Origin of the sequence: Catellatospora sp. NPDC049111, assembly GCF_040648615.1 — a bacterium.
In the GTDB taxonomy this organism is placed as follows: domain Bacteria; phylum Actinomycetota; class Actinomycetes; order Mycobacteriales; family Micromonosporaceae; genus Catellatospora; species Catellatospora aurea.
In genome coordinates this window covers 1-56645 of record NZ_JBEZEB010000053.1, presented here as the reverse complement: position 1 = coordinate 56645, position 56645 = coordinate 1, and the positions used below count along the sequence as shown (strand labels likewise).

The 56645-nt window shown below is 69.5% G+C and carries 52 protein-coding genes and 1 pseudogene (1 of these 53 running past the window's edge); 20 read left to right on the top strand and 33 right to left on the bottom strand.

What is annotated here, in order from left to right:
* The 3 genes from AB0B66_RS39255 to AB0B66_RS39245 form a co-directional block, all read right to left on the bottom strand.
* Positions 1–818 carry the 5' portion of an MFS transporter gene (locus AB0B66_RS39255; protein WP_360539928.1) on the bottom strand. Its footprint begins 409 nt before the window's first position, so only the first 818 of its 1227 coding nucleotides appear in the window; it begins with the start codon at positions 816–818; the stop codon falls past the left edge of the window.
* Entirely contained in the window at positions 815–2080 is a 1266-nt protein-coding gene (locus AB0B66_RS39250; RefSeq protein ID WP_360539926.1) for an ATP-grasp domain-containing protein, read from the bottom strand. Before AB0B66_RS39250 ends, AB0B66_RS39255 begins: the two co-directional genes overlap by 4 nt.
* A gap of 216 nt (positions 2081–2296) precedes the next feature.
* Positions 2297–2872, bottom strand: a complete 576-nt coding sequence (locus AB0B66_RS39245; RefSeq protein WP_360539924.1) for a peptidoglycan-binding domain-containing protein — start codon at positions 2870–2872, stop codon at positions 2297–2299.
* Positions 2873–3519: 647 nt separating this feature from the next.
* Here AB0B66_RS39245 and AB0B66_RS39240 point away from each other — a divergent pair.
* Together AB0B66_RS39240 and asnB are read left to right on the top strand one after the other, a co-directional pair.
* Positions 3520–4545, top strand: a complete 1026-nt coding sequence (locus AB0B66_RS39240; RefSeq protein ID WP_360539922.1) for a hypothetical protein — start codon at positions 3520–3522, stop codon at positions 4543–4545.
* Positions 4546–4619: 74 nt separating this feature from the next.
* Positions 4620–6440 carry an asparagine synthase (glutamine-hydrolyzing) gene (gene asnB, locus AB0B66_RS39235; RefSeq protein ID WP_360539920.1) on the top strand — a complete coding sequence of 607 codons (1821 nt, stop codon included), beginning with the start codon at positions 4620–4622 and terminating at the stop codon, positions 6438–6440.
* A gap of 1029 nt (positions 6441–7469) precedes the next feature.
* Here asnB and fxlM read toward each other — a convergent pair.
* The 13 genes from fxlM to AB0B66_RS39170 all read right to left on the bottom strand — a co-directional run bounded on the left by fxlM (position 7470) and on the right by AB0B66_RS39170 (position 20472).
* Positions 7470–8714, bottom strand: coding sequence for a methyltransferase, FxLD system (gene fxlM / locus AB0B66_RS39230; RefSeq protein WP_360539918.1), 1245 nt, complete (start codon positions 8712–8714; stop codon positions 7470–7472).
* Positions 8715–8949: 235 nt separating this feature from the next.
* Entirely contained in the window at positions 8950–9873 is a 924-nt protein-coding gene (locus AB0B66_RS39225; RefSeq protein ID WP_360539917.1) for a hypothetical protein, read from the bottom strand.
* Between the two features lie 501 nt (positions 9874–10374).
* A complete protein-coding gene (locus AB0B66_RS39220) occupies positions 10375–11082 on the bottom strand; it encodes a class I SAM-dependent methyltransferase (RefSeq protein WP_360539915.1) in 708 nt (235 codons plus the stop codon).
* A gap of 90 nt (positions 11083–11172) precedes the next feature.
* Entirely contained in the window at positions 11173–11568 is a 396-nt protein-coding gene (locus AB0B66_RS39215; protein ID WP_360539913.1) for a hypothetical protein, read from the bottom strand.
* Between the two features lie 390 nt (positions 11569–11958).
* A complete protein-coding gene (locus AB0B66_RS39210; protein WP_360539911.1) occupies positions 11959–12624 on the bottom strand; it encodes an ATP-binding cassette domain-containing protein in 666 nt (221 codons plus the stop codon).
* Positions 12621–13325 (bottom strand): ATP-binding cassette domain-containing protein, encoded by a 705-nt coding sequence (locus AB0B66_RS39205; protein WP_360539909.1) that lies wholly within the window; start codon positions 13323–13325, stop codon positions 12621–12623. Before AB0B66_RS39205 ends, AB0B66_RS39210 begins: the two co-directional genes overlap by 4 nt.
* The gene (locus AB0B66_RS39200; RefSeq protein WP_360539907.1) at positions 13322–14257 is read right to left on the bottom strand and encodes a branched-chain amino acid ABC transporter permease; all 936 of its coding nucleotides are present in this window, start codon (positions 14255–14257) and stop codon (positions 13322–13324) included. The genes AB0B66_RS39205 and AB0B66_RS39200 overlap by 4 nt, the downstream gene beginning before the upstream one ends.
* Entirely contained in the window at positions 14254–15111 is an 858-nt protein-coding gene (locus AB0B66_RS39195; RefSeq protein ID WP_360539905.1) for a branched-chain amino acid ABC transporter permease, read from the bottom strand. Before AB0B66_RS39195 ends, AB0B66_RS39200 begins: the two co-directional genes overlap by 4 nt.
* Positions 15108–15893 (bottom strand): class I SAM-dependent methyltransferase, encoded by a 786-nt coding sequence (locus AB0B66_RS39190; protein WP_360539903.1) that lies wholly within the window; start codon positions 15891–15893, stop codon positions 15108–15110. Before AB0B66_RS39190 ends, AB0B66_RS39195 begins: the two co-directional genes overlap by 4 nt.
* Positions 15894–16009: 116 nt before the next feature.
* Positions 16010–17185 (bottom strand): ABC transporter substrate-binding protein, encoded by a 1176-nt coding sequence (locus tag AB0B66_RS39185; RefSeq protein WP_360539901.1) that lies wholly within the window; start codon positions 17183–17185, stop codon positions 16010–16012.
* A 41-nt stretch (positions 17186–17226) separates the two neighbouring features.
* Positions 17227–17814 (bottom strand): ATP/GTP-binding protein, encoded by a 588-nt coding sequence (locus AB0B66_RS39180; protein ID WP_360539899.1) that lies wholly within the window; start codon positions 17812–17814, stop codon positions 17227–17229.
* A gap of 13 nt (positions 17815–17827) precedes the next feature.
* Positions 17828–18232, bottom strand: a complete 405-nt coding sequence (locus tag AB0B66_RS39175; RefSeq protein ID WP_360539897.1) for a roadblock/LC7 domain-containing protein — start codon at positions 18230–18232, stop codon at positions 17828–17830.
* Positions 18229–20472: a nitrate- and nitrite sensing domain-containing protein gene (locus AB0B66_RS39170; protein ID WP_360539895.1), complete on the bottom strand. Its 2244-nt coding sequence runs from the start codon at positions 20470–20472 to the stop codon at positions 18229–18231. The genes AB0B66_RS39175 and AB0B66_RS39170 overlap by 4 nt, the downstream gene beginning before the upstream one ends.
* A 435-nt stretch (positions 20473–20907) precedes the next feature.
* Here AB0B66_RS39170 and AB0B66_RS39165 point away from each other — a divergent pair, with 435 nt between their 5' ends.
* Together AB0B66_RS39165 and tmk are read left to right on the top strand one after the other, a co-directional pair.
* Complete coding sequence (locus AB0B66_RS39165) at positions 20908–22008, top strand: radical SAM protein (RefSeq protein WP_360539893.1); 1101 nt, start codon at positions 20908–20910, stop codon at positions 22006–22008.
* Complete coding sequence (gene tmk, locus AB0B66_RS39160) at positions 22005–22616, top strand: dTMP kinase (RefSeq protein WP_360539891.1); 612 nt, start codon at positions 22005–22007, stop codon at positions 22614–22616. Before AB0B66_RS39165 ends, tmk begins: the two co-directional genes overlap by 4 nt.
* Before the next feature lie 159 nt (positions 22617–22775).
* Here the strand turns inward: tmk and AB0B66_RS39155 are convergent, their stop codons facing one another.
* Complete coding sequence (locus AB0B66_RS39155) at positions 22776–23336, bottom strand: CYTH domain-containing protein (RefSeq protein ID WP_360539890.1); 561 nt, start codon at positions 23334–23336, stop codon at positions 22776–22778.
* 179 nt (positions 23337–23515) lie between these two features.
* Between AB0B66_RS39155 and AB0B66_RS39150 the strand changes: the two genes are divergently transcribed.
* The 3 genes from AB0B66_RS39150 to AB0B66_RS39140 are packed head-to-tail and all read left to right on the top strand — an operon-like array spanning position 23516 to position 26444.
* Positions 23516–24844 (top strand): helix-turn-helix transcriptional regulator, encoded by a 1329-nt coding sequence (locus AB0B66_RS39150; RefSeq protein ID WP_360539888.1) that lies wholly within the window; start codon positions 23516–23518, stop codon positions 24842–24844.
* Positions 24841–25530 (top strand): 2'-5' RNA ligase family protein, encoded by a 690-nt coding sequence (locus AB0B66_RS39145; RefSeq protein WP_360539886.1) that lies wholly within the window; start codon positions 24841–24843, stop codon positions 25528–25530. The genes AB0B66_RS39150 and AB0B66_RS39145 overlap by 4 nt, the downstream gene beginning before the upstream one ends.
* Positions 25527–26444, top strand: a complete 918-nt coding sequence (locus AB0B66_RS39140; RefSeq protein WP_360539884.1) for a phosphotransferase — start codon at positions 25527–25529, stop codon at positions 26442–26444. The genes AB0B66_RS39145 and AB0B66_RS39140 overlap by 4 nt, the downstream gene beginning before the upstream one ends.
* Before the next feature lie 108 nt (positions 26445–26552).
* Here the strand turns inward: AB0B66_RS39140 and AB0B66_RS39135 are convergent, their stop codons facing one another.
* On the bottom strand, positions 26553–26960 hold the full coding sequence (locus tag AB0B66_RS39135; RefSeq protein ID WP_360539882.1) for a hypothetical protein: 408 nt from the start codon (positions 26958–26960) through the stop codon (positions 26553–26555).
* 707 nt (positions 26961–27667) lie between these two features.
* Here AB0B66_RS39135 and AB0B66_RS39130 point away from each other — a divergent pair.
* The 4 genes from AB0B66_RS39130 to AB0B66_RS39115 all read left to right on the top strand — a co-directional run bounded on the left by AB0B66_RS39130 (position 27668) and on the right by AB0B66_RS39115 (position 31511).
* Positions 27668–29170, top strand: a complete 1503-nt coding sequence (locus tag AB0B66_RS39130; RefSeq protein ID WP_360539880.1) for a helix-turn-helix domain-containing protein — start codon at positions 27668–27670, stop codon at positions 29168–29170.
* Between the two features lie 35 nt (positions 29171–29205).
* Positions 29206–30252, top strand: a complete 1047-nt coding sequence (locus tag AB0B66_RS39125; RefSeq protein WP_360539878.1) for an asparaginase — start codon at positions 29206–29208, stop codon at positions 30250–30252.
* The gene (locus AB0B66_RS39120) at positions 30252–30716 is read left to right on the top strand and encodes a DUF296 domain-containing protein (RefSeq protein ID WP_360539876.1); all 465 of its coding nucleotides are present in this window, start codon (positions 30252–30254) and stop codon (positions 30714–30716) included. Before AB0B66_RS39125 ends, AB0B66_RS39120 begins: the two co-directional genes overlap by 1 nt.
* A 165-nt stretch (positions 30717–30881) precedes the next feature.
* Entirely contained in the window at positions 30882–31511 is a 630-nt protein-coding gene (locus AB0B66_RS39115; protein WP_360539874.1) for an NUDIX domain-containing protein, read from the top strand.
* On the opposite strand, the gene AB0B66_RS39110 is transcribed toward AB0B66_RS39115, so the two are convergent.
* Both AB0B66_RS39110 and AB0B66_RS39105 read right to left on the bottom strand, forming a co-directional pair.
* Positions 31468–31758, bottom strand: a complete 291-nt coding sequence (locus tag AB0B66_RS39110) for an STAS domain-containing protein (RefSeq protein ID WP_360539872.1) — start codon at positions 31756–31758, stop codon at positions 31468–31470. The genes AB0B66_RS39115 and AB0B66_RS39110 overlap by 44 nt on opposite strands.
* Positions 31759–32044: 286 nt before the next feature.
* Positions 32045–32170 (bottom strand): hypothetical protein, encoded by a 126-nt coding sequence (locus AB0B66_RS39105; RefSeq protein ID WP_360539932.1) that lies wholly within the window; start codon positions 32168–32170, stop codon positions 32045–32047.
* Between AB0B66_RS39105 and AB0B66_RS39100 the strand changes: the two genes are divergently transcribed.
* On the top strand, positions 32147–32308 hold the full coding sequence (locus tag AB0B66_RS39100) for a hypothetical protein (RefSeq protein WP_360539934.1): 162 nt from the start codon (positions 32147–32149) through the stop codon (positions 32306–32308). The genes AB0B66_RS39105 and AB0B66_RS39100 overlap by 24 nt on opposite strands.
* A gap of 116 nt (positions 32309–32424) precedes the next feature.
* Here the strand turns inward: AB0B66_RS39100 and AB0B66_RS39095 are convergent, their stop codons facing one another.
* Positions 32425–34161 (bottom strand): UvrD-helicase domain-containing protein, encoded by a 1737-nt coding sequence (locus AB0B66_RS39095; RefSeq protein ID WP_360539870.1) that lies wholly within the window; start codon positions 34159–34161, stop codon positions 32425–32427.
* A gap of 539 nt (positions 34162–34700) precedes the next feature.
* Between AB0B66_RS39095 and AB0B66_RS39090 the strand changes: the two genes are divergently transcribed.
* On the top strand, positions 34701–34907 hold the full coding sequence (locus tag AB0B66_RS39090; RefSeq protein ID WP_360539868.1) for a thioredoxin family protein: 207 nt from the start codon (positions 34701–34703) through the stop codon (positions 34905–34907).
* Between the two features lie 386 nt (positions 34908–35293).
* Here AB0B66_RS39090 and AB0B66_RS39085 read toward each other — a convergent pair whose 3' ends face one another.
* Entirely contained in the window at positions 35294–36949 is a 1656-nt protein-coding gene (locus AB0B66_RS39085; RefSeq protein WP_360539866.1) for a recombinase family protein, read from the bottom strand.
* 36 nt (positions 36950–36985) lie between these two features.
* On the opposite strand from AB0B66_RS39085, the pseudogene AB0B66_RS39080 reads away from it, so the two are divergent.
* Positions 36986–37174: pseudogene (locus AB0B66_RS39080) on the top strand (YfcE family phosphodiesterase); the annotation flags it as partial.
* A gap of 15 nt (positions 37175–37189) precedes the next feature.
* Here AB0B66_RS39080 and AB0B66_RS39075 read toward each other — a convergent pair.
* The 3 genes from AB0B66_RS39075 to AB0B66_RS39065 form a co-directional block, all read right to left on the bottom strand.
* A complete protein-coding gene (locus tag AB0B66_RS39075; RefSeq protein ID WP_360539864.1) occupies positions 37190–37972 on the bottom strand; it encodes a maleylpyruvate isomerase family mycothiol-dependent enzyme in 783 nt (260 codons plus the stop codon).
* 171 nt (positions 37973–38143) lie between these two features.
* The gene (locus AB0B66_RS39070; protein ID WP_360539862.1) at positions 38144–38554 is read right to left on the bottom strand and encodes a VOC family protein; all 411 of its coding nucleotides are present in this window, start codon (positions 38552–38554) and stop codon (positions 38144–38146) included.
* A gap of 68 nt (positions 38555–38622) precedes the next feature.
* On the bottom strand, positions 38623–39582 hold the full coding sequence (locus AB0B66_RS39065; protein ID WP_360539860.1) for a DUF1152 domain-containing protein: 960 nt from the start codon (positions 39580–39582) through the stop codon (positions 38623–38625).
* A gap of 113 nt (positions 39583–39695) precedes the next feature.
* Between AB0B66_RS39065 and AB0B66_RS39060 the strand changes: the two genes are divergently transcribed.
* Positions 39696–40793, top strand: coding sequence for an AI-2E family transporter (locus tag AB0B66_RS39060; RefSeq protein ID WP_360539858.1), 1098 nt, complete (start codon positions 39696–39698; stop codon positions 40791–40793).
* Positions 40794–40829: 36 nt separating this feature from the next.
* Here the strand turns inward: AB0B66_RS39060 and AB0B66_RS39055 are convergent, their stop codons facing one another.
* On the bottom strand, positions 40830–42725 hold the full coding sequence (locus AB0B66_RS39055; RefSeq protein ID WP_360539856.1) for a glycoside hydrolase family 3 N-terminal domain-containing protein: 1896 nt from the start codon (positions 42723–42725) through the stop codon (positions 40830–40832).
* A 270-nt stretch (positions 42726–42995) separates the two neighbouring features.
* Between AB0B66_RS39055 and AB0B66_RS39050 the strand changes: the two genes are divergently transcribed.
* Positions 42996–43229, top strand: a complete 234-nt coding sequence (locus AB0B66_RS39050) for a hypothetical protein (RefSeq protein WP_360539854.1) — start codon at positions 42996–42998, stop codon at positions 43227–43229.
* A 114-nt stretch (positions 43230–43343) separates the two neighbouring features.
* Here the strand turns inward: AB0B66_RS39050 and AB0B66_RS39045 are convergent, their stop codons facing one another.
* Together AB0B66_RS39045 and AB0B66_RS39040 are read right to left on the bottom strand one after the other, a co-directional pair.
* Complete coding sequence (locus tag AB0B66_RS39045) at positions 43344–44534, bottom strand: hypothetical protein (RefSeq protein ID WP_360539852.1); 1191 nt, start codon at positions 44532–44534, stop codon at positions 43344–43346.
* Positions 44535–44603: 69 nt separating this feature from the next.
* Complete coding sequence (locus AB0B66_RS39040) at positions 44604–46004, bottom strand: DNRLRE domain-containing protein (RefSeq protein ID WP_360539850.1); 1401 nt, start codon at positions 46002–46004, stop codon at positions 44604–44606.
* 308 nt (positions 46005–46312) lie between these two features.
* On the opposite strand from AB0B66_RS39040, the gene AB0B66_RS39035 reads away from it, so the two are divergent.
* A complete protein-coding gene (locus AB0B66_RS39035) occupies positions 46313–47650 on the top strand; it encodes an MFS transporter (RefSeq protein WP_360539848.1) in 1338 nt (445 codons plus the stop codon).
* On the top strand, positions 47647–48627 hold the full coding sequence (locus AB0B66_RS39030) for a hypothetical protein (RefSeq protein ID WP_360539846.1): 981 nt from the start codon (positions 47647–47649) through the stop codon (positions 48625–48627). Before AB0B66_RS39035 ends, AB0B66_RS39030 begins: the two co-directional genes overlap by 4 nt.
* Before the next feature lie 6 nt (positions 48628–48633).
* Here AB0B66_RS39030 and AB0B66_RS39025 read toward each other — a convergent pair whose 3' ends face one another.
* Complete coding sequence (locus AB0B66_RS39025; protein ID WP_360539844.1) at positions 48634–50799, bottom strand: FUSC family protein; 2166 nt, start codon at positions 50797–50799, stop codon at positions 48634–48636.
* A 157-nt stretch (positions 50800–50956) separates the two neighbouring features.
* Positions 50957–51856 (bottom strand): LLM class flavin-dependent oxidoreductase, encoded by a 900-nt coding sequence (locus AB0B66_RS39020; RefSeq protein WP_360539842.1) that lies wholly within the window; start codon positions 51854–51856, stop codon positions 50957–50959.
* A gap of 80 nt (positions 51857–51936) precedes the next feature.
* On the opposite strand from AB0B66_RS39020, the gene AB0B66_RS39015 reads away from it, so the two are divergent.
* Both AB0B66_RS39015 and AB0B66_RS39010 read left to right on the top strand, forming a co-directional pair.
* Complete coding sequence (locus AB0B66_RS39015) at positions 51937–52647, top strand: SMI1/KNR4 family protein (RefSeq protein ID WP_360539840.1); 711 nt, start codon at positions 51937–51939, stop codon at positions 52645–52647.
* A 91-nt stretch (positions 52648–52738) separates the two neighbouring features.
* The gene (locus AB0B66_RS39010) at positions 52739–54145 is read left to right on the top strand and encodes an FAD-binding oxidoreductase (RefSeq protein ID WP_360539838.1); all 1407 of its coding nucleotides are present in this window, start codon (positions 52739–52741) and stop codon (positions 54143–54145) included.
* A 13-nt stretch (positions 54146–54158) separates the two neighbouring features.
* Here the strand turns inward: AB0B66_RS39010 and AB0B66_RS39005 are convergent, their stop codons facing one another.
* The 3 genes from AB0B66_RS39005 to AB0B66_RS38995 all read right to left on the bottom strand — a co-directional run bounded on the left by AB0B66_RS39005 (position 54159) and on the right by AB0B66_RS38995 (position 56401).
* Positions 54159–54539 (bottom strand): RidA family protein, encoded by a 381-nt coding sequence (locus AB0B66_RS39005; RefSeq protein ID WP_360539836.1) that lies wholly within the window; start codon positions 54537–54539, stop codon positions 54159–54161.
* A gap of 69 nt (positions 54540–54608) precedes the next feature.
* Positions 54609–55259, bottom strand: a complete 651-nt coding sequence (locus AB0B66_RS39000) for a hypothetical protein (RefSeq protein ID WP_360539834.1) — start codon at positions 55257–55259, stop codon at positions 54609–54611.
* A complete protein-coding gene (locus AB0B66_RS38995; RefSeq protein ID WP_360539832.1) occupies positions 55256–56401 on the bottom strand; it encodes a hypothetical protein in 1146 nt (381 codons plus the stop codon). Before AB0B66_RS38995 ends, AB0B66_RS39000 begins: the two co-directional genes overlap by 4 nt.
* Between the last annotated feature and the right edge of the window lie 244 nt (positions 56402–56645).

The window sequence follows — 56645 nt, the reverse complement described above, 5'->3', positions numbered from 1 at the left end:
TGGGCGACGACGACGGCGATAGGGTCTGCGGCGAGGATGACGCCATACCAGGTCGGCGGGATTCCGGCCTGGTCCATGACGATCGGCAGGGTCACCATCGACTGGCTGTGGATGGTGAGGAACATCAGCGTGACGGCGGTGAAGGCGGCCATGGGTCGGTCGGTGAGGACCTGCCGCCATGGTGCGCGGCCCCGCTGCGGTGCCGGGGATGTCGCGTCGGTGACGCCGATGGCGACCATGACGGCGAACGCGAGGTTGAGGACGGCATTCGCCGCGAACAGCAGCCGGAAGTCGTTGCCTGCGAGCAGGCCGCCGATAATGCAGCTCGCGGCGCGGCTAAGGTTCATCACCCAGTAGAGCAGCGCCAGGACCTTGGGTCGGGATTCCGGGTCGGTGGAGTCGGTGAGCAGCGCCTGTACCGCGGGTCGGGCGAGGTCGAAGGTCAGTCCTGCGACGGCTGCCGCTACGCATAGCCAGATGAGGGTGGGTGCGGCGCCAAGGAGCAGGAACGCTCCTGCGGACAGGGTGTTGGCGGTGATGATGGTGTTTTTGCGGCCGATGCGGTCGGCCATGGCGCCGCCGGTGGGTACGCCGAGCATCCATCCGGCGCCGAAGGCGGTCATGACGAGCGTGACCTGGCCGGGGTTGAGGTTGCGGTCGTTGGCCAGCCAGTACGCGGCGAACGGGACGACCACGAAGCCCAGTCGGCTGAGACCGAGTCCAGCCAGCAGCCGCCACCCGGTGCCGGTCAGCTGGCCGAAGCGGCTGGTCCACCACCCGTGTGAGGCGGCTGGGGCGGTGGCGGTGACGGCCGTCATGGCTGAATTTCCATGGTGAGGGCGTAGATGCCAGGGATGTCGTCGATCGCGTCGCGCATGGCTGCGGTGTCGTCGGTGTGCAGGTAGGCGACTCCAGCCAGGCCTGCCCACAGGCCGGTACTGGTTGCGCCGCCGCGCATGCCGGGCCGGACGGCGACGGTGGCATCGATAACGGCGGGATGGCGGCGAATGCTATCGACATCGGCGCAGGACCGTACAGTCCCGTTGGGTACGGCGGTGCCGGCCCAGCCGTAGACGCCCGGCCGATTGGCGGGGGTCGCGGTGGCAGGCTGTCCTGCGGCAACGGTGGCCATGAGGGCGGGCACGTCGATGCCGTGGGCGTGGCCGATGGTTTGCTGGATGCCGCCGCCGCCGACGCGGGCGGCGATTTCGCCGAGCAGCCACCTTCCGTCGCCTGAGTGGAACACCTCGGCGTGGGTGAAGCCGGTGTTCATCCCGAGCGCTTGGGCCGCCGCGGTCGCGAGCTCGATGACCGCGCTGCCGTCGGCAGACTCGGGGTCGATCAGCCAGGAGCCGAGGGTGGCGCCCATTCCGGTCAGCGGCGGGGTGTTGTAGCGGCCGGGCAGGTGGTACTGCACCGCGCCGTCCTGCCACATGGCGTCGGCGTGGTACTCGGTGACGACGTCGATGTACTCCTCGACCAGGATGGCCCGCTGGTTGGCCAGGCCGAGGAAAGCCTGCTCGGCGGTGAACGCGGCCGAGGTTGGTGTGGCTGTGTCGAACAGACCGGCCGCGGTGAGGCGGCGCAGTTCGTCGGGTGAGTCGATGACGTAGGTGTTGGTGGACGCGAACCCGGTCATCGGTTTGACGACTAGGGGCCAGCCGCCGACGTGCTCGGCGGCTGCGGGGATCTGGTCGACGGCTGTGATGACCTGGTGGCGGGCGACGTCGATTCCGACGGCGGCCAGGCGCCGCTTCATGATCGCTTTGTCGAGGAACCCGGCGGACTGGTGCAGGGTCAGGCCCGGCAGGTCGAGCAGGTCGCGCAGCAGGCCGGCGGCCATGATCGCGCCTTCCCAGCAGGTTTCGACGCGGTCGATGCGTCCGCGCAGGTGGTCGGCCAGCTGCGCGAGTTCGGTGTAGGACTGCCAGTCCGACACCGCCAGGACTTCATAGCCCGGATCGGTCTGGGCGCGGGTGCGGGCGTTGGGTTTGGTAAGGCAGACGACGACGTCGTGGCCGGCGGCGTAAAGCCCGTCTTCGAGGACCGGGTTGTGGTTGGACAGGACGAGCACGGTCATGGGTTTCACCTCACGCAGGACGAGACAGGCAGGGTGCCGGCGCCTGCGGCGAGCGCGGCCCTGCTGTCGGACGGTTTGGGGGCCGGGTTCGGCGGCGGCACAGCGGGGCGCAGCACTGGGCCAGACGGGACGGGGTGGCTGGTTGAAGCTGTTGTCATGGCTGCTCCGAGCGGACATGGCGCGGCCGGTCCGGGATCCGGACCGGCCGCGCGTTGATCAGGGGAAGATGGTGTGACAGAAGCGAACGTTGGTGTTGGGGCCGTCCAGCGGCATGGCGGTGTGTTTCATCGCCAGCGCGGTCTGCGGCCCGTAGGAGCCATCAATTTTGATCTTGATGTGGCGCTGGACGGCGGTGACGGCCGCCTTGGTCTTGGCGCCGTAGACCCCGTCGACCGCCAGGGGCGCGAACCCGAGGTTCACTCGGCCGAGAAAATCCCCGGGCGGGGTGAACTTGCTGTAGCAGACGTTGAGGTCTGTCTGCAGATCCTTGACCCACTCACCGCGCGCGCCGGACGCTGCCTGACATGCGGGGGTGGGGTCGCCGACCGGGCTGAGCCAGACCGGTGGCCAGACGTAGTAGTTGAACGCGCCGGCCGTCGGGTACTTGGACCGCAGACCGGCGTCGCCGTTGTAGTCGTAGTAGTGCAGCCAGTGGACGGCGTTGCAGCGTGGCGTGGCTGCGTTCGCGGGAGCAGCGGCGGCGACCGCGGTTGAGACGGCGACGGCGGCCGTGATGGTCAGCGCGCCGAGCCGCTGCACAAGCGTGGACTTGTAATGCAAGGCAATCTCCATAATGCCAGGATTTGTGGGTATAGCGGTGCGTCGAGGCTGAAGCGAGCGGCGCCGATCCGAACATCTGGTTGGCGAGCTCGCGATGAGCGCGACGCCTATGTGGTCAGCCAGCGGCGGATTCTCATTGCCGCTACGGGGGCGCACGTGCAGCGTCCATTTCGGGCATCGGTATCCCCCTCCAGCCGTCGGCCCCCTCGGGCAACCAAGTTTGTATAGCAAAACTTTGCGACCAAAGACAAGCGCACTCAACATATTTAGCAGCTCGGACACGATCCAGAGTCTCGTAAGCCAGTCGAGATAAATAGTAAACAAAGTTTGTGTTGACGAATATGGGTTCTGTGGTAGACGATCGAACGGCCCCACAGAGCGGACAACCCGGTCCGTCCGGGGCCGGAGCACGGTCGGCGCCACGCGACGCCTCCGGCTCCGCCTGGGCCGGCCATCCCCCGTTGGCCGGCCCCCGACCACCTCCGGAATGGCTGCGGGCACCTGCCCTCTGCCTTGACGCTGCCGCCGATCAGTCCCGCGCAACCGGCGTCGGCACGACGCACGACCGGGCCGTCACGAGACGCCCGAGACCCAACGGTGCGGGTACCCGTCTGTGAGGACGGCGGGTAGCCGCACCACGCCTCCCACGGGGAGAACAATTGAATACGGCAACCGCACCCCGTCTGCTGGCCGCGCTGCTGGCCACCGTCACGCTCGCCGCAGGATGCGACCGGCCCTCGACCACCGGCCCCGAGCCGGCTCCGTCACCGGCCCCCGCTCCTTCGCCGCCGCAACCGGCATACGCCTGGGAGCTGGCCGAAGACGCCGAGCAGCACACCCGCGTCCCCGATGCCTACACCGTCACCTACCTGTCCGGCAGCGTGACGCTGCGAAAAGATCCTCGGGTCCTGATCGGTTTCCGCGTCGATCCCGCCCATCCAGGCAGCGACAGCGAGTTGCTGAAGAGCAACATCTCCAACGCCGCTCAGCACGGCTGGGCCAGTACGCCCGCAGCCGTCGACGGCGGCACGGGCGTCACCTTCGTCGCCAACGACGGCCGGCAGGACGCCACCGTCAAGACCGTCGTCGTCAAGGGTTCGATCACCCTGACCGTGAACATCGACACGGGTACCGCTGACGCCCTGGCCGCCAGGGATCTGCACGACAAGCTGCTCGCAGGTCTGCGCTTCCACGCCGATGGACTGTCCGGGCAATACCCGGGGGCCGCAGTCGCACCTCAGCTTCCGTTCACCGTGCAGGTTCCGCCGGGGGTGTCTGGTCCGTTCACCACGGACCTGGCTGCCTACACCGTCGACCTGTCCTACGGCAGCCGCAAGACGACCGTGTCGGTCTGGAGCCAGGAGCCTTCGGCCGCTGCTTCGGCGTTCACCGCGACCCGCGATGGGCTGCGTCGAGCAGGCGTCCGCCACCAGAACGACGTCCGGACCCTGCCCGCGCTCAAGGACAGCCTGGGCACCCGCGTCGACGAAGGCTTCAGTTTCGCCCTCGTCGGCGGTGACGGCGTGGCCCGCTACGTCGGCGTCGTGTTCCGTCGCGGCGGGATCACCGCCCGGGTGTTCGCCAACGTCGGGGACATCTCGCTCGAGCAGTTCGACGACGACGTGACCGCGGCTCTGGCCGCGCCGATGGGCATCGCCCGCAGCTGGCGCTGGACCGCCGGCTGACCGCCCGGGTGCCGGCAGCCACCCGGCTGCCGGCACCCCTCCCGCTTTTCCGCGAGTAACGCAGGAGTCTGACCATGTGCGCAATCACCGGCCTGGTGGCCTGGTGGCAGTCCTCGACCCGAAACCAGCTCGTCGTCACGGCGATGACCGACACCCTGCACCACCGCGGCCCCGACGGCCACGGCATCTGGAGCACCGATCACGTCTGCCTCGGCCACACCCGCCTAGCGGTCATTGATATCGCCGCCGGCACCCAGCCGATGGTCGTCCGCCGCCCCGGCGGCGGCGAGGTCGCCATCGCCTACTGCGGCGAGCTGTACGGCTACCAGGAGCTGCGCCGCCAGCTGCAGGCCGCCGGGCACGTGTTCACCACCGCCAGCGACCCCGAGGTGGTGTTGCACGCCTACCTGCAGTGGGGTGAGCAGTTCGTCGACCGGTTGACCGGCATGTACGCGATCGCGATCTGGGACACCGACGCCAGCAGCCTGCTGCTGGTCCGCGACCGGGTCGGCATCAAGCCGCTCTACATCGCCCAGACCCCGACGGAGCTGCTGTTCGGCTCGGAGATCAAAGCCCTGCTCGCCCATCCGGGCATCACCGCCGAGGTCGACGCCGACGGCCTCGGGCAGCTGCTCGCGATGGTGCCGATGACCTCCCCCGACCACGCCGTCCTACGAGGTATCGAGGAGTTGGCGCCGGGCACCCTGCTGCGTTACGACCGCAACGGCGTCCACCGGCGCCGGTACTGGCAGCTGGGCACCGCCCCTCACCAGCACGACCGGCTCACCACCGTCGACCACGTCCGCCGGCTGCTCGAACAGTCAGTCCGCGAGCACGTCGTGGCTGACGTGCCGATCGGTGCCCTGTGCTCGGGCGGCGTCGACTCCTCCGCGGTAGCGGCCCTGGCCGCCGTGGCGCTCGACGATCCGGGACTGCTCGCCACGTTCGACATCGAGCACCACGGCGCCGCGACCGCGTCCAGCTCGTTCCACCGCGACCGCGACCACCCTTACGCGGTCGCCGCCGCCGCGCACATCGGCAGCGACCACCAGACCGTGCAGGTGAGCACCGACGACCTGCTGGCCGCCCACGACCGGACCCTGCACGCGATGGACCTGCCCAGCCTCAGCGCCATCAACGTCTCCCTTGCGGTGCTGTTCGCCGAGGTCGGGTTGAAGCGCAAGGTCGTGCTGTCCGGTGAGGGCGCCGACGAGCTATTTCGCGGCTATGCCTTTCACCAGCCCCCGCCCGGCCGCGCAGGTGTTGGGGGTATGCCGTGGGCAGGTGCCTACCAGCCGCTGACACACCTGTTGCGCCGCGACGTAATCGGCCAGGTCCGTCCCGGTCGCTACATCGAACAGCGGCGCCGCCAGGTGCTCGACCAGCTTCCCGTCCCGGACGGTGAACCGCAGCGGGTGCGCCGGCTGCGGGAGGTCATGTGGCTGACCTGGTCGCTGTACCTGCCGTTCCTGCTGCGCCGGACCGACCGGTTGAGCATGGCCTCCGGCGTCGAAGCCCGGGTGCCGTTCCTGGACCACCGGCTCGTGGAGTACCTGTGGGCGGTCCCGCCCGAATGGCACCGCGACATCGCGGCCGAGAAGACGATCCTGCGGCAAGCGGTCGCCGACCGTTTGCCCGAACAGATCATCCGGCGGCCCAAGTCCGGCTACCCGGCGTCGATGACCGCCGGCTATCAGGCGGCGCTGTGGCAGTGCGCCCGCGACCTGATCGCCACCCCGTCATCCCCGGTTTGGCAGCTGGTGTCGGCCCGCACCGTTGACGCCTACCTGGCTCTTCACGACGGCGACCTGTCCGACTGGACCGCGGTACAGCACGTCGCCTACGTGCTGGAGCTCGACGCGTGGCTGCGAATCAACCAGGTGCGGATCCGATGAACGCCCACCGACCGCACGACGGCCGCAGCACGGCGCACGAGTCTGCCGCCGACCGCGCTGCGGCCCGCCGCGAACCCGCCAATCCCGGAGGACCAATGGCTTCGAGCAGTTCGATCACCCGGGTAGCGCCACCTCGCCGCTACCCGTCCCACCGGCAGCTGCTTTGGCTGACGCTGTGGGCACCGTCGGCGGGGCAGGTTGTCGCGCTCGCGGCCCCCTTTGACCGAGCCATCGCCACGGCAGTAGGGCGTCGGTGACCGCAATGAGCATGCCACCCCGACCCGCCCGAGAGATCACCATCGCCGTACGGCGCCGAGCAACCGCCGATGCAGCCAACTACGACACCCCCGAGCAGGCTTCGACGGCAGCTGTCCCTCGCCGCGGCCGTCGCGTCGCGGCGACCGCATCGGCAGCCGCTGCAGCTGGCGCCGCCTGGTTCGGCCTCTCACCTCCGCCGCTGGTCGGAGGCCTGATCGTCCTGCTGCTGGCCGGCCTCATGTCCGCGATTTGGCGAGGCCGCAGGTGAAGACCGATCTCCAGCTCTACCCCCGCACCCGCATGACCCTCCCCCATTCGTCGTGATCAGCGACGACGGCTGCCCTGCCGCAACGCCGATCACTCACCGTCCGACGCAATCCACCGGCTGACGGGGTTGGTCCCATCGACAGCTGGCAAGCCCTGCCGGGTCGAACGGGTGAGCGCCAAAGCAAATCAGGAAGTTATTCTGGTTTTGGAAGGCTCGCAGCTGGCGGCTTCCCCCGTGGTCGCCAGCTGCGAGTCCGTCATTCGTACAGTCCGCAGGTCTGGACACTTTGGCCGCTCAGGTTTCTCCGCCAGCCCGCAGTCGCGACCGCTACCCGCAAAGCCCGGTGACCGCACAGGTCGACGTTGGGGCCAGCGAATGGTCTCGGGATGCCCGTAGCCTTCATCTCGGGCTTTTGTCCTCAAGCCGTCGTACGCGAGCGGGGTGAGCCGTTGCGGCAGTGGACGTGTGCCAGGCGCGATTGACGGTGAGACTTTCGGCGGCCGTCATGCCGAGCCTGACGTGTCGGTGGGCCAGTGGACGAGCAGCGAGCCGTGTCGCTTGACCAGCACCGCCGTCCCGGGCGCGGGGTTGGCTGACAGGGCGCCGCGTTCATAGGTGTAAGTCGGCTTGCGGCGAGGGCCGGCGGTGCGGTTCCAGCGCTGGATGTGTCCGACCATCTCGTCTGCGGCTTGCTCGGCGTGGTGACCGTAGCCGCGGGCGCCCCATTCGCAACCACTGCCGTCGTCGAGGTTGCGGATGACGAACATGGCCAGGCTGTCGCGGCTGGCGTTGCCCTTCGGGAAGAAGAACTTGCCCGGCGTGCGCAGCGGACTGTCGTCAGGTGCGGTGACGTGGCAGAGGCCAGGCATGTAGCAGGCGAACCACAGGTACATGTCCGACCAGTCGATCATGTTGCCGATCGTCTCCCCCGACCACACCTCCACGGGCGTGTCAGCCAGCAGCCCGGGGGTCAGGTTGAGGCCGGCAGGAGGTGGCCCGTCGAACGACAGAGTCGTGCGGCCCTGGGGGTCGGCCAGGGTTATCTCGGTCGGAACGTGCTGGCCCTCGCCTTGCATGGCGACGAATCCGCAGACCTCTGCGCTCAGACTCCTCAGGCGGTGGCCGTCGCGGCGGAAGGCGATGGACCGCGTGACGCCGCCCATGACCAGCGGGACGACGAGGATGCCGTCGGGTGCGAGCTGCTCAACCCACGCGGGTGGAATGTCCCACGCCCCGACGGTGACCAGCACAACATCGAAGATCGCCTCTCCGGGTATTGGTTGGTTGCCGTCGGCCTGCACCACCCGGATGCGCCCGTATCCGGTCTCGTCGAGTCGCCGCGATGCCCGGTCGATGATCTCGCCGTCGATGTCGACGCTGACGACCCGCCCGGCCGCGCCGACGATCTCGGCCATCAGCGCCGCGTTGTAGCCGCCGGAGCCGAGTTCGAGGACACGTGCGCCGGGGCGGATCCGCGCCTGCTCGATCATGACAGCTTGCAGCCACGGTGCTGACACCGACGACAACGCCTGCCCTGCCGCGTTGCGTTTGGTGACCGGCGACTGACCGGCGTCGTAGGCGATGGCCAACTCAACACCGTCGAGCATGAATCGGTGCCTGGGCACCGCACGGAACGCTGCGGCCACGGCGTCGGTGGTGATGTGCCCGTCGGCGATGAGTTTTCGGACCATCTGCTCGCGAAGTTCCGCAGGGTCGAGGTCGGGCTGAAGGTCGGTGGCGGTAGTCATGGGCGCTCCTGAGTTCGGACGGAGAGGTATATCCTCGTCCTCCGGGATGTCGTAGGCCGCGAGCATGGCCGAGTTGGTGAGGTCGGACTCGGCGAGTTCGAGCTCGCGGTCGCGCCGCACTGCAGCAGCTCGAGGCTGGCGTCTTGCTCGCCGCTGGTATGTGGAGCGTCATAGTCGACCTCCGCCATGCTCGGCCCTTTCGTGTGGTTGACGCCCAATCGGCGGGCGGGCCGGGTCAGCCGGAGATCGCCGGCCGCTGGTCGGTGCGGGTGGTGGTCAGGTGCAGCGACCACAATTGTGGTGCGCCGTTGAGGGCGCTGATCCGCGTCCACGATGCCAACGCCATGCCATCGGCCGGGTTGATGATGACCGTGCTCGTATTACCGTCGCTGCTGTTGCCGGTGATGGAGATGCCTGGTCGGCCGAGCCAGTCGCTGGCGGCAGGATCGACGATCAGCCCATCGATCGAGGCGAGGGTGTTGAGCGCCGCGGCTCGCACCGCTACCGACGGATAGGTGTCGGCGTAGATCCCCGAGACGAACTCGACGGCGCCGGTCGCGGACGGCATCTGGCCGCCGCGGTCGTCCATCATCTGCAGCAGCATCGCCGCCGGCTGGTCGGGAAGCGGGGGGCGCAGGTTGCCGACCGGTGTAGTGCCGAGTCCGTCGGCGTACTCGCCGTGGGTGAAGTCGGTGTGGCCGATCGCCTTGGCGGGCTCGAAGCTCGCCGCGCCGACGACGGGCAGGCGTAGCATCTGCTCGTAGGTGCGGCGGGTGGCCGGGTCGAACCAGCTCTTGCGCAGCTCCGGGCGAATGTCCGTTTCCTCGCTTGCCCACGTCTCGATGGCGATGTGGACGTAGCGGCCCCGGGCCTCGGCTGGCGGGCTTGCCAGCAGCGCGGCGGCTGCGGCCGCCAGCACCGGCTCGGGAGTCGCCCGCAGCGTGGCAGACTGCGCTCCCGTCGGCTGCGGCAAAGGTGCAGACGATATCTGCAGCACGGGCCCGTGGTTGCGGCCGATGTGGACGACCAGGTAGAGGCTGGCGGCGCCTACGATCGCAAGCACGGTTCCAAGTGCCAGCAGCCGGCCGCCGCGCTTGCGCGAAAGAACTGCGGCGTCAGACGAAGACGCCTCTGACGACGTCTGTGTTGCCATGACCATCTGTTGTCCTAGTTTCGGGGGTTGGAGCCTCCGGAGACGGCGGGATGGATGGGGCCAACCGGCCCAGCGCGCTTGTGCCGGATCGGCAGGTCCCCGTGCTGGGCCGGGGTCGATGGGTCAGCGCCTCGGAGCCTCAGCTCGTGAGACGGGCGCTGCTCGGGGTCCGGGTGGTGGCGCCACGCCGCTTGCCTGATCGGTACCTGACCAGGTCCGACACCGGCACACCGCCAAGCCGGTCGTTTGACGTGGTTGCCGAGGTTGGAGGCGAGCGGAACGACTCCCACGGAGCTGGTCGGCGCTACTGCCAGGATGGTCGCTGCGGTGACGGCCGTGCCGGATCCCGCCAGGGGCGGCTGCCGTCCACGTCGTCTCGCGGGTGCCGTGGGGCTCACCGGCCGGACTCCTTGCCGCCGTCCGGCAGTGCTCCGTCACTGCCGGATGATCGACATAGCTGCACCCAGTACGACGGGCCGTCCAGCTGGGGCCACAGGCGGCCGATGCTCATCCGCTGCCTTCCAGCACGCTGGGCAGCTCCCGTGCGGGCATGTACCAGAGCGTGGTGGGGGCGGTCGCCGTACCGCGGTAGCGGATGCGGGTGCCGATCTCGCCGGGTTGCAGGCCAACGGCTGTGTTGTGCCGCTGGTAGGCGAGGTAGTCGGGGTCTTCGGTGATCGTCGGGTCGAATCCCTCGGCGAGGATCTGCGCTCCGTCTGCGGCCAGGCTGGAGAGACTGGCCAGCATTCGCGGGGCGAGCTGCGGTGACCCCAGCAGACCGAGGTTTCCGCCGAGCAGCAGGATCGTGTCGAATCGGCCCAGCGGAGGCGGGTCGTAGATGCTGCCGAGGACTGCGGTCACGCAGCGGCGGCGGCAGACCTCGACCGCCCCGGCGGACGCGTCCATCCCCAGTACGTTCACGCCACGGCTGGTCAGATGCTTCGCGTGTCGGCCTGCCCCACAGCCGGCATCCAGCACGCGGCCACGGGCCAGGCCCAGGACCTCGTTCTCGGTGTCGTCGCCTCCGATGGGTGCGAAGAAGTGGCAGGCGTCGCGTACCGATACGAAGCCGTCGTCTCGCTCGGTGATGACGTAGGCAACGGTAGGCAGGCCGACGCTGTTGACTGCGGCCAGCAGCGCCTGTCCGAACGCGTCGCCGGTGTCGGGGTGGCTGCCGCTGCGGTGGAAGTCAGCGGGTGTCGGGAGTTCGTTCATCGGTTCCTCACCTTTTGCTGGTCGGTGCCGCAGCCGCCGACCTTTCGATCCGTGTCTGCTGGTGGCGAGTGATGCCCAACGAGTCGCTGATCATGGCTTCGCCTCAACCGCTCGTGCTGGTGTCCCGGCGGCGAGTTGTGCGTTGGCGGCGACGAACATCGTGGCCGGGCGGCTGCTGGTGCTCGGCTGTGGCTTGGCGGGGAAGTGCGGTATCCACCAAACTCGTACTCCACCTGGGATCTGATCGGCGATGATGAATGCACCAATGACGTAGGGGATCATTGCTTCGGGCACTCTGCCACCGATGGCCTGGGCGATCTGGTTCTCCAGCCATGCCCCGTCGACGGGTACACGGCGGCACTGGTCGCTGCACTGGTAGATCCGGGAGCTGTCTGGGAGCTGCTCGGGAATCAGGCGTCGGCGACAGCGGGCACATTTCAGCCGGTCCAGGACCTGCCGTGATGGCAGCTTGGTCGTGGCGTTCATGCTGGCCTCCGGAAGATGGCGGCGGTGGGCGAGCCGGGCCGGTTCCGGCCGGGCCGGTGTGTTCGCGCGCTGCTGCGTGGGTGTCCTTCGCGCTGCTGCAAACTTCCGGCCCGGCCGGTGCGGCTCCCGAGCCCCCTCAGTCCTCGGGAGGTCAGTCCGGCGTCGGCAGCACGGGGCCGCTGAGCCGGTGTGGGATGGGAGTTCATCGCCGCGTCCAGTCAGCGTCGGCTGCGTGGTCCGCAGTGGGTGGCATCGTGGCGCCGGCGAGTAGGCGGGCCAGGTCGACATGGTGCACCCAGCCGTCGAGTTCGTCCCAGGTGACCTGCTGGTCGCATTTTCTGCATGGCGCGGTGGTGCCGATGGGTGGAGTGACCAACTCGAGTTGGCAAGTCATGACGGTGCTCCGTTGGCGTGTGAGGCCGCAGCGGCGATCAACTCGCCGCGGTGAAGGTGGTAGCGGTGCAGGTGTCGCCACGTGGTGGCGCCGGCATGGTGTTCGCTGATCAGCGCGGTGCCGCCGGTGGCTGCGAAGTCGCCGATGACGCGAGCTAGGTCTGCGGCGACAGCGGTGGCCAGGCCCTCGGCAGGCTCGTCGAGCAGCAGGAGCCGCGGCTGACGGACCAGGGCCCGTGCGATGGCCAGCATCTGCTGCTCGCCGCCGGACAGCTGCGAAGGTCGGTGCCGCAGCCGCGTACGCAAATGTGGCAGGAGAGTGAGGATGTCGTCGGTGGCGGTGTCGGTGCGGGCGGCCAGGCGTAGGTGTTCGGCGGCGGTGAGGCTGGCGAACAGGCCTCGGTCCTGGGGCACGAGGGCGATTCCGGCGCGGGCGCGGCGGTCGGCCGGCCAGTGGGTGATGTCGCGTCCGTCGAACGTGATCCGGCCCGAAGCTTGGACGTGCCCGGCGACGGCCTGTATCAGGGTTGTCTTGCCTGCGCCGTTGGGGCCGGTGATCAGGATGATGTCGCCGGGTGCTGCGGTGAGCGTGGCCGGGCGCAGGACTCGGTGGCCGCGGTATCCGGCTTCCAGCTGGTTCAGGTGCAGCCGTGCGGTGCTCATGCTGCACCGCCTCGTGGCCGTGACTGGCCGGCGTCCAGGTGCAGCGTCGAGGTGGCGATGCGGGCGACGACGTCGGCGTCGTGTTCGACGATCAGGACGGTGAGGGTGTCTGGTAGCGCGGCCAGTAGCGTGGTGAGGCGGGCGGTTTCGTCGGGTGACAGGCCGGCGGTCGGTTCGTCGAGCAGCAGCAGCCGGGGTCGGCAGGCCAGCGCCATGGCCAGGTCGAGCTGGCGGCGATGGCCGTAGGACAGGTGTCCGGCCAGGTGCGTGGCGACTGCGCGTAGGCCGGTCTGGTCGGCTAGGTCGAGTGCGAGCTCGCGCAGCAGTCGTGCGGCGGCCGGGGACAGCGGCAGGACCCTTGTGCCGGTGCGGTGGTGGCGGTGGACGCCGAGCAGGATGTTGCCGAGCACCGTGTGCCGGGCCGATACGTGGGGGTGTTGGAACACCCGGGCGATTCCGGCGCGGGCACGGCGGTGCGTGGACCAGGCAGTGATATCGATGCCGTCGTAGTGGACTTTGCCGCTGGTGGCGGCGATGGTGCCGTCGATCAGACCCAGCAGTGTGGACTTGCCGGCGCCGTTGGGTCCGGTGATCGCCAGCCGCTGACCGGCGGTGACCGTTAGGTTGAGCCGCCCGAGGGCGGTGAGGCTGCCGTAACGGCGGATGACGCCGCTGAGGTCGAGCAGCGGTGTGGTGTTCATGGCCTCACCTCGGCAGGTCTGGACGACGAGCGGCGGCGGGCCAGTGGCAGGAACGCGGTGGCCAGCAGGAGCAGGCCGAGCCACAGCGGTCCCTGCCCAGCCAGGGGTAGGTGGCTGGCGGCGACGTCGCGGGCGATGACCAGCGCCGCCGTGGCGGCTATGACGACCACGGGGGTGAGGTGGTGGCCGATCGTCGCGGCTGCCAGCGCCAGCGCAGAGGTGGCCAGGCCGAGGTCGGTGGGGTTGAGGTAGCCGGTGGCGTGCACCCACAGGGCTCCGGCGGCACCGGCGATGGCGGCCGAGTGGACGTGCGCCCACCACAGGGTGCGGGTCACCGGGTAGCCGAGAGCGTTCATTTGCTGCTCGGTGTCGCCGATTCCGATCGCTGCTGCGGCGAACGGCGAGCGGGCGTGCCAGGCCAGCAGGCCGCAGATGCCGATCGTGACGGCGGCCAGCCACAGGTACCGGAGTCCGACTGCTGCCAGCGGAATGTTTGACGGCCACAGGGTCGGTGCTGGCGCAGCGATCCCGTCGGTGCCGCCCGTGACACTGTGGGCGGTCGCGGCGAGTGTCGCGGCGATCATCCCGACGGCCAAACTCGCCAGGACGTAGGTCAGGCCGCGTAGCCGGGCAAGGGCCAGCGCGGCCACGCCGGCAGCGGCCGTGGCTGCCACAGCGGCGGCGGTCAGCTGCAGTGGCGCGCTGTCGTGTCCCGCGGCAGCCAGCAGCGCGGCGGTGTATCCGCCGACGCCGAAGTATGCGCCGTGGCCGAGGCTGGTTTGCTGGGTGCGGGCCGACAGCAGATGCACCGCTACGGCCAGCAAGCCGAGGGCGAGCACACGTGCCGCGACGGCCGTGGTGTAGGCGTCGGCGACGAAAGGCAGTGCCACCACCGTGGTGACGGCACCCGCCACGGCAAGGCGGCGGGTCATACCCATCTCCTGCTGCCAAGCCCGGACGGCCGGACCGCGACCACCGTCACCAGCAGCGCGAACAGCAGGAACGGCGCGACGGCCGGGAACGCAACGACGCCGACGGTGGCGATGGCGCCGGTGGCCAGTGCGGCGACGAACGTGCCGCGGAGGTCTCCGGCGCCGCCGAGCACGACGATCAGCAGGCTCATCACCAGCATCTGTTCATCGGTGCCGGGCCCGCCGGGCACGATCGGCGCGGCGATCACCCCGGCGACCACCGCCAGGACCGTGCCGGCGGCGAAGACCAAGGTGTGCACCGTCGCGGGTCGGATGCCGATCGAGGCGGCCATGGCAGGATCGTCTGCCACGGCCCGTACCGCCAGTCCCGCACGGGTACGCGACATCACCCACCACAGCGTTAGGGCGATGACCGACGCGGTCGCGATGAATAGCAGCCGGTAGGCCGGGTAGCGGGCCCCGGCCAGGGTGACGATCGCGTCCAGTGGAGGCGGTGCGGTGGCTGCCAGCCATCCGCCGCCGGTCGCGGCGGCGAACGCCTGGGCGGCGATGAGGCTCAGTCCCAGGGTCGCCAGGGCTTGGGCGAGGTGCCCATGGCTGCGCAGCGGCCAGGTGAGCGCAGCGCTGACGGCGCCGAGCGCGACGCCGATAGGGATCGCCGCTGCTACTGCTGCCAGGTATCCGGTGACGGTGTCAGCGTGAAGCTGCCAGACCAGCCATGTCCCGGCCAGGTAGGCGCTGCCGTGGGCGAGGGTGAGCACCCGCAGGCTGCCCAAGATCAGGCTCAGCCCTGACGCGACCACGTAGTACACCAGCCCGTAGGCGACGGCGTCGACGATCCCCACGGCGTTCATTGCGGCCGCCGCCCGAGCGTGCGTGTCATCAGGTACGACATCGCGACGAAGTCAGGGGCGGCCATCAGCGCCCGGAACCGCTCCAGATCGGCGACGGTCAGGCCAGTGTCCAGGAGCTGCTCGTGCAGCTGCATCGTGTTGACAGCGGCCAGGTTCGCCCAGGCGTCACCGCCACGGCAGCTGTGCATCGAGGCGTCGGTGGCGACATCGACGAATCCTGCCTGGGTCATCGCGGTGTGCGCGGCGATGCCCCAGTCGAGCTGAGCACCGGCGGTCCTCAGGACTCGGTTGATGCCGGTGATGACCCGGTCGAACAGGGCCGCGTCGTCGGCGTCGCCGCCCACGACGGTGCGCCGGGCCGTACAGTCGAACTCGTGCAACATCAGCGACCCGCCCGGCTTCAACGCCGCCAGCAGCTTGTTGAGGATCTGCTCGCGGTCGGGCAGGTGGATCAGGACCAGGCGGGAATGGATCAGGTCGTAGTAGCCGTCGGGCAGCGGGTCGGCGGCGACGTTGTGCGGGACGGCGGTGATGCGCGGGTGGGCCGGGATACGCGAGGGGTCGATGTCAGTGGCGGTGACCATGCCGTCGGCGCCGATGCGGTCGGCCAGCCAGGTCGCGACGGTGCCGGATCCGGCGCCGATGTCGAGGATCTGCCAGTCGGCCTGGATGCCGATGCCGTCCAGTCCGGCGCGGGTGAACGGGTCGCAGGCGTCGGTCAGCGCACGAAGTTGTTCGTTGACGGAGGCCTTTCCGGCGAACGCGTAGGCGGTGCGGGTCATGCGCGGAGCCTTTCGTGGATGGTTCGGGTGGGGTGTGCCCGGACTGGTCAGCTCCCCTGAAGCGCTGACCAGCTGCCGGGCACACCCCGTTTCGGGGGGAGGAACCCGTCTGTGGGTCAGCCGCCGATGGTGGCCAGTTCCTGCAGCACGACGTTGGTCAGCGCTCGTCCGTCGGTGCGGACTTCGCGCAGGTACCAGGTCTGTACCGGGGTGTGGGTCTTGGCGGAGAACTGCCACACCCCGCGCGGGGAGTCGATCTGACCGACGGCGGCGACCGCTTCGTTGATCGACTTGCCGGTGACCTCGCCCTTTGCCGCGGCGGCGGCGATGGCCTTGTCGAGCACGGCACCGGAGTCGTAGCTGGCCATGGCGAAGGTGGTCGGCAGCGTCTGGTATTTGCCCTGGTAGTCGGCGACGAACCGTTTGTTGGTGGCGTTGTCCAGGTCGGGGCTGTAGTTGAGGCTGTTGCGGATGCCCTTGGCGGCTTCGCCCTGGGCGCCGAGCACGCTGCCTTCGGTAAGGAACCCGGCCGCGAACAGCGGCAACTTGGTGCCGATGAACTGCTGGTATTGCTTGACGAAGTCGATCGCGGCGCCGCCGGCGTAGAAGGTGTAGACCGCGGTGGCCTTCGACTCCAGGATCTGGGTCAGGTAGGGCTGGAAGTTCTTGGTCGCCGGGAAGGGCGTCCAGACGATCTCACCGTTCGGGTTGGCCAGCTTTCCTCCGGCTTTGAGGAACGCGTCCTTGAAGCCGTTGCACTCGTCGTAGCCGCCCTGGTAGTCCGGGCACACGACCCATACCGGGCCGCCTGCCTGCTTGGTGACGTAGTCGCCCATCGCGATGCCAGGCTCGGTGGAGATGTAGGAGGTCTGCCAGACCCAGTCGAGGTTGGGCATGTTGGTCGGGCGGGCGTTGGCGCCGATCAGCGGCAGCTGGTGCTGGTCGAGCAGCGGCTTGATCGCAGCGACCGACCCGCCGCCGACGACTCCGGTCAGCGCGACCGCCTTGTCGGAGGTGATCAGCTTTTCCGCTGCGGTGCGTGCCGGGGCGCCGCCGTCGGCCTCGTCTTCGATGACCAGCTTGACCGGTCTGCCGCCGAGCTTGTTGTCGTGCTGGGTGAGGTAGAGCTGCAGGCCGTTGACCATGTCGTCGCCGACGGTCTTGTAGATGCCGGTGCGGGACACGACCATCCCGATCACGAGTTGATCACCGGATACCTGCTGCGGTTCGTCGAGGGCCGAGCCACTGCATCCGGTCGGCAGCAGCATCGCCGCTGCCACAGCGGCTGCCAAGAGTTTGCGCCTTCTATTCCTCATCGGTGGCGTCCTTGTGTTCAGAGGGGATGGTGGGCCGCCGCGGCGCGGCGGGGTTCGCGGAGCTGGATGAGGTGCTCGACCAGCTCGATCAGGACTCGCTTGACGCCATCGCGGACCCGGGCGTCGCAGACCAGCAGCGGCACATCGGAACCGATCGCCATCGCGTCGCGCAGGTCGGATGTGCGGTGCTCGGGGGCGCCGTCGAACCGGTTGATCACGACGATGTACGGCACATTCCAGTGCTCGAAGTAGTCGACGGCGCTGAAGCAGTCGGCCAGCCTGCGTACGTCGACGAGCACCACCGCGCCGAGCGCGCCGATAAGCAGCCGGTCCCACATGAACCAGAAACGCGTCTGGCCGGGTGTGCCGAACAGGTACAGGCTGACCTCGTCCAGGTCGACGCGCCCGAAGTCGAGCGCGACCGTCGTGGTCTGCTTATGCGGCACCAACGACAGGTCGTCGACGTGCTGTCCGGCGACAGTCATCGGCGTTTCGGTGCTGACCGTGCCGATGTCGGACACGGCCGACACGAACGTGGTCTTGCCGACCCCGAACCCCCCGGCGATGACGATCTTCGCTGACCGGACCGTCGGGATGTCCCTCACGAGCGCCGCCGCGCTAGCCATGGCGGGCCGCGACAGCCAGGGCGGTGGCACCGACCCGGTCCGACAGCAGGTTCAGTTGATAGACGACCTGGCCGATGTCGCTGTTGGCTGGGGTGACCGCCGCCAGCCGGGCGCCACCGGGCGTCTGGATGACCATCAGGTAGCCGGCGGCCATCTCCACGATGATCGACTGCAGGCCGCCTCCGGTCAGCTCCCCGTCGACCTGGTTGGCCAACCCGGCGAACCCGGACGCGGCCGCCGCCAGCCGCTCGGCCTGGTCCCGTTCAAGCGTCGGCGTGGTGGCCAGCAGCAGGCCGTCGCCGGCCAAAGCGAGGACGTGGTTGACACCGGCCACCTCGGCCTTGAAGTTGTTGAGCAGGGACGTGAGGTACTCGGGATCGACATCGGGACGGGTCACGACGGTGCTCCTTCACTGAGTGGAGTGGTGGGTCGACCTGCACGGGCGGCCTGCTGGCCGTGCTGGATGGCGGAAAGCGCCAGGGCACGAGCGCGCAGATCCCGCGGCGCGATCACCACGGCCCGGCTCGTCGCGGCACCGGCCCTCAGGTCACGCGACCGCATCGGCAGACCCGCATCGGTCACGGCCGCCGCAGCCGCAGGGACATCAGTTGATGCGGCGGTCACGCTCCCCGCGCCGGCTCGGCGGTCCATCAGCCGCGGCGGCATGACCGCGGCCGGGACGTCGCTGTGCCGGTGGCTGGCCGGCTGTAACGCGCTCCACGGCAGCGTCACCTCGGCGGTCAGGCCTGGGCCACCGCGGCCATGGAGCACGACGGTGAGGCCATGCTCGGCGGCGACCCTGGCCACGACCGGCAGGCCCATGTGCCGCACTCCCGGCTCGGCGGCGACCCTGCCAGACAGCAGGTCGTTGGCCGCGAGCAGGTCCTTTGGCTGCATCCCGATGCCGGTGTCGGTGATCTCCACGACGACTCTGTCCCCGACCCGGCGCCCGGCGATCTCCACCGGGCCCCGGGAGTACAACGCGGCGTTGTCGACGAGTTCGACCAGCGCCTGCACGACCGGAGCGATCGCCGCCGGCCGGATGAAGACCTCGTCGGCGTGGATGATCGACGTGCGGGTGTAGTCCTCGACGTATCCGATCGCTGCCGTCAGCACGTTGTGCAGCGACTCCGGAGTCGAGTAGGTGACTGCCGTCGGCACGCCTCCCAGCAGCAGGAGGTTGCGGTTGGATCGCCACATCCGGGCCGCCAAGTGGTCGATCTTGAAAAGCCGTTCCAGCCTGTCGCCGTCGGTCTCCTGCTTCTCTGCGGCGTCGATACCCGCCAGAAGAGCGTCGATCAGAATTTGCTGGCGGCGGCCAAGGTCGACAATCAGGCGGGTGATGCCGTCGCGGGAGCGGACCAGCGCGATCGCCTGCTCCAACGCGGTGCCCGCGACCGCGTTGAACGACCGGGTCACCGCAGCGACCTCGTCAGCGCCGGTGACATCCAGCACCACACCATTGCGCGCTGCCGCAGTGCGTCCGTCGACGCCGTCCGCGAACGGAGTCGACGACAGCATGGCGACAGCGGCAGGCAGTCCGGTATGGGCCACCTCGGTGGCCTGGTTACGCAGCCTCTCCAGCGACCGCACGGTACGACGCGCCACAAACGACGCGAGCAGCAACGACAGCAGCAGCGCTCCGCCGGTACCGCCGCCGGCGGCCACGGCGATGATCGCCCGCTGGCGGCCCCAGGCCTCCAGCATGGTGACGATCTCCGCATCTGCGGTGGCGATGACCTGCCGCAGACGCTGTTGGCGTGCGTCCTGGGCCTGCATCCACTGCTCGCGAGGAAGGCTGATCCGCTCCCCCACCGCCGTGCGCGACACCACACCGTCCAGCCGCTGCGCAACGAGCAGCTGCTCGCCGCTGAGCGCCTGGTCCAGCTGTGCCCGCCACTGCGGCAGCGCTGCGGTGTCCCAGTCACGCAGCGCCTGCGTGTAGGCGGCGCGGGTCGCAGCGATCTGCGCCGCAGTCGCCGGGCTCAACGGGCCCATCGCCGTGGCTCTGGCCACTCCGGTCTGCAACATCCCGGTCGCCTCGGCCGCCTGCGATAGGGCGACTGCGGCGCGGACCCTCTCTGCGGTCTGCGCTGGTGCACCGGCGGCGACCAGGCCCTGACGGATCTCCAGCAGCGCGGCGATCACCAGTTGGTAGCGCAGCAGAACGAGCGAGAACGCCGTGTGCTGCTGGGCGTCGGTGACCGCGATCCGAAGATCTGGCAGCCCGTCCATCAAGGCCTGTGTCCGCCGGACCGCCTCCGTCCGATCCCGGTCGGCGATCTTGTCAGCGACCGCTCGCCACGCCGCCATGGACTCATCGACGGCCCGAGCGTTCTGGCCAAGTCCCGCAGGCTGCCCCAACAGCGCCAACGCCGCCGACGCCCGCTCCTGCGACAACGCGTCGGCCAGCTCACCGGAGGCCTGCGACAATCGCGCCAGCGCCACCAAGCGATTGGCGTCGATCGCCTCCCGTGCGCTGCCCGTCACCGCCACACCGGCCAGCACCAGCAGCAGCGCGGTCGGGATCGCAAGGATCGACCACAGCTTGCGGCGAATCGGCTGATTCTCCGGCAGCCACCACCATCTGGTCGGCCGCGCACGGCGACGCACGGAGTTCGCCGATGTTGCCTTCAATTCTTCGCCTCCCGATGCCAGACACGGTCTCGATGTCGGCCAGCCAGCCGCGGATCACGCGGCAGGCCATGCAGGGTCCATTTGGGACGTGTCGATGCGTTGTCGGCCAGAGGAAAAGGCAACGATTGACAATCCGCCGACATCACGCTGTGGCTTTGGAAGCACGGCCGCGCGCTCGAAACCGAAGGCCAGCATCGATTGCCGGAGGTCATTGCCAGGCGAATGCACAGGCGGACAACTGGTCGCTGGTGCCACTTGCCGGCCACAGCTCAGACCCTTGTCAGCGGATTGTCGGAATCGGGGCCTGAACCTGTCCGACATCGCCTTGCGGCGGATGTACTCGACACTTACGACAGCAGTAGGCGCGTAACGGTCCCGCAGTCGGCGCGTCCAGCGGCTGTCGCGTTGCCTTGACCAACGCTTGGAGAGCGCGCGATGAAGCCGTTGATCGTCGATAGCCACGCAGCGTCGTGCTATTTCCGCACATCGGTCGGGGGTGACGGCCGCAAGGCCTTGGTCCAGGTGACCGAACGCTGCAACCTGCACTGCGCGCACTGCTTCGTCTCGTCAACACGCAGTGGCGCGGACATGCCGCTGGAGCTGTTCACCTCTGTAGTCCTGCCCCGGCTACGGCAGGCCCGAGTCGAACGGATCACCGTCACCGGCGGCGAGCCGTTCGTGCACCCGGACCTCATGGCGATGTGCCACGCGATCGCCGACACCGGCGTGAGTCTGGGCGTGTGTACCAACGCCACGCTGGTCACCGACGAGCAGATCGAGCGACTGGCAGTTATGGGCGCGCACGTAAACGTCAGCCTGGACGGCTTCCGGGACGACAGCCACGGCAGATTCCGCGGCAACCGAAAGTCTTTCGCGGTCACCGTGGACAACATCCGCCGATTCGCCGCCGCCGGAGTGCTCAAAGGGCTGCTGTCGACACCGAACATGCTCACCACGCCGCAAGAGTTCGCCGATCTATGCGAGTTCGCCGTCGAAGTCGGTGCAGAATATGTGCTGACCAACCCGCTGTCGGCGTTCGGACGCGGCGTGAACAGCATCGGCCGCCTGGCGGCGCCCACCGACCAGATGCGGGCAATCCGCGAGGTCACGGAGCGGTTCGCCGACCGCCTTGACCTGGTACGGATCCGCTTCCCCAACGACGACGGCAAGCCACTGAGCGGCTGCGACGCCGGAAAACTGCTCTACGTCTACGCCAACGGCAACGTCGCAGCCTGCCCGTACCTCGACTTCGCGGCACAGACGCCGGCTTCGCCATATCCGGCGGACGAGTTCCTGGTCGGCAACATCTTCACCGCCGCGCTCACCGAAGAACTGGACGGCTACGACTTCCATTCCCGCTACACCGTCGGCACCAACACCACCTGCACCAGCTGCTCGCTGTCGTCGGGCTGCGGGAAGGGCTGCCCGGCAGCGGTGATCACCCGCGGTCGCCACATCGGCGGCCTCGACGACGAGCAGTGCCCCGTCGCCCCCGCCCCCCACCTCAAACTCCTCCCACTGACGGCCGTCCGGTGACCGCGACATTCGTTGCCGTCGAAGGGCCCAACGGCGTCGGCAAGACCACCATCGCCGGTCTCCTCACCCAGCGCATGAACGGCTGGCGCGGGCACGAGGCGGTCCTGACCACCGAACCGACACGCAGCCCGCTGGGAGACCTTTTACGCGCCTCCGAATGGACCCTGCAAGGCAGAGCGCTGGCGCTGGCCCTGGCCGCCGACCGCGCCGAGCACATCGAGTCGATGATCATACCCGCGCTCGACCGCGGCCAACACGTCATCACCGACCGCTACGTACAGTCATCGATGGTCCTACAGCGCATCGACGGCCTCGACCCCGACGAGATCTGGACCTACAACCAGTACGCGCTGCAGTGCACCACCATCTACCTGGTGGACCGGCCGGACGTCATCGCCGCCCGACTCGCCGCACGCAGCAGCCTGACCCGTCTCGAACTCACCGGCTCACCGGAGCGCGAACTGGAGTACTACCGCGACGCGGCAGCGTTCCTCGCGCAACCGGACCACAGTTGGACCCAACACACCGTCGACTGCCACGGCCGCCGCCCTCATGACATCGTCGATGAGATCTTCCTGCTGCTCAGCCAAGAGCGGACCCCCGAGTAAACGGCGAAAGTCCTCACGCAAGGACTCAGCTTCGAGCCAAGACGAGCCGACACTGACGCCGCTGCGAACCGCGAGCACCTACCCAGTCTTGACATAGCGCCGCCATGGGCAGGTCTCAACATCCGCTCCACGGCTCCGACCCGGGTCATGGCCCACTGGCTAGCGAACCGCCCGCAGCAACGAGTCGTAGGTCTGCGTCACCCGCTGCACCGGCACCCCCAGACTGCGAACCTGCCGATCCATCTCGGCCTGCACCAGCTCGGCCACCGAACTCGCCACAACCCGTTCCAGCTCGATGAAGGTCCCCAGGCCCTCCACCTCATCTATGCACAGCTGCGCACCGTCCCAGCTGCCGGTCCTGCGGACCTTGACGATCCGCACCGTCGGGACCATCCCCATCAACAGCAGCGCCTCATGCATCGCTGACCGGTGTTCCACGACCGTCTCCTGCTCGGCGCAGTCCAGCTCGTTGGCCCGCGGCACCTTCACCGTGAACAGCACTCGCCCGCCCTGCGAACGCAGCCGTGCGAACGACACACCGATCTTCGACATCCCGTATGACCATGACGCCGGCGCGTACGCCTGGTCGTCCTGGCCAAACGGCTCGCCCAGGACAACTCCGGCCGCGGCCAGCGCAGCCACCAATCGGCTGGCTTGATCGTCCGCCATGCGGTATTTGACCTCGACTTCACCTACGTCTGGGGCAATAGCTGTCGACATGACGTGGGAGCCTACTGCCCAGCGCGCTGCTCAACGTCCCGACGTTCCGGGCGACAGTGTCGGAGGAATGTCGGCAGATTGTCGGAGTCCGCCGTGCGATGTTGCCCAGGCTGCGCGGGTCGTGTCTAGTGAGGGCAAACTGTGCGTGGGGGCCCGGCGGCACCGGAATGGAGGCGGGTGTGGCAGACGATTCGGTCAACTTCGCGCAGGCCCGCGCGATCCTCGGCAGCCAGCTCGCCGCCTTTCGCAATGCCGCCGGATACACCCAAACCAGCTTCGCCCATATGACGTTCTACGGACGTTCATCGATCGCCAATATCGAGACCGGCCGACAGTCCGCACCGCGGCACTTCTGGACGCTGTGCGACGAGATCCTGCGCACCGGCAATCTCCTCGCCAACGAACACGACCGGCTAGCCGCCGCATACCGGGAGCATCAGCTAGTGGCCTCGGCCAACCTTCACGCCATACAGAGCGCGCCGCCCGGCTATGGCATCGAGGGGCAGCATGGCGCGAACAGCTCCGAACTCCCAACAGATACAGACGACGACATGGTCGACGTGCTGGCTCGCGTTCACCGGCTCAGCCGCAAGATCGACCCTCAGATCATCACTCTTGTCGGCAGCGATCTACGTCAGACCCTTGCCCACTACGACAGGGTCGACCATCACCGCCTCACCGCCACGCTCGTCAAACGGCGGACGTGGCTGGTGACACTCATCGACGACTGCCCCGACCCCCGGCAGCGTGAGCAGCTGTTCGAATCAGCAGCGCTGACCTCCGGCCTGCTTGGCTACCTCGCGGTAGGCAGGTCCGCGTTCGGACTCGCCAGGGCGTACTGCCTTGAAGCGTTCCAGCTCGCTGACTTCGTACCCGACCCGAACCTTTTGGCGTGGACTCGGGGCATGCAAAGTTTCTGCGAGTACTACGCCGGCGACTACCCCGAAGCCCTGCGCCTCGCGCTAGACGGCGCTAGACACGCAGGCCAGAACCCTCAAAGCGTCCGATTGACGATCAACGGCGTCGCTCGCGCCGCCGGCAAGGTCGGCGATGTCGAAGCCGTCCGGCGTGCCGTCAGCAAGGCCTACGACCTCATGGCGCAGCAAGAGACTCCCGCCGGTATACCGTCCAGCATCAGCCTCGGGTGCTACAGCCCCGCCCAGGTCGCCGGCAACGCAGCCACAGCATTCGTCTCACTGGGCATGCCAAATGAGGTTCAGCATTTCGTCGACCTCGCCATGCCCGACGTCACCAAGTCTGACTCACCCTGGACCCAGTCGCTGGTGATGCTCGACCTCGCCACCGCTCTCGTCCGGTCCAGCCAACATGACCTCGACCACGCGAGCGGACTGGCTCTCAGCGCTCTGTCCATCTCCCGAGGCCGCCCGATCGTGTCTGTCAGTCAGCGCACGAGGGACTTCATCCATGACGCCACCGTTCGGTGGGGAAGTCTTGCGCAGGTGAACTCCGTTCGCGAAGCTCTCTCAGCCATGAGTGACCCGGCATGAGCCCAGCCGAGAAGGCAGGTGCCATGTCCGGCGCCCACCCGGCATCCCCATTCTTCAGCACCAAACGCTTGACCAACCACTGGGCTCGCCCTGCTCGCCTGCCCTCGTACTACTGGTTCCTTACCTTCGAAAATCAGCCTGAGCTGCGACAACTTGCACGACACTGCCAGTCCGTACTCTCCTTCCCCTTCTATGATCTGACAGCATCAGATGCGCTGCACATGACGGTGGAACGAATCGCGTTCGAAGGCGAGATCACCAATGCGCAACTCGCCGCGGTGACATCATCGGCCGCCGAGGTCTGCCAAAGCATCGCCCCGATCGAGCTGACCGTTGGACGTTTAGGCGGCACGCCCGGAGCCGTGGGGTTCAGCGCCTACCCGCCACAGCCCGCCTCCGATCTCCGCAATGCTTTGCGTGCCGTGACAGTCACCGCATTTCCTGCAGCCCGCTTGCGTCCCGCTTCCTTTGACCCCCACGTCACCATCGCCTACTGCAACACCGACGACATCCCGGCAGCCCGCGCCGTGGAGGCGGTCAAGTCGCTGCAAGGACATGCCACGAGCCTGCGGATCACCGAGGTCTCCCTCGTCCTACTCCAGCGCCTACCACGTGCGTACGCCTGGCAGACGATCACCCGGCTTCCGCTGCTGGGAACCGACCCAAGCCGCCCGACGACGACATGACCAACGGGCGCTTCACCGAACAGATCATGACCGAAGCGATGCGACGCCTGTCGGCCGAGCATTCGCTAGACACCACAGGTGCGAGTCTGCTCAGGCTGACCAACAACGCAGTGTTCGCGCTTCCAGCCGCTGACGTCGTCATACGGATTGCCCGCACCCACAGGCCCGACGGTCGCGTCGTCAAAGGAGTCACACTCGCCCGATGGTTCGAACAGATCAACGCTCCGACCATCCGGTTGGCGGGCCCGGATCAGCAGCCGCTACTTGTTGACGGCCTACAGGCCACCATCTGGCGCTACCTGCCCCCGACGGGCCCGCTCACCCCGCGCGATCTTGGTCCGGTGCTCAAAGAGTTTCATGCACTCGGACTGCCGCCGTTCCCGCTGCCGTTCTGGAACCCCGTCGCTGACTCTCGTCGCCGGTTGGCCGATGCCGAGGGCCTCCACGACCGCGATCGTCACACCCTGGAGCAATGGTGCGACGATCTGGAGCCAAAGCTTTCAGAGCTTCGCCAGCGTCAGACGCCGCGTCTAGTGCATGGCGACGCCCACGTCGGCAACCTCCTGCGCGACGGAAGCCGCGTCGTGTTCTGCGACTTCGACCCGATCAACACCGGCCCCTGGCAAGTTGATCTCGTGGCGGTCGCTGTCGGCGAGGACCGCTTCGGCCGACCAGGTGCACATCGCCAACTGGCTGAAAGCTACGGCCACGACGTTCGCGAAGATCCCGACTGGCCGCTGCTTCGGTCAGCACGCGAGCTAAAGATGATCGTCGCAGCCGTCCCGCTACTGGCCAGTGCTCCCGGTGTCGAGCAGGAGTTCCGGACCCGACTGGACACCATCACCAACGGCGACACCTCCACGAGATGGACACCGTTTGCTGACCTACGGCGACTCAGCGCCAACGACGGCTGAGAAGGCCCGGACATGACCGATCCGAACGTGCTCCACGACGCCTGCGGGCGGCTGGGGACCGGCATTGCCGCCTCTCCGCGCAAGACGCTGACCTGACCTGACCCGGGATCAGTGCCCGGGGGCGTGGGGGACGTGGCAGAACTCCAAACGCAGGCCGGAAGGGCACGCCACGAAGACCGCGAAATATCCGTCGGCGTATTCGGGATACTCTCGCGGCTCATGAACAACTGACCAGCCGCCGACTACGACCGCCTTGTGAACGCGGAGCACAGTCTGCCGATCGGCCACGGCGAACGCGGCATGCTGCAGGCCCGGACGCCCATGGGTATGTGGTGAGCTGTCCTGGCCTTCGCAGCGGTAGAGCAGGATCTCCGGACTTGGTCCGATCCAGGTCCGCAGTCGCTCGGAGCTATAGGCTGGTGTATAGCCCACCTGGCTGAGGACAGCGTCGAGGAAACGACCCGACTGTTCAAGGTCGACGGCTGTTAGCGCGAGGTGGTGCAAGGTCGTGGTCATCTCCGCCCGTCCCGGCGTGGTAGCTGTGGTCCTGACGACGGCCCGGCAGGTTCTGACGAGTCCTGCACCGAACCTCTGCCGCGCGGTCCCGCCGTCACGCGGCTTGCGCACCTGCAGTGTCGGGCGAGCGCATGCGGCCCCCAGGCTCCGCAGCTGCGAATGGCGGCGGGCCTTCTGTGCGCTGAACCATCCACCGGCCGAAGTCTCGTCCGTTGGCGTACGCCATCTCAGCCGACCTGCGGGCCAAAGCTTCATCATCGAAGCTGTGTGTGATCTGACGGCCCTGCTCGCGGTCGACCAGTTCCACCTCCCACGCACCGAAACGGCTTTCTCTCAGTTCAACGCGTAGAAGGGACCGGCCCTGCTCATAGCACTCGCCGACCTCACGGACCCTCATTCTGGATGCCACGGCCCGACAATATCGAACTGGTGTGCTACTCCGTCAAGGACCGTCCCGCGCGTCATCTCCCGCGCCTCGATGCGATCTTGCACTTCCACGGATCGGCCGGTGCGGGGTTCGCCTATCAGCCGTAGATAGCCGCAACACAATGTAGCGGTCGGCTCGCCCGCCTCGCACACGGCTTTCCGTACGCGAGGCTGCGTAGATGTTGGAAAATTGTCGGAAGTGACCGCCCCACCTTGCGACATACCCAATCGATCATGTTCAGTATGGGTTTGCGGAGGTCGTAAGCGAGGAAGCGGCGCTGATGGGCGACATGAGGAAGTCCGCGGCAGACGGACGGGCGATGCTCGGCAGCCGCCTGGCTGCGTTGCGCGCAGCCGCCGGGTACACCCAGGAGACCTTCGCGCCAGCGACCCGGTTCTACGGACGCTCCTCGATCGCCAACATCGAGCGAGGACGGCAGAGTGCACCGCGGGACTTCTGGGTCCGCTGCGATGAACTGCTCAACGCCGACGGCTATTTCGCCCGGGAGCATGATCGGCTTGTCGAACAGGCGGTCGCCGAGGAGATGCGGCGCTTCACACAGCACAGCAGCCAGGCCCTGACGGCACGATGGTTCTCCGCACCGCAGCCAGGCAAAGCCATGAGTCTGGGCTCTCCGAACGGCAACCGCGAGGCCCTCACGCAAGTCGCCGTCGTCGCTCTGCCGCACGGACGCTACTTCAGCGGCACCGAGCTCGACGTCCGCGTCTTTCCCGCCGTCGCCGACGGCCGGGTGCTGGCCCAACTCCCGCCCGGGTTCAACAACGACGCCTTCCTCACTCGCGGTCGCCGCGGCCTGGTCATCGGCGCGGTGCACGAACGCGAAAGCGACTACCTCTACGGCTTGGACACCCGCAACGCCAGGCGCCGGCTCGCCGGTCCGGCAAGCAACGCCCGGCTGCTGATCCCCGACGCCTACCTGCTGGACGAGGTGACCATCGGTCTGCTGTGGGCCATCGTCAACTTCGACGAAGCACTGCTCAACGACGACAGCATCCTCGCCGAATACATCACAGACCTCGGCCACCTCGCCGACCTCGACCGGTCGTCGGCAGGCGTGGCATCAGCAGCCGACCTCAGCCCCACCTCGCTGATGTGGCTGGGCAGCGACTTCTGCGCCCGCCACATCCTGCGAAACGCCGTACACCTGTCCGACACCCCGGCCTTCTGGACCCGTGAGCAGCGCGGTGAGGAGGCCAGCGCCTGGCTGCTGTTCGCGCACAAGTTCCGTTACCTCGAGCAGCTTCGCGAGCGCTACCCGACCGGGATGACCCGCACGTTCTGCGTGCCCGAGGCAACCGTCGGCGCCTCGCCCAACAGCGAGCGAGTGCTGGTGCTGCTCGTGGCAGCTCTCATGGAGTCCTTCGGCATCCGATGCCTGGTCACCAGCGAGCCGGAGTACGCCGGCGTCGACGGCTTCGTTCTCGACTCCAGGCGGCGTGCGATCATCGCAAACTGGCTCGGAGCCGAGGGGATCTGGTTCGTCGACGTGACCGACAGCCGCACGACGGTACGCGAATATGTCGACGCCAACTCCTACGTCCAGGCGCACTCGGCGATCACCGGGGCCACACCCGCCCTTAGGCTACACGAGCTGGCTGCCTACCTCGGGTTGCAGTGGTCGACGGTCACCCGCCGGTGCGCCGACCTGGCCGAATACGGCATCGCGGGCCTCGCCGAGCCCCGCAGCCGTCTGCTGAGCCTGGCCGGAGCCGAGCGGGCGTGCCGCTATCTCGGCGACCTCACCCCGGCGACCTCTCGATAGGCTGCCCGCTAGATCCCGACACCCAAGGACGCAACGTGTCACAGACGCCTGCACGCGTGGTCGTATTCGGCCTCGGCGGCACGATCGCCATGACCCCGACCGCCACCGGCGGCGTCACCCCGACCCTGTCCGCCGACGACCTGGTCAACGCGGTACCGGAGCTGGCGCAGACCGGCATCAGCATCGACGTCGTCGACTTCCGCCGGATCCCGGGCGCGTCCATCGGCTTCGCCGACCTCGACGAACTGCTCGCCGCCGTCGACCAGTGCTTCCAGGAGGGAGCGGCGGGCGCGGTGATCACCGAGGGCACCGACCCGATAGAGGAAGTGGCCTACTACCTCGACCTGCGCTACAGCGGACCAAACCCGGTCGTGGTGACTGGTGCCATGCGCAACCCGGCCATGGCCGGTGCCGACGGACCGGCCAACCTGTTGGCAGCGATCCTCACCGCGGCCGCGCCGACCGCACGCGGACACGGCGTCCTGGTCGCCCTGAACGACGAGATCCACCTCGCGTCCCAGGTCCGCAAGACGCACACGACCGCGACCTCCGCGTTCGGGTCACCCAACAGCAGCGCGTATGCATTGCTCGTTGAAGGTCAGCCGCGCTGGCTGCACCGGCCCTCGACACGGCTGACTGTGCCGTATGCCGACTCCGGCCGTACCGGTCGGCGGCCCGTGGTCGCGGTCCACACCGCTATGCTCGACGACGAACCCACCCTCGTCGATGGCATCGAAGAACGGGTCGACGGGCTCATCGTTGCCGGTATGGGCGTCGGCCACGTGCACGCCGCACTCGTCGAACCGCTGGCCAAAGCCGCAGCACGCATACCCGTGATCTTGTCTTCCCGGATCGGGCGCGGACCATCGCTCACCAGGACCTATGCCTTCAAAGGCAGCGAACGCGACCTCATCGAGCACGGCCTGATCAGCGCAGGTTTCCTCGACCCGCTCAAGGCCCGCATCCTGCTGCGGACCCTGCTCAGCTCCTACGCCACCCTGGCGCAGACCAAGCAAGCATTCGCCGCGGCCGGGAACACCGCCGACATCCCGTGGCCCTGGCCGCAGACCGGAGAAGCCTGATGCACAGCGCACAGCTACAGATCGGCCGCACCTTCGGCGTGACCTTCGACAACGGCGAAGACTTCTTCACCGCCCTGGCAGAGTTCTGCGCAGCCAACGACGTCCGGCAAGGCATCATCCCCAGCTTCATCGCCGGCTTCGCCGAGGCAAAGCTCGTCGGTACCTGCGGCAAGATTGAAAATCCTGCTGCGCCGCTGTGGGACTCCGTGCACCTCACCAACGCCGAGGTCCTCGGAGCCGGCACCGTCGCCTACGACCCAGAAAACGACACGATTTCCCCCCACATCCACGTCGCACTCGGACTCAAGGAGCGCAGCGCCGTCGGCCACACCAGCCACCTGCTCGAAGCGCAGGTCTTGTTCCTCACCGAGATGACCTTCGTCGAGGTGCTCGCACCGGACATGCGCCGCCACCGCAACCCGGACCTCTACGACGTGCCACTGCTCACCTTCGGTACCCAGTAGGGCTAGCTCCATGCTCCACGTTGCGCGAGCACCGGTGACGTCCCTGCCGTCCGCGCTGCCTTGGCGAGCGTGCCGGTTGCGCTCCTGACGCCGGGTCGCGGAAAAGGCCAGGGCACGCTGACAGTCCGCCCAGAGGGCTCCTTGACGGAGCGAGAGAGGACGACCATGACGATTAAGCACGCTACGGCGGGCGCGTTCGTATTTACTCATGTCAGCGGCTTCTGGACGCTGGGATTGATCCTTCACCCGAGACTGGACCGGTGGATGATCCCCGGCGGACACGTGGAGCTTGACGAGAACGTCGAGGCGGCCGCGCGTCGGGAGATCCTGGAGGAGACTGGGGTGGAAGTATCGGTGTTGCCGACGCCAGCGGCGTTGCCGTTGCCGTCCGGTTATCCGCACCCGACCGTGGCGGCCGCGTGGTGGATCACCGAGGTGCAGGTGTCGGCAGATAGCCACGTCACCGAGCCGCACGTGCACATCGACCACCAGTACGTGGCCATCGCCGCCGACATCACGCCCCAGTGCACGCCCGCGCACGAGGTTCACTGGTTCAGCCGCGACGAGCTGCAGTCGGTGGCGATGTTCGAAGACACCCGGATCCTGGCCAAAGCGCTGTTCGACTGTATCGATGATCTCGCAGCCGGCGCGAGCCGCAGCTGCTCGCCATGGCGCTGGCGCGTTGATGGGGTCATTGCTATGCACCAGCCGGCACTTCGGCGTGCGCAGATTACCGAAGCTGGGACGTCGATCAGGCGATACCGAGCGCTACACCGGCACCTGTCACAGTCATGATCTTCCGTACCTGCGCAGTCACGTTCACCACTTCCAGCTGACGGCCTCGCGCGCAGGCAAAGGCAGCGGCTTGCAGTAGGACCGCCAGCCCGTGCGCGTCGATGAACCGCAGCTGGCCGAGGTCCAGACGGGCGCGGCCGCACCCAGCCCCGATCGCCGCGTGCAGCCGCGCGCCGGCCGCATCAGCGGTCCACAGGTCGAGCTCACCCGCGACTTTGATCATTGTGCTGTCGGCAGTCACCGTCACACCGGCAGCGTGCCCCGAATCGTCTGCCATATCTCAGTGTCCCGCAGCAGGCCCGGGGGTTCGTCCCCCAGCAGGCCGAGTGCATGGTCCGCCCATCCGACCTCCCATCGGCTGCGCGCGCCGATCTGTGAGCCAGCCGGTCCTCGTTGCCCACCGATGACAACCACCGAGCATCCTTGGAACATGTGCCCGAGGACAGTTCAACCGCCACCGCGGCCGTGACGTGGTCCCAGCGGATTCAGGACCCGGCTCAAGGTGTGCAGCCACGGCGGCGACCACCTGCGTATCAGCGCCGCCTGCTGCTCGACCGCGTCGACCTGCTTCTTTGCTGGGGGATGTTGATCGTGGCCCGGCAGTCGGGGAAGGCGCTGCAAGCCAGAAAAGGACCATGGACGCTGGTCCGCGGCACCATGACACCGAGGCCGCACCGGGCGCATGCCTGGACCGAGGAAGCGACAACGTCACCAGTGGCGGGGTCGACCTCAACGGGCTCGACCTGGGCGTCCCTGAGGAGCTCCGTGACGAACACCGACTCCCGTTCGTGCACTGAGATCAACACGGCCTGGCGGCGGGCCCGGGTCAATGCCACGTAGAACAGCCGGCGCTCTTCTGCGTGCGGATAGGGATCCGGTGCAGCCATGGCCAGGTTGAGCACCGGATCGTCGACTACTTCGGAAGGAAATCCCAGCCTGCCCGCGTCATGTTGGGCATGATCACATAGTCGGCTTCCAGGCCTTTGGCACCGTGGACCGTCTTGAAGATCACGTTCAGGCCCGAGGGATGCTGCTCGTGCACGAACTTGTCGTCATGCCGGTACCGACCAAGGATCAGCACCGAGGTCGGCCTGCCGGCCCCAACGCTGACGTGGCCAGCTGTGCTGATGCGGTCCAGTTCCGCTGCGACAGCAGCTCGGACGGCGGCGACAGCGTTGCCGGCGGCGTAGAGCAACCGGACGCGGTCGCCACCGGGTCCCGCAGAGGCTTTGACGGCCTTGGGGATCTGGCGGTCGTTCTTGGCAACGAACGCGCTCGACACGTCGCAGATCTCCTGCGTGCAGCGAAACGTCGTTGACAGCCGCAGCACCGGCCCCGGACCGAACCATTGCTTGTGCTCACGCATGATCGTGATGTCGGCGCCGGCGAACCGGTTGATCGCCTGCCAGTCATCGCCGACGGTCAGCAGGAACCGGCCCGGCTGGCCGACCAGTGCCCCCACGATACGGGCGCGGGCCTGGCTGGTGTCCTGGAACTCGTCGACCAAGACCATGTCGTAGGGCAACCGCGCGGCACCGCTTTCGAGCATCTGCGCTGCGGTGACCAGCATGTCTTCGAAGTCAACGCTGCCTTCGTCGGCCAGGGCCTGCTGCCAGGCCCGGTGGACCGGCCAGTACAGCGACAGGAAGTGTCTCGTGCGGGCGGTGTTGAGCGCCGACGTGGCTAGAAGCTTCGCCTCGACGGCGGCCTCGGTCAGGTCGCCTGCTTTGACGTGCGCCATGAAGGTGCGCAGCAGTCTTGCCATGTCCTCGTGCGACGCCGGGACCGCTTCCTTGTCCATGATCGGCCGGTCGGGGTTCCAGTCCAGGATCACACCGGCCGCTGTCAGCTGCTTCCCGAACGCCACGAGGCCGTCCGCGCCCATGATCGACGCCCACGTCGTTTCGATCAGGTGCGTACCGGTGGCCTGGTGCAACTCGCGCTTCAAGGCCATGCCCTCGGCGTAGCCGTCGAAGTCCGCTGGCGGCTGTCCGTTGGCGTCCAGCGCCCAGTGCTCGTGCCAGACATCGACCGAAGGGTAGTAGAAGTCTGGGTGGTACTGGCTTCGATCGGCGGTGGCCGTGTCGACGACGAACGGCCGCTCATATTCGAAGTCGATCCCGTTGAGGTACAGGAAGTCCGCGATGATCTTCTCACCTTGGCTGCGGACCTGATGGCCGGAGAACGTCCGATGCCGGACGGTCTTCGTGCCGCCGTCCCACACGTCTCCGCTGGTGCCCTTCGGATTGTCACTGGTCCGCGCGTACAGCAGCCGGTACGTGTCGTAGGCGTAGCGGAACCGCTCGGAGGAGTCGCGCAACCGGTCCACGATCTGCAGGATCTTGTCCTGGCCTTGGCGGCCGTCGACCCAAGACGCGGCCCTCGGCTTACGGCCGGTGGCCTGACCGATCACCGCCAGCCCGAACGCATGAAACGTCGACGCCGTGACACCGTCCGCACGCAGACCAACGCCGGTCAGCCGCCGTTGCAGGCGCTGCTGCAGCTCCTTGGCCGCATCCTGGTTGAACGCCAACAGCAGGATCCGTTCAGGGGCAACGAACCCGCGGGCGATGGCGTACGCGGTCCGAGCCACCATCACCGACGTCTTGCCCGACCCGGCCGCCGCCACCACCCTCACCCGGTTATCCATACAGATCACCTCCGGCCGGTTCGACGGGCGCGGCACTAGGCAGGTGAGACCACGTCGTCGCCGTCGTACGCCTACCCGAAACACAGCCAGATTGGCGATCTGCGCGTCGCAGCGTTTCGGACTGGAGCCAGAGAGCGGCACCCCGTCGAGCTGGGTGGACACCAGCCGTGTTGGGCGATGTTGGGTCGTGTTGGGTGACCAGCGCCTTGCCAACACGTCAAGCCGAGCCGCTACGGAGCCTTTTACGGGATGAAGCCAATCAAGAACCGCTCAGGGGGTTCCCAGCATGCCCACCGCAAGTTCAGACCTGACTAGCCGATCCTCGCCTCCATCCGGTCCCGCCCTTCGGCGAGGCAGCCGACTGGCAGTTTCCCACGCGCAGACCGACACACCTCCGCTCGAAGCCCGAACCCCACCTTCGCTACCTGCGCTTGTTACTGCTGTCGGAGACCTAATTGCACGCCAGCTTGATCCCGGCAACGCTATGCCGACCCGTCTCCCGCCTCATCTGAGCCAGACACACGGCCGCCTCCCGCTGTATGTCACAACGAACATCGATCGCCGACCTCAACTCGCAGGCTCACGAGCACCGCGTGCTGATCCTCGAATTCTGGGCCGAGTGGTGCAAGCCGTGCAAGCGCCTGGCGCCGGTGCTCGACTCGCTTGCCGACGAGACCCCGGAGCTGACCGATCTCGCGGTGAACATCGACGAGTACCCGGACCTCGCCCGGAGTTCCAGGTCATGAGCGTCAGACGCTCCTGTTCTACAGCAACGGCGGGCGGGTCGGTCGCCGAGTGGGGCTCGTGCCCCAGCAGGAACAGCGCTCCTGGGTTCAGCCGCATCCGTAGAGCGGCTCTTTCCAAATGGAAAAGCGGGGATGCCCGGGTGTGCCTGGCCTCCCCCCGATGGACGGAGCGTTTACACCGGTGCCACCCACCCCACCAGAGAAAGATCACGTCAAGCGGACTCGCGAGGAGTGGCTTGAGTATCACGCCAGCCGTGCCCCGATGCCGACCTGGGAGCGCTGGGAGCGGGCCAACGCCGCGCTCGGTATCAAGGTCAGGCGCAAGGTCTCACCGCATGACGAAGAAGCCCCTCAGCAAAAGCCGGGGGGCTTTTTTCGTATCTGGGTCAGTCCAGCCAGATGGGCTCGATCAGCGCCGGGTTGAAGCTCTTGCGCTTCACCATCCTGCCGGCCTTGTCGCTCCACTCCGGCTCGATGGGGTGGATGATCACGGCCTCCAGGTACGCACCGATGAACGCCTGCTTCTCGCCCATCGTGGTCTCGGGGCTGTCCCACCTGTCCCGCACGCTGGCCGACACGTTCTGGCGCACCTCGCGCCGCTCGACGGCAGCCCTCGCCGCCGTCATCTCGTCACGCTCGGCGTTCAAGTCCTTCCGCATCGCGAAGTACTCCTGCGACGGAAGCTGCTTCGACTTCCACTGCTCGTACAGGTCGGCGAGGAGCCCGTCGACATCCGCGAGCCTCTGCTCGACCTCCGGCGGCACGCTGGCCGGCGCGGGCACGGCCTCGGCAGCCCGCTTGTCGTGCACCAGGAAGACCAGGTCTCGGATGAGGTCGTCGACCCGCGCCATGTTGCGGCTGTTGGTGCAGCCGCCCTCCTCCATGCCATCGCACTGGTAGCGCCAGGCGGGCTTCTGTCTCTGCTTCGCGTAGGCCCCCGCCATCTTGGGGAGAGACGGGCACCGCCCGCAGCGGACCTTCCCGGAGAGCTGGTACTTGCCGCTCCGGCCGCCTTCTCGGGCTGTCTGAGCACTCTTCCCGATCTTGTCGACCAGGGCCTCCCAGACCTCGCGCTTGACGATGGGCTCCCATGTGCCCTTGACCTCGGTACCATCAGCCCGCGTGACGATCTGGTAGTACTCGGCGATCTCGCCTGCCTCGCGGTTGCCACGGGCCATGGTGCTTCGGAACCCAGCGATCCTGGGGTTGCGCAACATCCCTACAAAGACCGACCTGCGCCAGAAGTTGCCCTGCGAGGTCCGCAGCCCTCGGCTGTTCCAGTCGCCCACGATCGACATCACGCCGACGCCCGCCAGAAGTTTGTCGACGGCCTTTCGGATCTCCGCGGCCTCGACGGGGTCCAGGGCCAGCTTGTCGGCCTTCCAGCCGAACGGGCGGCGCGAGCCGACGGGGATGCCTTCCTCGGCCAACTCACGGTGCTTGCGCTTCTGCCGGCGCGACGTGTCAGCCGACGACTTGTTGTTCATGGCCGTGATGACCCGCGCCATAGCTCGGCCACCGTCGGTGTTCAGATCGAGCGAGCCCGTGGTGCCGTCGAAGTAGCGGTGGTAGTGCTCCGCGATCTCGATCGCGTCCTCAAGGTCGCGGTTATCGCGGGTCAGGCGGTCGAGGTCGTAGACGCAGGCCGCCTTGCAGGCACCTGACCGCAGGTCCACCAGCATCGCCTGCCAGCGGGGGCGGATCACGCGCCAGACGAAGTAGCGGTTGCCGTGCTCGTCGGTGACCTTGATGCGCTTCTTCTTGAAGGCCGAGGTGTCGTTCTCCTCGTAGATGGTGATCGAGGCAGCGCCGCGAGCCAGCGCCCACGAGATGGTGTCGATGGCCTGGCGACGGACGCCCTTGTACTCTTCCTGGCGGTCATCGGATATCCGCAGGTAGATGGCCACATGGAGGCCCTCCATCGTGCGGACGGCCAGGGGGTACAGCTCGACGCCCAACTGCTGGCGGGCCTCGTCGCCCGACATGGTGATCCCGTCGAGGGATTTGCCGGGGATGGCCAGGAGCGCAGCAATATCGGTCACCGGGGTATCTTATACGTTGCAGGTTCTGACACCTTGGGCCATTCGCACATTCCGTGGGACAGCACCGCCCCCACCGGCCTGCGGCTGATCAACCCGGGCTCGCCGACCGACCGCCGCCGCCAGCCGCACGCGACCTTCCTCACCGCCTCGATCGCCGCAGGCCGACTCGTGGACGTGGAACTGCACCGGCTCGGTGGCACGGGCGGCCGACCCGCGCAGCGCTGAGCAGGTCGTCGGTTGTCACACGGACGGGTCCCAGGCTGCGAGCTGATCGAAGATACGACGGTCGCCTTCGAACCTCAGCGAATCCAGCGGTATGCGGCCGTAGAAGAACAGGACCAGGTCACTGGCCGTGCCCCGGGCGGAGACGTCGGCCGTGTCGGGGTCCTCGCCGGCAGCGGTGAGGCGGGCGACCTGTGCGCCGTCGCCGGAAAGCCGAAGGCGCCAGGAACGGCCCTCGGTGGCGTGGTAGTCGACGACGGCGGGTTCGTGCGGCCAGGCGACCGTCGTCGCACAGAGGGTGAACTGGCAGTCGTCGAAGCCGTCGAGGGCGACCTCTTCCGGCAGCGGCTGCGGGGCACCCACCGTGAGCTGGACGTCGTGGGTGTACACCGCGATCTCGGGAACCTGTCGCCGTGCCCAGGCAGCAGAGGTTTGCGGTGACGGCGAGTCCTCCCACCATGTCCAACAACCGCGGTCCGGGCCGGCCTCGCGCAGCGTGCTCGTCAGCTGCTCGACGGACTCGGTCCACCAGGCCAGGAGAGCCTCGCGCTCCCGGGGCGCACCCCTGCCGTCGTCCCAAGCCGACTTCTCCGGGGGCGCGTCCGCGGGTCCTGCGGCGACGATGGCGGCTGATTTGCGGCGGCCCATCCCCACGTGTTGCACGAGATCGAACAGCGTCCGCTCGGGAGAGGTCGGCACCACCGCGTCGAGGTTGGGTGCCGCGGCGACCGCGGCGTGGAAGGCAGCCGCCCGTTCGTCGATCAGCCGCAGATGATCAGAGAACGCAAGAATCTCGTGCATCCCGGCTTTCTAGCACTGTGCTCGACGACCGGACAGCGAATTTCGCAGCCGACGCGGCGGCCGCCTCGGCGCTCATTGCGCCGATGGGTGCAGAGCAAGGTTTTGGGTGCAGAGCAAAGTCACTCGGTGGGCATACCTGAGCTGCGCCGCCGGGTGACGATCACGTCCCCGTCAGTCGGCCGAGTTGGACCAGGATCGAGTGCTCAGGACCAGCCGGTAGCCGTCGGGATCCGCCACGGTGACGCCCCAGCGGTTCCAGTAGGGGCCCTGCGACACCCGGGTGCCCCCGGCCTCGGTCAGGCGCCCCACCAGCGCGTCGTCCACGGGTCCGGCCAGGTACAGCACGAGAAGGTCTTCGTCGGTGGGCGAGGGTGGGGCTGCGAGGTCGTGCCCTGCGACGAGTTCCAGGTGCCAGGACGCGTCGGGCCAGCCGAGCATCAGCAGGTCGTGCTCGCCGGGTCCGCCGCCGGTCGCCCGGTGGAGGACGTGCAGGCCGAGGCCGTCGACGTAGAAACGTTCGGCGGCGGCGAGGTCGCGGCTGGGGCGGGCCAGGCGCAGGTGGGCCCTCGGGTCGATGGTCATGGCGGCTCCCGTGCGGTCGGTGTGTGCCGACCCTGCCTGTTCGAGCACGCTTGAGGTCAAGACGCGGCTCAGTGCGGGATGGGGCGGCGGGCGCGGATGCGGTCCAGGCCGTCGCGGTACTCCTCGATGGCCAGCGCCACCTCGACCCGGGTGCGGGTGTGCTCCAGTTTCGGCAGGTAGTGCACGTGCCGGGCCAGGCCGTCGAGGTCGACGGTGAAGTACATCGCCATCAGCGGGTTGACGAACAGCTCGGTGCCCTCGGTGCGGGGCAGGGTGTGCACGTCGCCGAAGTCGCCGCGTACCGCCGAGGCGACCTGGGTGTTGACAATGCTGGCCGACAGCGGCGTGGCGGCGGCGGCGTGCGCGACGGCGTCGCAGTAGGCGGCGGCCTCGGCGCTGCCCGGCGGGATGGAGAACGCGCCGAGGAAGGCCCCTTCGCGCTGCAGCGCGGCGAGGTTCTCCAGCACGTGGGCGTGGCAGACGCCGTGGTGGGAGTCGATGCCGAAGCCGAGGCTGACCACGAGTTTGCACGGCACGGGCAGCCCGGCGACGGCGGCGAGGCTGGTCATGTCCTCCTCGGGGGTGCCGAGGCCGGCCTCGTCGCCGCGCATGAGGATGTCGGTGCCGCCGTCGGCGAGCACGATCGCGTCGATGCCGAGCAGGTCGATGAGCTTGCGGTAGGCCGAGCGCAGCGGGCGCACGCCGGTGCGCTCGAAGGCGTACACGACGGGGTCGTGGCCCTGGGCGGCGAGCCAGCGGGCGAGGGTGCGTTCGGGGAAGTAGCGGTCGTTGCCGGCGCTGTCGGGACGCACGGCGGCCAGGCCGGTGCGCACCCAGGAGGACAGGCTGAGCGCGCCCAGCTCGCTGACGGCGTAGCTGGCGAGGGTGACGCGGGTGCCGTTGTTGCGCAGGGCGAGCGCAAGGGGCAGCCCGGCGTACACGTCGAAGCCGCCGCCGGCGCCCGCGATGAGCACGTGCCTGGCGTCGCGCAGGCGCTGAGACAGCGGGGGTTCGAAGACGGCGGGCATGGCCGAGACGGTAGTGCCCGGCGTCGACCGGGGCACCCGCTTATTCGTTCCCCGGATACAGCGACATCCGTCATCTAACATGAAAACGGGTCAAAGGGATTAAGGCGGATCAGGTGGACGCGCTCCGGACAGTCGGGTCGAAGGCGTGGGCGATCGTCGGCATCGCCCTGGCCACGGCTGTCCTTGTGTTCCTGATCATCCTGTTGAAGCCGCTGGTCATCGCGCTGATCGGAGCCCTGATCGTCTCGCTGGCGCTGTCACCGGCCGTCGAGGCGCTGGCGCGGCGCGGCCTGCGCCGAGGGCTGTGCGCCATGCTCGGCATCCTGTTCCTGATCGCCCTCGGCATAGGTGTGATCTTCCTGGTGGTGACCGGGCTGGCCAGCCAGTGGGCCGAGTTGAGCACCGCGCTGGGCAAGGCGGTGCAGGACCTGCACGGACTGCTCACCAAGCTGGGCGTGGCGGGCTCCAACGCGGAGTCGGCGCGCGACTCCCTGTCGGATCACGGCTCGACGCTGCTGTCCGGCCTGCTGCCCGCGCTGGGCAACGTCGCCGGTACCACCGCCAGCGTTTTCATCGGCACGTTCGTGTTCCTGTTCACCACGTTCTTCATGCTCAAGGACGGGCCGGCGATGGCTCGGGCGGCCGAGCCGTGGATCCCGCTTGGTCGGCCGTGGATGGACCAGGTCGGCCGGATCATCCGCGGGTACGTCGTCGGGTTGACGCTGCTCGGGGCGTTCAACGCGGCCGTGGTCGGGCTGGGCGCGCTGCTGCTGGGCGTGCCCCTGATCGCCACCCTCGTGATCATCACGCTGCTCGGCAACTACGTGCCCTACCTGGGCGCGTGGGTGGCCGGGGCGTACGCGGTGCTCATCGCGCTCGCGTCGGGCGGGGTGCAGACGGCGCTAATCATGACGCTGGTGGTGTTCCTGGCCAACGGCACGCTGCAGACCATGCTCCAGCCGTTCGCGTACGGGGCCGCGCTGCGCATGCGTCCGCTGACGATCCTGCTGGCGACCGTCGTCGGCGGGCTGGTCGCCGGCATCCTGGGCGTCATGCTCGCCGCACCGACCGCCGCGATCATCCAGCACACCGCCGAACTGCTGCGCTCCCGCCGAAACGGCGGAGGGGCCGTCGAGGCCGCGGACGGGGGTCCCGACGGCGATGACGGGCCCGGCGATCTCGCACGGCTGGTGGCCGACACACCCGACTGAGGCGTACCGTGCCCCGCGTGAGACCGCCGGGACGGGTCAGTACGTCAGGCCGAAGCCGTACGGGAACAGCGGCGTCTTCTCGTCGCCGGTGTTGACGGGTTCCTGGGCGGCGGTCGCGGGCCAGGACATCGGCAGCTTGCCGGTCGGGGCGTACGCGCCGAACAGCACGTCGGCGACGCCCGCGCCCTCGGTGCCCGGCAGCCACGCGGCCAGCAGCCCCTGCACCTGCGGCAGCTGGGCGCTGACGTCCACGGGCCGCCCGGAGACCAGCACCACGACCACGGGCACGCCCGCCTTGCGCAGCGTGGCCAGGGTGTCGAGGTCGACCTTGTCGAGCGTGACCCCGTCGGGCCGGTCGCCCTCGTACTCGGCGTACGGCGTCTCGCCGATCACGGCGATCGCCACGTCGTAGCTCTTGTCGATCCCGGTGCCGTCGGCGCTGTAGGTGACGGCGCCGCCGGGCTCGACGGCCTCCTTGACGCCCTGCAGGATGGTGGTGCCGTCGGTGATCGGGCCAGATTTGCCCTGCCAGGTCAGCGTCCAGCCACCGGACTGGTTGCCGATGTCGTCGGCGCTGCGCCCGGCGACGAACACCTTGCCGGTCTTGGGCTTCAGGGGCAGCACCCCGGAGTTCTTCAGCAGCACCTGCGACTGGCGTACGGCCCGGCGGGCCAGCTCCCGGTGCGCCGCCGAGCCGACCTTGTCGAACTGCGCGCGGTCGGCCATCGGGTGCTCGAACATGCCCAGCTCGAACTTCTTGGTCAGGATGCGCCGGTTGGCGTCGTCGATGCGCTCCATCGGCACGTTGCCCGCGTCGACCTCGTCGCGCAGCACGCCGATGAACTCGCGCCAGCGCTCGGGCACCATGACCATGTCGATGCCCGCGTTGATCGCGGTGCTGACCTCGGCCGGGGTGAACGCGTCGCGTACGCCGTCGAGCTGGTCGATGGCGTTCCAGTCGGACACCACGAACCCGGTGAAGCCCAGCTCGCCCTTGAGCACCTCGGTGATCAGGTAGCGGTGGCCGTGCAGCTTCTCGCCGTTGAACGAGCTGAACGAGACCATCACCGAGCCGACCCCGGCCTTGACCGCGGCCTGGAACGGCGGCAGGTGGATCTTGCGCAGCTCCTCCTCGGGGATCCGCGCGTCGCCCTGGTCCTTGCCGTCCAGGGTCCCGCCGTCGCCGACGTAGTGCTTGGCGGTGGCCAGCACCGAGTTCGGGCCGCCCAGCCGCTCGCCCTGCAGTCCGGTCACCATCGTTGTCATCGAGGAGGCGATCTCGGGGTCCTCGCCGAACGACTCGTAGGTGCGGCCCCAGCGGACGTCCCGGGCGACGCACAGGCACGGGGCGAAGTCCCAGTCCAGGCCGGTCGCGGTCACCTCGGTCGCGACCGCCTCGCCGATCCGGCGGACCAACTGCGGGTCCCGGGTCGCGCCCAGGCCGATGTTGTGCGGGAAGATCGTCGCCCCGTGCACGTTGTTGTGGCCGTGCACGGCGTCCACGCCGTAGATCATCGGGATGCGCAGGCGGGTGGCCAGCGCCTCGGTCTGGAAACCGTCGTACATGTCGGCCCAGCCCTGCGGCGTGTTGTCGCTCGGCACCGAGCCGCCGCCCGACAGCAGCGAGCCCAGGGCGTACGCGGTGACGTCGCCCCCGGTCACCTCGCGGCGCTCGGCCTGCGTCATCTGACCGATCTTCTCGTCGAGGGTCATCCGGCCCAGCAGGTCGTCGACCCGGTCGGCGATCGGCACGGACACGTCGAGATAGGGCGCATCGGCATCGAACGCGCCGTCGTCGGTGTCGCGGGTCAGCCAGTACACGGCGGCTCCGGCCGCCAGCACGAGCACGAGGCCCGCAGCGATCAGGCGGCCGCGGCGGCGGGACGGCGGTGGTGGCGCAGCCGCCGGTGTGGCGGTGACGGTCGTGGTCATGGTGCCTTCCAGAGGGGTAGCGGCGTGGCGTGGACGTGCCGACGCGAGTGCCCCTCGTCGCGACGACGGCCTCCGACAGCCAACACTTCCCGCGGTTCGGTGTCAACGGATTCCTGGAACATAATGCCGCGCTGGTGAAACAAGCCATGTAACAAGGCGTGGGCACGCCTCGGTCCGCATAGAAGTACGCGACGGCAGACCGCCGCGGAGGCTCCACCACCCGACGAAAACGCATCGACACACTTGTGCGGTGGTCCTAGCGTTCGCAGTATGACCCAACACCATCCACCGGCCTTCCGGGCCGGCCCGGGAGGCGTCGCACCGTCGCGCGCCCCTGACGGCGGCGAAGGCCGCCCTCGCGCGCTCAGCGCATCGCACGCGGAACACCTGGCGCCGCGGGGGCACCAGGTCAACCACCAGGCCGAGCAGTGGTGCCCCGACGCCGCCGCGACAGCCCACGAGGCCACCCCGGCCGCGCAGCTTTGCCACCTCCAGCGGCTCTGAACCGGCGCGACCCCAACACCGGGAACACGGGGCATTCCCGGTGACACCGCACCACAGCACCTGACCGACGAGCTCGCGCGAGCTGCGGCCCGCGCGAGCTCGTCCCCCTGCCCGCTAGAAGGCGCCGGCCTTGACGGAGATCGCCATGCGGCGGCCCGCGTACTCGGACACCGTCCAGAGCTCGTCGGTGTTGCCGCGGTAGGTGAAGTCCTCGGTGCCCACGGGCAGGGTGTCGTAGTGCATGACGACGCTGCCGCCGGGGGTCCAGGTGCCCAGGTCGCCGTCGTTGCTGTCGCCGTCGCTGGTGGACAGGAAATACTTGCCGTTGAGGCTCAGCGCGCCCTGCATCGAGGTCACGTCCACGCGGTAGGCCCAGCTCGCCGTGGCGTCGGTGGTCGATCCACTGTCGTGGACCAGCTCGCGGTCGGTGTAGTCGACGCCCCAGCGGACCAGGCGGGTCCCGGTTCCCGGGTTGCCGTACTCCCCCACCAGGAAGCTGTCCGGGGCGGTGGTGCGGTCCAGGGAGATGAACGAGAAGCGCAGGCCGCCAGTGCCGACCTGGTCGTAGGCCAGCGACTGCGGCAGCACGTACTTGTAGCCGAAGGCCTGGTAGCTGCCGTCGGACTGGCGGCCGCACACCGCCGAGTTCGTGCTGGACACCTGCCACAGGTGGTTCAGATCGAAGACGCGCAGGCCGTTGCTGGTGTCGACGACGTAGAGGTGGTGGCCGTACCAGGCGATGCCGCCCGCGTGGATGACCACGGGGCGGTAGCTGTGCACGCCGCCGGAGGTGTACGGCTCGACCAGCAGCACGTGCCGGTAGACCGGGAGCAGCGGGTCGGTGCGGTTGACGAAGCTGACCCGCACGCCCTTCTGGCCGTCCACGCCGGTGGAGTACCAGGAGACCAGCACGGCCTTGCGGTCCTCGTAGACGCCGGCGTCGAGCGCGTCGGAGCTGGTGGTGATGCCCTGCGGGATCCACTCGGCGGTGTTGTCGTCGCCGCTTTCGAAGTGGAAGCCCGCGGCGAAGTTGGTGACCAGGCCCGCGCCCTCGCCCGCGGTGATCCGCGTGGCGGTGCGGTTGCCGTCGTCGAGCACGTGCTGGACGCTGACGTTGGGCAGGGCCGCGTCCAGCCCGGCGATCGCGGTGGCGTACGAGCCGGCGCGGCGGCGCAGCTTGAACGCGGTCCGGTCGATCGAGGCGGGGGCGGCGGCGGCCGGGCTCGCGCCGATCAGGGCGGCGGTCGCGCCGGCGGCGGGAATGGCGATCAGTCCGGTCAGGACGGTTCTGCGAGGAATCGACATCGCTCCACGGTAAACGAAATGAAGGGAACCTTCACCATATGACGCCTGGTGAAGGTTCCCTTCATCCGGTCAGTGGCAGCTACCGGTGCCGGAGTCGTTGTAGGTCTTGCCCGCCTGCGGGACGAACTGCCAGTCGTAGCTGTTCGAGTGCAGGGTGAACTTCAGCACGCCCCAGGTGTCGCTGTTGCGGGCCTGGCTGTTGGGCTGGATGGTGCCGAAGCCGTAGAAGCCCGCGCCGCCCATGCCGGCGACGAACGAGCGGATGCCGCGCGAGCTGTCGGCGGTGCCGCTGGCGTTCATCGGGGCGAAGCGCTCGTACTGATGGTTGTGGCCCCAGACGACGACGTCGGCGTTGTAGTCGTACAGCGCCTGGTACAGCGGCCGGGTCGAGGTGGACGGGGCGTGGTTGGCACCGGAGGTGAACAGCGGGTGGTGCCAGTACGCGATCGTGCACGGCTTGGTGCTGGCGGCCAGGTCGTTGCGCAGCCAGGTCTCCTGGGCCGAGCCCGCCGACATGCTGATGTTGGAGTTCAGCGAGACGACGTGCCAGTTGCCCAGGTCGTAGGAGTAGTAGCCCTGACCCGACGGACCGGCCACCGAGCCGAAGTAGTTGTAGTAGCCGCTCGCACCCGAGGTGTTGTAGTCGTGGTTGCCGGGCGCGGGGCGGGTGCGCGCCTTGTGGCGGCCCCAGGTCGGGTTGTAGTAGCTGCTGAACTCCGACGCGGTGCCGTTGGTGTAGACGTTGTCGCCGGTTGTGAAGACGGTGCCGGAGATCCCGTCGAGCAGCGCGGCCGTGGCGGTGTCGCCGGAGCCGGAGTCGGCGATGTCGCCCGCGCCGACCAGCACCGGGTCACCCGACGGCGGCGGCGTGGACGGGCTCGGCGACGGGGTGGTGCCGGTGGTGACGACGAGCTGCGGCGAGTCCGCGCCGGTCTCGCGGGTGTCGTAGTAGGCGCCGTCGCTGTTGGTGGAACTCGCGCCGATGCTGAACGTGCCGTTGCCGGTCACCAGCGAGGTCACGTCGACCTCGTACCAGCCGTTGGCGACGACCGAGCCGAGGGTGCCCAGCGTCGCGCCGTCCAGGGCGGGCTTGTTGTTCCACGTCGTGCCGGTCTCCGACCACGACGTGTTCGACATCGCCTTGAACGTGCCGCCGGCGGCACTGCCGTCGTTGCCGCTGATGTGGCGCAGCCGCAGCTTCGCGCTGGTCACGGTGCCGCTGACGCCGCCGACCGTGAAGCGCAGGAACATCTGGCGCTGCGGCGAACTGTCGACGGTGATCTGGACGGCGGTGCCGTAGTTGGTCGACGCCGTGTCGGCCTGCACATACGTGTCGGCCACCGGGGTGAACGTGGACGTCGCGGCGGCGGCGGTCTGCGCCGACACCGTCAGCACCGTCGCGACCGTGGCGGCGGTCAGCACGAACGCCGTGCCTGCCGTCACGGCCACGCGGCCCTTGCGGATTCCCATGACTAGCCCTTCTGGGGGTGTACGGCAGCGCGATCGGCGCAGCCGTGCGAGGAATGTAGGGACGCCCGGAAACGGCCGGCACACGTTCGGGTGAACAGCGTGGGTGAGTCGGATGAGCGTCCACAGCCGACCGGCTGCTGTGACACCGTCTGTTCATCGGAAGCACGCCCGCTGGTGGCGTGTGCGAGGGCCCTGCGTACCGCGGGCGGCTCAGGATGTGCCCGACGCGGGGTGGCCGCGGCGTGCCGTGAAACGGCGCCCGCCGGGCGGTCCGGGTCGGTCCCATCTGCACCGTCGTCGCGGACGCCATGCCGCGGGAGGAGCGCAACCGCGTGTACCTGTCCACCGTCACCAGTCCGGCCGCCACACCCCCGGCGGACAGATCCGGCAGACGCCGCTTCGCCAAGGTCGGCGCGAACGTGTTCGCCCTGGGCACGGTCAGCCTGATCACCGACGTCTCGTCCGAGATGGTCACCGCGGTCCTGCCGCTGTACCTGGTGCTGGGCCTGCAACTGAGCCCGCTGGCGTACGGCATGATCGACGGGATCTACACCGGAGCGACCGCGCTGCTGCGCCTGGTCGGCGGGTACGTCGCCGACCGCACCCGCCGCCGCAAGGCCGTCGCGACCCTCGGCTACGGCCTGTCGGCGGTGGCCAAGCTCGCCCTGCTGGCCGCGGGCCGTTCGGTGCCCGCGATCGGCCTGGTCATCGCCGCCGACCGCACCGGCAAGGGCCTGCGCGCCGCGCCGCGCGACGCCATGATCACGCTGTCCACGCCGCCGGAGGCGCTGGGCAGGGCGTTCGGCGTGCACCGCGCGATGGACAGCGTCGGGGCGTTCCTCGGCCCGCTGGTCGCGCTCGGCGTGCTGGCCCTGGCCGCGAACTCGTTCGACGCCGTGTTCGTGGTCAGCTTCTGCGTCGCCGCGCTGGGCGTGATGGTGCTGGTGCTGTTCGTCCGCGACCGTCGCGAGACCGTGCCCGCCACGGCGAAGGTGTCGCTGCGCGAGGCCGCGTCGCTGCTGCGCAACGCCCCAGTGCGGCGGCTCGTGCTCGCCGCCTGCCTGCTCGGCCTGGCCACCATCGGCGACGGCTTCGTGTACCTGCTGCTGCAGCGCCGCGAGGAGCTGAGCACCGTCTGGTTCCCGCTGCTGGCCGCCGGGACGAGCCTGGGCTACCTGCTGCTGGCCGCGCCGCTGGGCGTGCTCGCCGACCGGGTCGGCCGGCTGCCGGTGATGCTCGGCGGCTACGTCGCGCTGACCGCGGCGTACCTGCTGCTGTTCGGACCGCTGGGCGGCACGCCGCTGCTGGTGCTGACGCTCGCCCTGTACGGCCTGTTCTACGCCGCGACCGACGGCATCCTGATGGCGCTGGCCGGGCCGGTGCTGCCGGACCGCCTGCGCACCACCGGCATCGCCCTGATCCAGACCGGCCAGGCCCTAGCGTACCTGCTCTCCTCGGTCCTGTTCGGACTCGCCTGGCAGACCTGGGGACCGGCCACCGCATCCCGCGTCGCGGCGCTGGCCGTGGTGCTCGCCGTGGCCGCCACGCTGCTGCTGCTCGTGCCCCGCGGCGGGGCCCGGGGCGAGGCCGCCCTGGACGCGTCGACGGCCGTGCACACCCAGCAAGAGCAGGAGGCCGCCCGATGAGCGAGCTCAGCACGCGCACCAAGGTCATCGTCGCCGCATCGGTCACCGTGGCACTGGCCGCGGTCGGGATCGGCTACGTCCAGCTGGCCAGGAACAAGGCCACCACCGCATCGCCCGTGCCCGCCGCCGCCGTCACCCTCGACCCCGGCCCGCGGCTGCTGGTCGTCAGCGACCGGCACGCGACCACCGTGTCCCGAGATGACCCGTCCGGACCCCGGCAGGTGTCCGGCATGGAATGTGTGCGCGTCTACGCCGCCGCGGGCACCGGCGTGTGCATCCAGCCCGAGACGGCCTGGTCGTACCAGCTCGTGGTGCTCGACCGCGAGCTGCGGGCGACCCGCTCGTTCGCGGTGCCCGGGCTGCCCAACCGCGCCCGGGTCTCGGCCAGCGGCCGGATGGTCGCCTGGACGACCTTCGTCGGCGGCGACTCCTACAGCACCGGCGGCTTCTCCACCCGCACCGGCATCCTGGACACCCGGACCGGCGCGCTGGTCACGACGCTGGAGGAGTTCGCGGTCACCCGCGACGGCAAGCCGTACCGCAACGTGGACGTCAATTTCTGGGGCGTCACCTTCACCGCCGACGACAACGCCTTCTACGCCACCATGGCCACCGGCGGCAAGCGCTACCTGGTCCGCGGCGACTTCGCGGCCCGGACCCTGCGCACGGTAACCGAGAACGTGGAGTGCCCGTCGCTGTCGCCCGACGGCACGCGGATCGCGTTCAAGCAGGCGGTCGGCGGCGACCCGCAGCGCGGCTGGCGGCTGTCCGTGCTGAACCTGGCCACCCTGGCGGTGACCAACCTGGCCGAGACGAGCAGCGTCGACGACCAGCCGGCGTGGCTCGACGACGGCACGGTGGCGTACACCCTGCGCGGCCCCGACGGCACCCCGTCGATCTGGTCCGTGCCCGCCGGCGGCACCGGCAAGCCGGCCCTGCTGCTCGACGAGGCCGAGTCCCCCGCCGCCCTCGGCTGACCCGGGTCAGCGCCACCAGGGGCGGCGGCGCTGGTCGGCGAGGGCGTGCGCGGGCGCGACCAGGTCGGCCAGGTGCAGCTCCAGGTGGCGCAGGTGCTCGCCCACCCAGCGGCGGCGCAGCCGGTGCAGCGGCGTGCCGCCGCCACCCGTCCCGAGCACCTCGTCGTCGGGCGGGCTCGGCGGGGCCAGCGGTGGCGGCATCGGCCCCGTCGGCTCACCGACCTGGTCGGCGAGGCTCGCGTAGAAACCGGCGAGCGCGTCGGCGTGGCGCAGCAGCGCGTCGCAGCGCGGGTCCGGGGAGGCGTCGCGCGGGGTCAGGTCGTCGAGCGCGTTCGCGGTCTGGCGCAGCCGCACCCCGGAGATGACCAACCGCCACAGGCCTGCCCGGTCCATCCGCTTCGACCCGGGTTCGGCCAGGTAGCCGCGCAGCGCGTCCTCCAGCCGGAACGCCGTCGCGGCGGCCCGGACCGCGAGGGTGGGCGGTTGCGTACGCCGGCCGAGCGCCCACGCCACCGCCTCGGTCAGATGCGCCCCGCCCTCCCTGAACATCTCCGCGACGTCGTCGCGCACCAGGTCGCCGGCCCCGCGCGGCCAGACGAGCAGCCCGGCGACGAGGCTGACCAGGCAGCCGATCGCGACGTCCTGCAGCCGCACCAGGCCCAGCGTCCAGCCGGTCGGCGCGAGGATGTTGTAGAGCACCAGGATCACCACGGTGAACGCCGCCTGGCTCGCGACGTCGGGGAGCTTGCCGGGCCCGTACGCCACCACGAACACGGCGACCGCCAGCGCGCCCCAGCTCGCCCAGGGTGACGGGCCCAGCAGCGGCAGCAGCGCCGCGCCGGCCGCGACCCCGGCCGCCGTGCCGACGATCGCCTTGACCGCCTGCGTGCCCGTCGACGCCGCGCTGGTACGCAGCACCGACAATGCCCCCAGCAGCACCCAGAACCCGCTGCGCACCCCGCTGAGCTGCACGATCACCACTGCCGCGGACAGCGCCAGCGCGCCGCGCAGTGCGTTGACGAACCACACCGAGCGCAGGCTCGCGTTGCGCAGCACGATCCCGGCGACACCGGCCAGGGTGACCAGCCGGCGCAGCGGCGGCCGGTCCGGCCGGGCCAGGCCGTACCAACGCCGCACGCTGCCGCCGACGGTCAGCGGGTCGGCTCCCCGGGTGGCGATGAGCACGTCGGTGGCGAACGCGCGTACGCAGTTGGCCGTGGTCTGCCCGTAGAACGCGACGACCAGCTCCATCGCGTCCGCGTCCGGCTGCCCCGGGCCGGTCAGCCGGGCCACGCTGTCGGCGCACGTCTGCTCCAGCCCTTTGAGGTCCGGATCGACCTGCTCGCCGCGCAGCACCGCGGCGGCCTGGCGCAGCACCTGCGCCGACGCCTCCAGCGGGGCCCGCTGCGTCGGCGGCGCGTCGCGCAGGTCGCCGACCCGGTCGATGCCGTCGCTGACCAGGCCCTTGCACCATTCCAGCTGGTTGACCGCGCCCGCCATGGCCTGGTCGGCGATGACCAGCCCGCTCGGCCGGTACGGGGCCGACACGAACAGCGCCATCATCCGGTGCGTGGCGTCGGCGACGCCTGCCCGCAGCTCCGGCAGCGCGGCCCGCAGCGCCCCCGCCTCCAGCAGGTCGGCCAGCCCGACGGCCAGGGTCGCGGTGGCCTGGCGCAGCTCCGCGCCCGCCGAACGAGGCGCCATCAGCACCACCGCCAGGCCGCCGACCCCGGTCGCGAGCACCCACCCGGCGACCCGGTCGCCGATGACGTCCGGCGGCGCGGCCGCCGACGCCGCCAGCATGTACGGCAGCATCGCCGCGGCCGCGCCGGAGGCGTCGTTGGGCCCGATCACGGCGGCGAAGTACGAGGTGAACGCGACCACGGCGGTGGCGATGGCGGCGGCCACCACCGAATGGCTGACCAGCGTTCCGATCACGATCAGCACCGCGCCCACGGCGGTGAGCATGGTGTGCGCCACGGCCCGGTCCCGGCGGGTGCCGCCGAACGACGCCAGCACCAGGCTCGCGAACCCGCCGAACGCCGTGAACGTCGCCACCTGCGGCGACTTGATCACCAGCAGGGAGAACGCGAACAGCGCGGGCACCAGCACTGCGGCCCGCAGCCCGCGCACCGCGGCCGCCGGCGACCACAGCGCCCGCCACCAGCTCACCCGGCCGCCCCGCAACCCGCGCGGCGGGGCGGCCGACCGGCCGCGCTGTGCTCGTTCACGCCATCAGCGTCTCCCGGATCGGACGGCGGCGCGGCCGGTTCCGCACGAGTGGGTGGCCGGCGAACTCCACGAATCCTGCCCGACCGCCCGAGCCCGGTCAGATCCGTGCCAGCGGGGCCACCTCCTGCGCGGCGAAGGCCATGAAACCCTCCGGGTCGGGGTCGTCGGGGGTGGGCTGCAGCACCACGGTGTCCGCCCCGGCCGCGGCCCAGGCCCGCACCGCCTCGGCGACCTGCTCCGCGCTCCCGGCCACGCCGTGGCCGTCCATGGTGTCGTAGCCCCAGCGGACCCGCTCGGCCTCCATCCGCGCCGCCGCGTCCCGGCCCGTCGCCGCGTGCAGGTAGACCACGACCCGGTGGTAGTCCGTGCGCCCGGCCTTCGCCCGGCCCTCGTCGATCAGCCCGCGCGCCCGGCGCACCTGCGCGACCGTGGTGCCACCGGTCAGGATCGTGCCGTCGGCGACCTCGCCGGACAGCCGCAGCGTGCGGTCACCGGTCGCGCCGGACAGCAGCTCGGGGCGCCGCGGCGGCGGCCAGTCCAGCGCCACGCCGTCCAGCCGCACGTATCGGCCCTGCACGGTGACCCGCTCACCGGACAGCAGCGCCCGCAGCGCGGTCAGGTGCTCGCGCAGCAGCGCCATCGGCGACTCGGCCCGCGCGCCGACCTGGCCCATCCAGTCCTGCACCCCGTGGCCGACCCCGACCCGGGCCCGGCCGGGAAACAGCCGGTGCAGGGTCGCCAGCTCCATCGCGGTGATCGCGACGTTGCGCAGCGGCACGGGCAGCAACCCGACCGCGACGGTGAGCCGGTCGGTCCAGGCCAGCGCCGCCGCCACCGACGTGATGCCGCTCTCCAGGAAGCAGTCCTCCCACAGCCACAGCTCGTCGAGCCCGGCCTGGTCGGCGGCCTGCGCCACCGACCGCAGCCGCTCGGGCGGCAACTGCGGCACGAACACCGCACCCACTCTGGTCTCAGGTCGTGCGTTCACCTCGGTCACGCCGATCATGATGGCGCAGAGGCGGCCGCCAGACCAGACGAGCCGGTCAGGCACGCCGCCGATACGCCATGATGCTCGGCGTGACCGAGGACGAACTGCTCGACCTGCTCCGTGCCCGCGTGGCCGCCGCACCCGCCTGGCGCGGCCCGGTCGAACTCGCCACACCGGGAGCGATCGCCGAGGCAGAGCACCTGATCGGCCTGCCGCTGCCGCCGCTGCTGCGCCGGATCTACCTGGAGGTCGCCAACGGCGGCTTCGGACCCCGCGACGGCGTCCTCGGCGTGGGCGAGAACGCCTGGTCGGACGACGGCGGGGACATCGTCGACCACTACGGCGACTTCAGCTCGGCACCCGGCCATCCGCGGGGCCTGGTGCCGGTGTACGAGGTGGGCTGCGCGATCTGGTGGCTGCTCGACTTCCGCGACCCGGCGGGGCCGATGTGGGGCTGGGATCCGGGCGGCTGCTGCCCCGAGCACGCGCTCGCGCCGCAGGGGCTGACCCTGGCCGACTGGCTCGCCGAGACCCATGACGGCAGCGAGGCTCGCAAGATCGAACAGCCGTGGGTATGCCGGCCCAGTCCCGTCTGGCCGCCCATGCGCCCGCCGCGCCGCTTACCGCCGGCCGACCCCACGCCCACCGGTCCACCGGAGATCGCCGCCAACCTGCGCAAACGGTCCGCGGTGCGCATTCCTCCCACAGCCGCGCCGCGCCGTCCTGCCCCTGGCCGCGACCCCCGGCCCCGGTGGAGCCTGAGCCCGGATGCGGCACCCCGGCGCGACGAACCCTCATAACGCCGACTGCCCCGTTCCGGCGTGATCAAGCGGGCCGGGCCGCTAGCGTGGACAGAGGGCCGCGACCGGCCACCTGTCCAGGCTGAGCGCCATGCGGCCCACCGCGACTCCGACGGGGGGCACCGAGATGGCCGCATCGACGCTGGAGCAGCTGCGAGCACGGATCTCCGGGCAGGTGATCACGCCCGGCGACGAGGGCTACGACGAGGCCCGCACCGTGCACAACGCCATGTTCGACCGGCGGCCCCGCGCGGTGGTGCGCTGCACGAGCACCGCCGACGTGCAGGCGGTGGTCGACTTCGCCCGCGACAACGGCCTGGATCTGGCGGTACGCGGCGGCGGGCACAGCGTGCCCGGGTTCGGCACGGTCGACGACGGCATCGTGGCGGACCTGTCCGGCATGCGCGCCGTCACCGTGGACCCGCACGCCCGCACCGCCCACGCGGGCGGTGGCGCGACCTGGGGCGACTTCAACGCCGCCACCGGCGCACACGGCCTGGCCTCGACCGGCGGCATCATCTCCACCACCGGTGTCGGCGGGCTCACCCTCGGCGGCGGCATCGGCTACCTCGCCCGCGGCCTGGGCCTGTCCTGCGACAACCTGCTGTCCGCCGAGGTCGTCACCGCCGACGGGCGGGCGGTGCTGGCCAGCGAGAAGGAGCACGAGGACCTGTTCTGGGCGCTGCGCGGCGGTGGCGGCAACTTCGGCGCGGTGACCTCGTTCGAGTTCGCGCTGAGCCCGGTCGGCGAGATCTACGGCGGCCCGATGTTCTTCGAGCTGTCCGCCACCCGTGACCTGCTGGCGTTCTTCCGCGACTTCATCGCCGACGCGCCAGAGCAATACGGCGGGTTCCCGGCGTTCCAGATCGCGCCGCCGCTGCCGTTCATCCCCGCCGACCGGCACGGCGAGCCGTTCATCGCGATGGTGAACTGCTGGACGGGGTCCACGGCCGACGGTGAGCGCATCATCGACCGGATCCGCGCGGTCGCGCCGCCGGTCGCCGAGATGGTCGGCCCCATGCCGTACGCGGCCCTGAACAGCGCGTTCGACGGCCTGGTGCCGCCGGGGCTGCAGCACTACTGGAAGGCCAGCTTCGTCAAGGAGCTGACCGACGAGGCGATCGACGCCCACGTGGCGCACGGGCCGAAGGTGCCCGTGGTCAACTCGACGGTGCACATCTACCCGATCAACGGGGCCTGCCACCGGGTCGCCCCCGACGCGACCGCGTTCGCGTACCGCGACGCGAACTTCGCCGTGGTGATCGCCGGGATGTGGCCCGACCCGGCCGACAACGACGCCAACACTGCCTGGGTGCGCGACTACTACGCGGCCACCGCGCCGCTGTCGGAGGAGGGCGGGTACATCAACTTCATGGCGGGGGACGACCAGGAGCGGATCCGGGCCAACTACCGCGGCAACTACGACCGGCTGGTCGAGGTCAAACGCGCCTACGACCCGGACAACCTGTTCCACCTCAACCAGAACATCCGCCCGTGACCCGCGGCCGGGATCAGTCGCCGAGGTAGATCACCGCGTCGAGTTCGATGTCGAACCCGTTGAGCGCCACCGGCAGCGTGGTCCGCGCGGGGAGGTTCTCGGTGCCGAAGAACTCGACGTAGATCTCGTTCATGGCGGCGAAGTCGGCGAAGTCGCGAAGGTACACCCCGACGCGCACCGCTCGGCTCAGGTCGCCTCCGGCGGTGCGGGCCACCTCGGCCAGGTTGGCGAACGCGGCCCGGGCCTGCTCGGCGAACGCGCCCTTGACCCAGGTGCCGTCCGGCAGCACCGGGCAGGCCCCGGCCAGGAACGCGAAGTCGCCCGCCACGACGGCGTGCGAGTACGGGCCGCCGGGCGGGGCCGCCCCGTCCGCCTTGATGATCTTTTTCGGCATGCATGGCCTCCGGGTCGGGAATCGACGTGTAGCCCGACAATCATGGCAGTGCCGCCGGCGGCGGGTGCGTCAGCCCACGGCGGGCGGGTCGGGCGACACAGGCGTGCCACGCTGCGCCGGAACGTCGTGCGGCACGTCCACCAGCGCCACGCCGCCTCCCCCGAGCCGCAGCTCCCGCCGCAGGTCGACGGCCTGCTCACGCTCGGCGACGGTGTGCTCGGCCGCCGGTGCGGAACAGCGCACCCGCAGTTCGCCACGGGCGGTCGCGTCGCCGGCGGTGAGCGCGGTGAGGCGGCCCGCCTCGACGACAGCCGCCAACGCGGTGACGGTGAGCTGCAGCGTCACCGCCGCGGTCAGGGTCGTGACGACGGAGCCGCTGACGACGACGTCCACTTCGGCCTCGTACTCCCAGGGCATGGTGAAGCTGCGGATGCTCACCTCCCGCCGCAGGCCGGGATGCGCAGCGGTCTCCCGGGCGGCGGCCAGCAGCGCCGACCTCGTCCGCCACGCGCCGACGAACACGTCGGACACCTCGACGTCCAGCAGCTCGGCGACCTTGGTCAGCACCGCGCGCGCCAGGGCGGCCGCGGGGGCCTGCGGCTGGTCGGTCACCATCCCCACCCCGGCCAGGCGTTCCGCGGCCGCCTCCAGTTCCCCGGCCGCCTGGCCGGGTTTGCCGGGGATGAACTCTCCGAAGACGATCTCCCGGACGGTAGTCACACGTCCTCCCGGTAGGCGTCGTCGCGATAGCGGAACCGGGCCGTGCGGACCACGACCTCGATCAGCGGCGGGGGCGGCGCGGACCGCCGGCTCACCCGGCGCAGCACCACCAGCAGGAGGAACAGCAGTAACGCGAGCAGCCCGGCACCGAGCGCGAGCGCCTTGTTCCGCTTCGCCCCGGTGTCGGGGATCAGGTCGCTGACGGGCTCGCTCGGCTGGACGACGTTGCCGAGGCAGACCGGTTCCACGCTCATCCGCACGGGGGTGTCCTGCGGTGTGGTCCCGCTCAGGCGCACTCTCCAGGCGTCAGCCGACACTGGTCCGTCCATGAGGGCGGCCTGGCCGGTCAGCGGGCCCCCGGACACGATCCGGTAGCCGCCCCCGGTCAGGACCGCGCCGCCGGGGCATTCCGCGGTCGCGTCCCCGGAACGCGGCACCACGCAGATGTTCGCGGCCGCGCCGACGGCACACGACGGTGACGCCGACCGCAGGTCGAAGACGACGGGCGCGGCGGCGACAGCCGCCACCGGGCCGGTGTGGCAGACCACGAGGGCGGTGACCGAGGAGCGGGCGGGCAGGTTCGCGGGCACGGTGAGGTCGAGGGCCCAGCCCCGCGTACCGGCGGGGTGGCTGCCGTCCACCCTGGCCGCGCCGAGCCTCGGGTACCAGACCGACCAGTAGCCGCCGCCCGTGCGCACCATGCCCTGCGGGCAGACCGCCTCGACGGACGGGTCCGACGGGTCCGACTGGACACCCGCGTACACCCCGGCGGTGCTGTCGCCGCCACTCAGGCAGACGGAGAAGACCTCCAGCGTGCGGACGGTCTGGCCGGTGTTGACGACGCCGACGGTCCACGCCCGCGGTGCCGAGCCGTCGCCGACCGGGGTGCCCTGGCTGTCGGACGGGTGGCTGGCGATCACCCGCAGCAGCGGATCACCGCCCGCATAACCGCCGCTGACCAGTTGCTCTCCCGGCCCGCAGGGCATCGTGACCTGCTGCGGCGCGGCATCCGAACCGAACTCGACGGTGCGGCTGCGCACCGCCACCGCGCCGATGCCGGCCTGCGCGGGTGACGCCACGAGAACGGACGCCGCCACGGCGAGCAGGGGCAGCGCGACTCTGAGCAGCGCGAGCGTACGCATCGCGACCAGAGTCCCATGCGGACGGTCCCGGCGCTGTCCCCCGACCGACAGCTCTACGCGCGCCGGCAGGCGGCCGCCGTGTCGGGCACGCCCGGGGCAGGGCGGGTCCGACACGGCGGCCGGTGTGCTGGCCCGCCGTCGCCAGCCGCGGGGCCGACACCGGGCCCGGTATCGACCCCCGGGGGCGGGTCAGCTCGCCCACACCACCAACAAACACTGCTTCCCCGCCGGGCAGCCGGGGTTG

Coding starts and splice junctions, on each gene's coding strand:
- AB0B66_RS39250 (WP_360539926.1), bottom strand. CDS start 2,080: ATGACCGTGCTCGTCCTGTCCAACCACAACCCGGTCCTCGAAGACGGG.
- AB0B66_RS39245 (WP_360539924.1), bottom strand. CDS start 2,872: ATGGAGATTGCCTTGCATTACAAGTCCACGCTTGTGCAGCGGCTCGGC.
- asnB (WP_360539920.1), top strand. CDS start 4,620: ATGTGCGCAATCACCGGCCTGGTGGCCTGGTGGCAGTCCTCGACCCGA.
- fxlM (WP_360539918.1), bottom strand. CDS start 8,714: ATGACTACCGCCACCGACCTTCAGCCCGACCTCGACCCTGCGGAACTT.
- AB0B66_RS39225 (WP_360539917.1), bottom strand. CDS start 9,873: ATGGTCATGGCAACACAGACGTCGTCAGAGGCGTCTTCGTCTGACGCC.
- AB0B66_RS39220 (WP_360539915.1), bottom strand. CDS start 11,082: ATGAACGAACTCCCGACACCCGCTGACTTCCACCGCAGCGGCAGCCAC.
- AB0B66_RS39215 (WP_360539913.1), bottom strand. CDS start 11,568: ATGAACGCCACGACCAAGCTGCCATCACGGCAGGTCCTGGACCGGCTG.
- AB0B66_RS39210 (WP_360539911.1), bottom strand. CDS start 12,624: ATGAGCACCGCACGGCTGCACCTGAACCAGCTGGAAGCCGGATACCGC.
- AB0B66_RS39205 (WP_360539909.1), bottom strand. CDS start 13,325: ATGAACACCACACCGCTGCTCGACCTCAGCGGCGTCATCCGCCGTTAC.
- AB0B66_RS39200 (WP_360539907.1), bottom strand. CDS start 14,257: ATGACCCGCCGCCTTGCCGTGGCGGGTGCCGTCACCACGGTGGTGGCA.
- AB0B66_RS39195 (WP_360539905.1), bottom strand. CDS start 15,111: ATGAACGCCGTGGGGATCGTCGACGCCGTCGCCTACGGGCTGGTGTAC.
- AB0B66_RS39190 (WP_360539903.1), bottom strand. CDS start 15,893: ATGACCCGCACCGCCTACGCGTTCGCCGGAAAGGCCTCCGTCAACGAA.
- AB0B66_RS39165 (WP_360539893.1), top strand. CDS start 20,908: ATGAAGCCGTTGATCGTCGATAGCCACGCAGCGTCGTGCTATTTCCGC.
- AB0B66_RS39155 (WP_360539890.1), bottom strand. CDS start 23,336: ATGTCGACAGCTATTGCCCCAGACGTAGGTGAAGTCGAGGTCAAATAC.
- AB0B66_RS39145 (WP_360539886.1), top strand. CDS start 24,841: ATGAGCCCAGCCGAGAAGGCAGGTGCCATGTCCGGCGCCCACCCGGCA.
- AB0B66_RS39140 (WP_360539884.1), top strand. CDS start 25,527: ATGACCAACGGGCGCTTCACCGAACAGATCATGACCGAAGCGATGCGA.
- AB0B66_RS39135 (WP_360539882.1), bottom strand. CDS start 26,960: ATGACCACGACCTTGCACCACCTCGCGCTAACAGCCGTCGACCTTGAA.
- AB0B66_RS39130 (WP_360539880.1), top strand. CDS start 27,668: ATGGGCGACATGAGGAAGTCCGCGGCAGACGGACGGGCGATGCTCGGC.
- AB0B66_RS39120 (WP_360539876.1), top strand. CDS start 30,252: ATGCACAGCGCACAGCTACAGATCGGCCGCACCTTCGGCGTGACCTTC.
- AB0B66_RS39115 (WP_360539874.1), top strand. CDS start 30,882: ATGACGATTAAGCACGCTACGGCGGGCGCGTTCGTATTTACTCATGTC.
- AB0B66_RS39100 (WP_360539934.1), top strand. CDS start 32,147: ATGGACGCTGGTCCGCGGCACCATGACACCGAGGCCGCACCGGGCGCA.
- AB0B66_RS39105 (WP_360539932.1), bottom strand. CDS start 32,170: ATGGTGCCGCGGACCAGCGTCCATGGTCCTTTTCTGGCTTGCAGCGCC.
- AB0B66_RS39095 (WP_360539870.1), bottom strand. CDS start 34,161: ATGGATAACCGGGTGAGGGTGGTGGCGGCGGCCGGGTCGGGCAAGACG.
- AB0B66_RS39090 (WP_360539868.1), top strand. CDS start 34,701: ATGTCACAACGAACATCGATCGCCGACCTCAACTCGCAGGCTCACGAG.
- AB0B66_RS39075 (WP_360539864.1), bottom strand. CDS start 37,972: ATGCACGAGATTCTTGCGTTCTCTGATCATCTGCGGCTGATCGACGAA.
- AB0B66_RS39070 (WP_360539862.1), bottom strand. CDS start 38,554: ATGACCATCGACCCGAGGGCCCACCTGCGCCTGGCCCGCCCCAGCCGC.
- AB0B66_RS39065 (WP_360539860.1), bottom strand. CDS start 39,582: ATGCCCGCCGTCTTCGAACCCCCGCTGTCTCAGCGCCTGCGCGACGCC.
- AB0B66_RS39055 (WP_360539856.1), bottom strand. CDS start 42,725: ATGACCACGACCGTCACCGCCACACCGGCGGCTGCGCCACCACCGCCG.
- AB0B66_RS39050 (WP_360539854.1), top strand. CDS start 42,996: ATGACCCAACACCATCCACCGGCCTTCCGGGCCGGCCCGGGAGGCGTC.
- AB0B66_RS39045 (WP_360539852.1), bottom strand. CDS start 44,534: ATGTCGATTCCTCGCAGAACCGTCCTGACCGGACTGATCGCCATTCCC.
- AB0B66_RS39040 (WP_360539850.1), bottom strand. CDS start 46,004: ATGGGAATCCGCAAGGGCCGCGTGGCCGTGACGGCAGGCACGGCGTTC.
- AB0B66_RS39035 (WP_360539848.1), top strand. CDS start 46,313: ATGCCGCGGGAGGAGCGCAACCGCGTGTACCTGTCCACCGTCACCAGT.
- AB0B66_RS39030 (WP_360539846.1), top strand. CDS start 47,647: ATGAGCGAGCTCAGCACGCGCACCAAGGTCATCGTCGCCGCATCGGTC.
- AB0B66_RS39010 (WP_360539838.1), top strand. CDS start 52,739: ATGCGGCCCACCGCGACTCCGACGGGGGGCACCGAGATGGCCGCATCG.
- AB0B66_RS39005 (WP_360539836.1), bottom strand. CDS start 54,539: ATGCCGAAAAAGATCATCAAGGCGGACGGGGCGGCCCCGCCCGGCGGC.
- AB0B66_RS38995 (WP_360539832.1), bottom strand. CDS start 56,401: ATGCGTACGCTCGCGCTGCTCAGAGTCGCGCTGCCCCTGCTCGCCGTG.